The organism is Terriglobia bacterium, from assembly GCA_020072645.1.
In the GTDB taxonomy this organism is placed as follows: domain Bacteria; phylum Acidobacteriota; class Terriglobia; order Terriglobales; family Acidobacteriaceae; genus Angelobacter.
Map to the genome: position 1 here is coordinate 1 of JAIQGK010000006.1, position 57,671 is coordinate 57,671.

At 54.5% G+C, this 57,671-nt stretch carries 52 protein-coding genes and 1 other RNA gene (1 of these 53 running past the window's edge); 25 read left to right on the plus strand and 28 right to left on the minus strand.

Translation table 11 applies throughout. The annotated features are described in order from the left end of the window. Positions 1–133: 133 nt before the first annotated feature. Positions 134–460, minus strand: a complete 327-nt coding sequence (locus tag LAO76_10040; protein ID MBZ5491259.1) for a hypothetical protein — start codon at positions 458–460, stop codon at positions 134–136. A gap of 352 nt (positions 461–812) precedes the next feature. Between LAO76_10040 and LAO76_10045 the strand changes: the two genes are divergently transcribed. After that, entirely contained in the window at positions 813–1,097 is a 285-nt protein-coding gene (locus LAO76_10045) for a hypothetical protein (protein ID MBZ5491260.1), read from the plus strand. An 89-nt stretch (positions 1,098–1,186) separates the two neighbouring features. Further along, on the plus strand, positions 1,187–1,378 hold the full coding sequence (locus LAO76_10050) for a hypothetical protein (protein ID MBZ5491261.1): 192 nt from the start codon (positions 1,187–1,189) through the stop codon (positions 1,376–1,378). Positions 1,379–1,515: 137 nt separating this feature from the next. On the opposite strand, the gene LAO76_10055 is transcribed toward LAO76_10050, so the two are convergent. Continuing rightward, positions 1,516–2,172 (minus strand): cytidylate kinase-like family protein, encoded by a 657-nt coding sequence (locus tag LAO76_10055; GenBank protein ID MBZ5491262.1) that lies wholly within the window; start codon positions 2,170–2,172, stop codon positions 1,516–1,518. Positions 2,173–2,645: 473 nt separating this feature from the next. Between LAO76_10055 and LAO76_10060 the strand changes: the two genes are divergently transcribed. Continuing rightward, positions 2,646–2,912, plus strand: coding sequence for a hypothetical protein (locus LAO76_10060; protein MBZ5491263.1), 267 nt, complete (start codon positions 2,646–2,648; stop codon positions 2,910–2,912). 80 nt (positions 2,913–2,992) lie between these two features. On the opposite strand, the gene LAO76_10065 is transcribed toward LAO76_10060, so the two are convergent. After that, on the minus strand, positions 2,993–6,628 hold the full coding sequence (locus tag LAO76_10065) for a hypothetical protein (protein MBZ5491264.1): 3,636 nt from the start codon (positions 6,626–6,628) through the stop codon (positions 2,993–2,995). 296 nt (positions 6,629–6,924) lie between these two features. Here LAO76_10065 and LAO76_10070 point away from each other — a divergent pair, with 296 nt between their 5' ends. After that, positions 6,925–7,635: a hypothetical protein gene (locus LAO76_10070; GenBank protein ID MBZ5491265.1), complete on the plus strand. Its 711-nt coding sequence runs from the start codon at positions 6,925–6,927 to the stop codon at positions 7,633–7,635. 8 nt (positions 7,636–7,643) lie between these two features. Here LAO76_10070 and LAO76_10075 read toward each other — a convergent pair whose 3' ends face one another. After that, on the minus strand, positions 7,644–8,252 hold the full coding sequence (locus LAO76_10075) for a GNAT family N-acetyltransferase (GenBank protein MBZ5491266.1): 609 nt from the start codon (positions 8,250–8,252) through the stop codon (positions 7,644–7,646). Positions 8,253–8,557: 305 nt separating this feature from the next. On the opposite strand from LAO76_10075, the gene LAO76_10080 reads away from it, so the two are divergent. The 3 genes from LAO76_10080 (at position 8,558) to LAO76_10090 (ending at position 11,493) form a co-directional block, all read left to right on the plus strand. Further along, positions 8,558–8,830, plus strand: coding sequence for a hypothetical protein (locus tag LAO76_10080; protein MBZ5491267.1), 273 nt, complete (start codon positions 8,558–8,560; stop codon positions 8,828–8,830). Between the two features lie 143 nt (positions 8,831–8,973). Then, the gene (locus LAO76_10085) at positions 8,974–9,843 is read left to right on the plus strand and encodes an SDR family oxidoreductase (GenBank protein MBZ5491268.1); all 870 of its coding nucleotides are present in this window, start codon (positions 8,974–8,976) and stop codon (positions 9,841–9,843) included. Between the two features lie 171 nt (positions 9,844–10,014). Further along, positions 10,015–11,493, plus strand: a complete 1,479-nt coding sequence (locus tag LAO76_10090) for a hypothetical protein (protein MBZ5491269.1) — start codon at positions 10,015–10,017, stop codon at positions 11,491–11,493. Positions 11,494–11,590: 97 nt separating this feature from the next. Here LAO76_10090 and LAO76_10095 read toward each other — a convergent pair whose 3' ends face one another. Further along, positions 11,591–11,956 (minus strand): VOC family protein, encoded by a 366-nt coding sequence (locus LAO76_10095; protein MBZ5491270.1) that lies wholly within the window; start codon positions 11,954–11,956, stop codon positions 11,591–11,593. A gap of 226 nt (positions 11,957–12,182) precedes the next feature. Beyond that, the gene (locus LAO76_10100; protein ID MBZ5491271.1) at positions 12,183–12,944 is read right to left on the minus strand and encodes a DUF2231 domain-containing protein; all 762 of its coding nucleotides are present in this window, start codon (positions 12,942–12,944) and stop codon (positions 12,183–12,185) included. 122 nt (positions 12,945–13,066) lie between these two features. Here LAO76_10100 and LAO76_10105 point away from each other — a divergent pair, with 122 nt between their 5' ends. From LAO76_10105 to LAO76_10130, 6 genes are all read left to right on the plus strand, one after another. Then, positions 13,067–13,798: a (Fe-S)-binding protein gene (locus LAO76_10105; protein ID MBZ5491272.1), complete on the plus strand. Its 732-nt coding sequence runs from the start codon at positions 13,067–13,069 to the stop codon at positions 13,796–13,798. Further along, positions 13,795–15,288 (plus strand): iron-sulfur cluster-binding protein, encoded by a 1,494-nt coding sequence (locus LAO76_10110; protein MBZ5491273.1) that lies wholly within the window; start codon positions 13,795–13,797, stop codon positions 15,286–15,288. The genes LAO76_10105 and LAO76_10110 overlap by 4 nt, the downstream gene beginning before the upstream one ends. Then, positions 15,275–15,925, plus strand: a complete 651-nt coding sequence (locus LAO76_10115) for a lactate utilization protein (GenBank protein ID MBZ5491274.1) — start codon at positions 15,275–15,277, stop codon at positions 15,923–15,925. The genes LAO76_10110 and LAO76_10115 overlap by 14 nt, the downstream gene beginning before the upstream one ends. Positions 15,926–16,120: 195 nt before the next feature. Beyond that, the gene (locus LAO76_10120) at positions 16,121–16,501 is read left to right on the plus strand and encodes a hypothetical protein (protein ID MBZ5491275.1); all 381 of its coding nucleotides are present in this window, start codon (positions 16,121–16,123) and stop codon (positions 16,499–16,501) included. Positions 16,502–16,631: 130 nt separating this feature from the next. Further along, complete coding sequence (locus LAO76_10125; protein MBZ5491276.1) at positions 16,632–17,141, plus strand: hypothetical protein; 510 nt, start codon at positions 16,632–16,634, stop codon at positions 17,139–17,141. Between the two features lie 203 nt (positions 17,142–17,344). Further along, a complete protein-coding gene (locus LAO76_10130) occupies positions 17,345–18,034 on the plus strand; it encodes an HAD family hydrolase (GenBank protein ID MBZ5491277.1) in 690 nt (229 codons plus the stop codon). 192 nt (positions 18,035–18,226) lie between these two features. Here the strand turns inward: LAO76_10130 and LAO76_10135 are convergent, their stop codons facing one another. Next, on the minus strand, positions 18,227–19,372 hold the full coding sequence (locus tag LAO76_10135; GenBank protein ID MBZ5491278.1) for a choice-of-anchor D domain-containing protein: 1,146 nt from the start codon (positions 19,370–19,372) through the stop codon (positions 18,227–18,229). 274 nt (positions 19,373–19,646) lie between these two features. After that, positions 19,647–20,017: a transfer-messenger RNA gene (ssrA, locus tag LAO76_10140) on the minus strand. A gap of 692 nt (positions 20,018–20,709) precedes the next feature. Here ssrA and LAO76_10145 point away from each other — a divergent pair. Then, positions 20,710–20,910 (plus strand): cold-shock protein, encoded by a 201-nt coding sequence (locus LAO76_10145; GenBank protein ID MBZ5491279.1) that lies wholly within the window; start codon positions 20,710–20,712, stop codon positions 20,908–20,910. Positions 20,911–21,173: 263 nt separating this feature from the next. On the opposite strand, the gene LAO76_10150 is transcribed toward LAO76_10145, so the two are convergent. Then, on the minus strand, positions 21,174–22,649 hold the full coding sequence (locus tag LAO76_10150; GenBank protein MBZ5491280.1) for a beta-lactamase family protein: 1,476 nt from the start codon (positions 22,647–22,649) through the stop codon (positions 21,174–21,176). Positions 22,650–22,769: 120 nt separating this feature from the next. On the opposite strand from LAO76_10150, the gene LAO76_10155 reads away from it, so the two are divergent. Beyond that, the gene (locus tag LAO76_10155) at positions 22,770–23,018 is read left to right on the plus strand and encodes a hypothetical protein (GenBank protein MBZ5491281.1); all 249 of its coding nucleotides are present in this window, start codon (positions 22,770–22,772) and stop codon (positions 23,016–23,018) included. 242 nt (positions 23,019–23,260) lie between these two features. Continuing rightward, positions 23,261–24,364, plus strand: coding sequence for a PilT/PilU family type 4a pilus ATPase (locus tag LAO76_10160; GenBank protein ID MBZ5491282.1), 1,104 nt, complete (start codon positions 23,261–23,263; stop codon positions 24,362–24,364). A gap of 57 nt (positions 24,365–24,421) precedes the next feature. Here the strand turns inward: LAO76_10160 and LAO76_10165 are convergent, their stop codons facing one another. The 3 genes from LAO76_10165 to LAO76_10175 form a co-directional block, all read right to left on the minus strand. Then, entirely contained in the window at positions 24,422–25,504 is a 1,083-nt protein-coding gene (locus tag LAO76_10165; GenBank protein MBZ5491283.1) for a DUF2156 domain-containing protein, read from the minus strand. Positions 25,505–25,622: 118 nt separating this feature from the next. Beyond that, entirely contained in the window at positions 25,623–28,025 is a 2,403-nt protein-coding gene (gene lon, locus LAO76_10170) for an endopeptidase La (GenBank protein MBZ5491284.1), read from the minus strand. Between the two features lie 806 nt (positions 28,026–28,831). Beyond that, a complete protein-coding gene (locus LAO76_10175; protein ID MBZ5491285.1) occupies positions 28,832–29,287 on the minus strand; it encodes a hypothetical protein in 456 nt (151 codons plus the stop codon). Positions 29,288–29,590: 303 nt separating this feature from the next. Here LAO76_10175 and LAO76_10180 point away from each other — a divergent pair, with 303 nt between their 5' ends. The 4 genes from LAO76_10180 to LAO76_10195 are packed head-to-tail and all read left to right on the plus strand — an operon-like array spanning position 29,591 to position 32,564. Further along, positions 29,591–29,851 carry a hypothetical protein gene (locus LAO76_10180; protein MBZ5491286.1) on the plus strand — a complete coding sequence of 87 codons (261 nt, stop codon included), beginning with the start codon at positions 29,591–29,593 and terminating at the stop codon, positions 29,849–29,851. Between the two features lie 60 nt (positions 29,852–29,911). Further along, positions 29,912–30,700, plus strand: coding sequence for a trehalose-phosphatase (gene otsB, locus LAO76_10185; protein MBZ5491287.1), 789 nt, complete (start codon positions 29,912–29,914; stop codon positions 30,698–30,700). After that, entirely contained in the window at positions 30,697–32,160 is a 1,464-nt protein-coding gene (locus LAO76_10190) for a trehalose-6-phosphate synthase (protein ID MBZ5491288.1), read from the plus strand. The genes otsB and LAO76_10190 overlap by 4 nt, the downstream gene beginning before the upstream one ends. A gap of 41 nt (positions 32,161–32,201) precedes the next feature. Continuing rightward, entirely contained in the window at positions 32,202–32,564 is a 363-nt protein-coding gene (locus LAO76_10195; GenBank protein ID MBZ5491289.1) for a hypothetical protein, read from the plus strand. 141 nt (positions 32,565–32,705) lie between these two features. Here LAO76_10195 and LAO76_10200 read toward each other — a convergent pair whose 3' ends face one another. The 5 genes from LAO76_10200 to LAO76_10220 form a co-directional block, all read right to left on the minus strand. Further along, a complete protein-coding gene (locus LAO76_10200; GenBank protein MBZ5491290.1) occupies positions 32,706–33,500 on the minus strand; it encodes a hypothetical protein in 795 nt (264 codons plus the stop codon). A gap of 70 nt (positions 33,501–33,570) precedes the next feature. Next, a complete protein-coding gene (locus tag LAO76_10205; GenBank protein MBZ5491291.1) occupies positions 33,571–33,732 on the minus strand; it encodes a hypothetical protein in 162 nt (53 codons plus the stop codon). Positions 33,733–34,088: 356 nt separating this feature from the next. Next, positions 34,089–34,706 (minus strand): hypothetical protein, encoded by a 618-nt coding sequence (locus LAO76_10210; GenBank protein ID MBZ5491292.1) that lies wholly within the window; start codon positions 34,704–34,706, stop codon positions 34,089–34,091. Between the two features lie 533 nt (positions 34,707–35,239). Next, positions 35,240–36,013 (minus strand): response regulator, encoded by a 774-nt coding sequence (locus tag LAO76_10215; GenBank protein ID MBZ5491293.1) that lies wholly within the window; start codon positions 36,011–36,013, stop codon positions 35,240–35,242. Further along, on the minus strand, positions 36,000–38,651 hold the full coding sequence (locus tag LAO76_10220) for a PAS domain S-box protein (GenBank protein MBZ5491294.1): 2,652 nt from the start codon (positions 38,649–38,651) through the stop codon (positions 36,000–36,002). Before LAO76_10220 ends, LAO76_10215 begins: the two co-directional genes overlap by 14 nt. Positions 38,652–39,271: 620 nt before the next feature. Between LAO76_10220 and LAO76_10225 the strand changes: the two genes are divergently transcribed. From LAO76_10225 to LAO76_10240, 4 genes are all read left to right on the plus strand, one after another. Continuing rightward, the gene (locus LAO76_10225; GenBank protein ID MBZ5491295.1) at positions 39,272–40,024 is read left to right on the plus strand and encodes a lasso peptide biosynthesis B2 protein; all 753 of its coding nucleotides are present in this window, start codon (positions 39,272–39,274) and stop codon (positions 40,022–40,024) included. A gap of 25 nt (positions 40,025–40,049) precedes the next feature. Beyond that, positions 40,050–41,936 carry a hypothetical protein gene (locus tag LAO76_10230; protein MBZ5491296.1) on the plus strand — a complete coding sequence of 629 codons (1,887 nt, stop codon included), beginning with the start codon at positions 40,050–40,052 and terminating at the stop codon, positions 41,934–41,936. Positions 41,937–42,001: 65 nt separating this feature from the next. Then, complete coding sequence (locus LAO76_10235) at positions 42,002–42,139, plus strand: hypothetical protein (protein ID MBZ5491297.1); 138 nt, start codon at positions 42,002–42,004, stop codon at positions 42,137–42,139. Positions 42,140–42,283: 144 nt separating this feature from the next. Continuing rightward, positions 42,284–42,421 carry a hypothetical protein gene (locus LAO76_10240; GenBank protein ID MBZ5491298.1) on the plus strand — a complete coding sequence of 46 codons (138 nt, stop codon included), beginning with the start codon at positions 42,284–42,286 and terminating at the stop codon, positions 42,419–42,421. A gap of 94 nt (positions 42,422–42,515) precedes the next feature. On the opposite strand, the gene LAO76_10245 is transcribed toward LAO76_10240, so the two are convergent. The 11 genes from LAO76_10245 to LAO76_10295 all read right to left on the minus strand — a co-directional run bounded on the left by LAO76_10245 (position 42,516) and on the right by LAO76_10295 (position 56,381). Continuing rightward, a complete protein-coding gene (locus LAO76_10245; GenBank protein MBZ5491299.1) occupies positions 42,516–43,184 on the minus strand; it encodes a helix-turn-helix transcriptional regulator in 669 nt (222 codons plus the stop codon). A gap of 380 nt (positions 43,185–43,564) precedes the next feature. Next, positions 43,565–44,833, minus strand: a complete 1,269-nt coding sequence (clpX, locus tag LAO76_10250; protein MBZ5491300.1) for an ATP-dependent Clp protease ATP-binding subunit ClpX — start codon at positions 44,831–44,833, stop codon at positions 43,565–43,567. A gap of 69 nt (positions 44,834–44,902) precedes the next feature. Next, complete coding sequence (clpP, locus tag LAO76_10255; protein ID MBZ5491301.1) at positions 44,903–45,490, minus strand: ATP-dependent Clp endopeptidase proteolytic subunit ClpP; 588 nt, start codon at positions 45,488–45,490, stop codon at positions 44,903–44,905. Positions 45,491–45,538: 48 nt separating this feature from the next. Beyond that, positions 45,539–46,888, minus strand: a complete 1,350-nt coding sequence (gene tig, locus LAO76_10260; protein MBZ5491302.1) for a trigger factor — start codon at positions 46,886–46,888, stop codon at positions 45,539–45,541. A gap of 367 nt (positions 46,889–47,255) precedes the next feature. Beyond that, on the minus strand, positions 47,256–48,041 hold the full coding sequence (locus tag LAO76_10265) for a hypothetical protein (protein ID MBZ5491303.1): 786 nt from the start codon (positions 48,039–48,041) through the stop codon (positions 47,256–47,258). A 159-nt stretch (positions 48,042–48,200) separates the two neighbouring features. Continuing rightward, the gene (locus tag LAO76_10270) at positions 48,201–49,997 is read right to left on the minus strand and encodes a hypothetical protein (GenBank protein ID MBZ5491304.1); all 1,797 of its coding nucleotides are present in this window, start codon (positions 49,995–49,997) and stop codon (positions 48,201–48,203) included. 8 nt (positions 49,998–50,005) lie between these two features. Further along, positions 50,006–51,259 (minus strand): metallophosphoesterase, encoded by a 1,254-nt coding sequence (locus LAO76_10275; GenBank protein MBZ5491305.1) that lies wholly within the window; start codon positions 51,257–51,259, stop codon positions 50,006–50,008. A gap of 37 nt (positions 51,260–51,296) precedes the next feature. Next, positions 51,297–52,115, minus strand: coding sequence for a Dam family site-specific DNA-(adenine-N6)-methyltransferase (locus LAO76_10280; GenBank protein ID MBZ5491306.1), 819 nt, complete (start codon positions 52,113–52,115; stop codon positions 51,297–51,299). 858 nt (positions 52,116–52,973) lie between these two features. Beyond that, the gene (locus LAO76_10285; GenBank protein ID MBZ5491307.1) at positions 52,974–53,324 is read right to left on the minus strand and encodes a response regulator; all 351 of its coding nucleotides are present in this window, start codon (positions 53,322–53,324) and stop codon (positions 52,974–52,976) included. Beyond that, a complete protein-coding gene (locus LAO76_10290) occupies positions 53,324–55,546 on the minus strand; it encodes a PAS domain S-box protein (protein MBZ5491308.1) in 2,223 nt (740 codons plus the stop codon). The genes LAO76_10285 and LAO76_10290 overlap by 1 nt, the downstream gene beginning before the upstream one ends. Before the next feature lie 190 nt (positions 55,547–55,736). Further along, positions 55,737–56,381, minus strand: coding sequence for a dienelactone hydrolase family protein (locus LAO76_10295; protein ID MBZ5491309.1), 645 nt, complete (start codon positions 56,379–56,381; stop codon positions 55,737–55,739). A gap of 155 nt (positions 56,382–56,536) precedes the next feature. On the opposite strand from LAO76_10295, the gene LAO76_10300 reads away from it, so the two are divergent. Continuing rightward, on the plus strand, positions 56,537–57,671 hold the 5' portion of the coding sequence (locus tag LAO76_10300; GenBank protein ID MBZ5491310.1) for an AAA family ATPase. It continues 14 nt past the right edge of the window; the window shows 1,135 of its 1,149 coding nt (coding positions 1–1,135); it begins with the start codon at positions 56,537–56,539; the stop codon falls past the right edge of the window.

Below are 57,671 nucleotides of genomic sequence, written 5' to 3' on the forward strand. Positions count from 1 at the left end.
ATGGCAATTTGCTGGAAACTCGGATGAAAATCACAGCCTATAATCTTCATTGGCGGCTCCTTTCGTTCCGAGTCTTGGTTTTCGTCAACTCAAGTTTACTCGGCACTCGTTAGGAGCCGTCGTTGTTATGAAATCAAGGAGTCGTTCCCATCATGGTGAGGTGCCAGGTCTTGCCGCGGCTGATAAATGACACTTCAAAATTCGGGACCGAAATAACATTAGCCCGGTTGAATGGGAGACCGAACGTTCCGGTCTGAATCGTGGAAGCGGGAGCCCCGTGAACGAGGCCAGTCTGTGGATTGATGGCGATGGGGCTGATCCGTTGATATTTAGGCGACGGCGACTCAGTGGCAGGCAAGTCTTTCACGGTGCCCACGTCAGGCAAGCTCTGGGAAAATGCACAAATGGAAAAGAACAAAGCGATGAGAACAAAGGGGGCAACTACGACGCGGTGGGTCACGTGCTCTCCTGGGCCGAAAAACCAACACCCTGTTCACAACCGGAGTTGAGGCGGGTGTTTAAATAAATAGATGCAGAAAACCCGTACCAGGAGCGGAAGGCTTTCACCAGGCCTGTTTAAACGCTTGAAAAGCAAGGAGAAGCAGCCCTGACCGGCCTCCAGCAGGGTACCCGTACCGTTGTGCTCTTTCCAACAGCTTTGTTCGCCTATATTTATTAGCGTGTGCAGAACCACCATTAAGCAAGCACAGTTTTGAACAGGATTGCAGTGGTTTTGCCCGCCAGCGGCTACTGTAACGATTGAAGCGAATACCTGATTTGCGGCAATTGCCGGGAAAGGTAGACTTGAAGACATGAGCTCCAGACACGCCAAATTGATGTTCCTTATTTTGATCGTGCTGGTGACTCTCCTGTTTTTCGTGCATGTGCCCAGCGGCGGGTTCCAATCAAAGAATGGTCCCACCACGCCAGTCAACAATCTAGACCTGCGAGTTGCGCTGGCAGGACTGCTGCTTTTGCTTGGTCTAGGCGGAATCGCTTTTTCCCGCTGCCTTGCCTTGAATCCCGTGTGCCATTTTTCCCCGATCGCTTTGCATTATCCCGATGCCAGCATCATTGGCGTCGCTCTCCGCTGCTGATTTAGTTCTCCTCTATTGTCTGCGCTGGCCAGCTTTCTGGGCCGGCAGTTGCGTGTTTCTTTTTCGCAAACAAAATGGAGAACACAATCGTGCCAAAGGAAAATCATTTTCACCTCCAGGCGTCTAATGCCGCGGCCGACTGGAAGATTATCGAATGCAAGAAACACCTGCTGGTAATCGACGTAGCCGGCAAAACGCTGCGGTTAGTTTCCAAACCGCTGCGGTTCAAAGGCAAACCGCAGTACAAAGTACCGCCGGATTGCGATCCCCGGATGTGGTAAAGACCGTGAAAGGGCACGGCTTCGATTCGTGTCCCTGAACTTGAATGGTAATCGCTGGAGGATGCGGCCCTAAAGAACGGCGTAACAGATTTTATAGCCCATCGCGACTGACGAAGATTTGCCGCCAATCAGGATGATTAAACTTTTAGATGGATCGCGTGGTCTGCGAGAGTTCTTGGCTGGGCGTGTTGGTTCAGAAAACTCAAGATCGCTTCCACCACGGCGTCTTCGCCCATGGCAGTATTGATCATGGCGTGATATACGGGGCGGTTTGGCCACTCTGTGTGGAAATAATTTCTGATGAACGCCGCGCGCTCTCGGTCAACCGTATCCACCAGCGCCTCAGCCTTTGCCTGTGTGTTGCCCTCAGACACCAGCCGTCGCACCTTGTCAGCCGTGGGAGCGTACAGAAAGATGCGCAGGGCGTCTTTGCGGTGTTGCAGAAAGTGCTGTGAACCCCGGCCCACGATCACGCAATTTCCCGCGCCCGCGGCTTGCTCAACTACTCGCTGAGAAATCTTAAAGATGCTGTCTGAATCCAGCATCTCCACTGGCGGGCCGCCGCGATAGCCTTCTGAACTTCCCAGCGCAAATGATTTGAGCAAGCGCTGGTAAAGCGGGTCCCGGCGTTCTTCGCGTTGCGCCACCGCGGATTGTTCGCAGTGCGCATGCCGGGCAATCTCTTGTGTAAGCTGCTGGTCCCACAGCTTCCAGCCCAGGCGGGAAGCCAGTTTCGCCGCAATTTGCGCCGCGCCAGAACCATATTCGCGCTCGATGGTTATGATTCGAATCACGCTGCCCTCAAAAACTTAGATGCTCTCCGGGTCTCACCGCGTAAGCAGGATTTTAGGCTTTCTTGCCGGACGGCAAAACTGTACGGGATTCGGGGGATTTGGACAAGTCCAATTCGGAATTAGCGGGTCCACCGTGGAAGGCGTATCACAAACTCAAATCGCACAAAAAGGAACCCCCAGTACAAGAATTCCAACAGCAATGGCCCAAATCCAATTGCGCTTCGTAGAATAAATTACCTGAAGACATACAGGTGGTTAAGTTCATTGTCGCACCAATTTGTGCTTTAATTGCCGCCCAGGAGGTGCACGATGCGCAAGTCAATTGCAGCGGTCCTGTTCATGATGTTTATGACCTTTTTGGCCTTGGCGGCCAATCCAGCCGATGATGTAAAAAAAGCGGACCAGGACTGGGCAAAGGCGGCGGGATCTAAAAACGTTGACCAGTTCATGAGCTTCATCACGATGACGCCTACGTGTCCGGCAACGACGGCAAGTGGGTCCACGGCAAGCAGGCAATTAAAGATCTCTGGTCAAAAATGCTGGCTGATCCAAACTTCAAGCTGAGCTGGACTGTGGACACTGCCGACGTGTCAAAAGATCTGGGATACACGCGCGGAACATTTTCCGGCAGCATGGGCAATCAGCCGATGTCCGGCAGCTACACCACGGTCTGGAAAAAAGATAAGGCCGGAAAGTGGAAAGCCATTGTGGACATTGCCGCGCCGGCTTCAGGACAGTGACAGCGTTCAAGTAAAAGAGGTCCTGCGAAGAAAAATGCCGTCCAGCTTTAGCTGGACGGCATTCTGTTTTGGTCGATTCGCTAGTTTACTGTCAGCGTCAACGGAGTGGAGTGGACTAACGGTCCGCTGGTGCCCGTAACGGTTAGGTGATAGACGCCCTGCGTTGCGCGATGATCAACCACAAACGTCAGGGTTGACGAGCCGCTGTTTGTGACGGAGGTCTGAGAAAATGTTGCCGTCACCAGTGAAGGCACGCCGGAAATGCTTAAATTCACCACGCCGGTAAAGCCGTTCACTGCGCCAATTGTCACGGTATCAGTTCCACTGGAGTTGCGTTTCACTGTGATGGAGGGCTGGCCTAGTGTGACGGTGAAATCCGCAGCCGGCACGGCATCAACTTGCAGCGTGACTGAGGTCGTGTGTGTAAGCGTTCCATCCGAGCCGGTGATGGTCAACGGATAAGTACCCGGCGGAGTGGAGTTGTTGGTGGTGATGGAAAGCGTGGTGCTGCCCGAGCTGCTCAATGAAAGAGGATTGAACGTCGATGTCGTGCCGGCCGGCAATCCGCTGACGCTGAAGCTCACCGTTCCCGAGTAACTATTGATCGGCGTCAAAGAAACCGAGTAGCTGGTGGACTGGCCTACCAGGATCTCTTGACTCGTGGGCGAAGGCGTTAGCGAAAAATCAGGCACCAAGATCGTCAGCGTGGCCGTGGTCGAGTGCACCAGTGGCCCGCTGGTCCCAGTGATTGTAAGCGTGTAAGGTCCACCTGGAGTGTTGGCTCCCGGCACAATGGCCAGAGACGAAAGCCCTGAGCCTTGTACTGTCGATGGGTTGAACGTTGCAGTGGCTCCGGGCGGTAAGCCAGCGATACTCAGGTTCACAGCACCCGTGAACCCACCGGATGCGCTGACCGTGACTCCATAGCCGATATTCTGGCCCTGGTTTACAGTCTGTGACGTTGGGGAAACTGAAATCCCAAAGTCGCCTATGGCAGTTACAACCAGAACTACCTGAGTGGTTGCCGTGGAGACGCCATCGCTCGCGGAAATCGTCAGCGGATAAGTTCCCGGCGGCGTGAGTGGAGAGGTGGCTGAAGTTGAAATTGTGAGCGAGCTCGTGCCGGACGCCGTAAGGCTGGTTGGACTGAATACCGGCGTTGTTGAAATCGGCAGGCCGCTCACACTAAAGTTCACCGTGCCCACGTAACCGCTGGCCGTGGTGAGAGAGACTGTGTAGGTGGCCGACGTGCCCTGCTGTACCGTCACGCTTGCCGGGCTGGCTGAAATGCTGAAGTTTGCTACCACAAGAGTCACGCTGGCGCTGTGCGTCAACACTCCGTCGGTCGCCGTGATGACCAGCGGATAGCTGCCGCTCGGCGTGGTGCCTGCCGTGGTTGTAATCGCCAGACCCGAACTTCCGGATCCGGTGACTGAAGGCGGAGTAAAGACCGGCGACGCGCCGGCGGGCAGCCCGCTTACGCTCAAGCTGACCGTTCCCGTATATCCGTTCAGTGCGGCGACTGTTGCTGTGTAATTCGCTGTGTTTCCCACAACCACAGTTTGCGTGGCCGAAGACGCTGTCAGAGAAAAGTCAGGCGCTGTAATCACAAGTGTGACGGAAGCCGTGTGAGTCAAAACTCCGTCTGTGCCTGTGATCGTCAGCGGATAGCTGCCAAGCGGTGTAGTTGCCAGTGTGGTGATGCTCAGCGATGAAGTGCCTGCTCCGCTCAACGTTGGAGGAGTAAACGTTGGGCTTGCGCCGGCAGGAAGTCCGCTGACGCTGAATGTCACCGTGTTCGAATAGTTGTCAAAAACCGATTCTGTGACTGTGTAAGTTGCCGTGCTGCCCTGGTTCACGGATTGTGAGGCAGGAGCGGCAGCCAGTGAGAAGTCAGGTGTGCCGTTGTTGTTCCAGAAATTCACCATGTTGCTGGCGTCCACTGAACCCCAGCCGGTCACCAAATCATAGCCAACGCCCGCGCTGAATCCCGCGATTCCCGGGACGGTGTTGTTTCCGGTCGTGGTGTCATGATAAACGGCGATGCCGCCGCCAAACTGGTTCTGCCCCATGGTATAGAAGACTGGATTTGCGTTACCTTGCGCCGCTCCGGTTTTCTGCACGACTAGAGCCATCAATCCGGCAAAAGAAGGTGAAGCTGCTGAAGTTCCGCCCACTGCGGCCAGTCCGGTTGTGCCTGTGGTATGGCCTTGAACAATGATGTACCCGTCATGGCCTGCCGAGCTCAGTGACACGTCAGGAATATCGCGTGCGCCGTCCACCGGCACGCCCGGCCCTGCCTGGAATACGGGTTTTGCATACACCTGGCTCGCGCCGCCGCCTGTGGCGAACAAGCCTGATCCGCCCGGTACCGAACCGCTTTCATTCCATGCGATCTCTGGGATGTAGCTCAGGGCTGACGACTGGTCAATGGGATCATTTGCCGCTGCCCAGAAATTGCCCGCTCCTTCATTGAACTGCGTGCCGCCGACGGCAATATTGTTCGGCGTGGAGGCAAGACCGTTGACGTTGACTCTTGTGCCGACCAATGCGCTTGAAGAATCGCAGGCTGCGGCGCCGCTGTCTCCCGCGGATACAAAAGCCGTGATTCCTTGTGCCGCTGCTTGCGCCCACAACGTGTTCCAAAAGTTGTTTCCCGCCGCCTGCAGCGTGAATTCACACAGCCCAAAGCTGGTGCTCATGACATTGGCAAGGTTTGTGTTCACGACGAACTGTGCCGAGAGGGCCACGCCGTCAGTGGCGCCGGTCTGCGATATCACGAAGTCGATCGTTGCATTCTTCGCGACAGCGCCTGACCATTCCACGTCCAGGTCAGCTTCAGTTTCCTCCGGGCCGCCGAGATCTCCGGGATCGGGACCGTTGTGGATAAAGATCGGATCTTTGGGGGCCAGGCCGAAGAAGCTGCGGAAGAACTGGACATCGGTAAGATTGATGTCAGTGCGGCCAACAATTGCAATTGTTTGCCCCGTTCCGTCAATTGCCGGAACCGCGTTGTAAAGCGGTTTGACGTTGTAAATAGTGGCGAAATCGCCCGGCGCAAGGAAGTGCGCGCCAGCCGCGTTGGTAAAGTCGGATGGCAGCTGGCTTGCCGTACTGTTCGGATGCGTCGTGAAATTGTGCAGGGAAACCACGCCTTGCACTAGTCCGGCCAGCGCTCGTGGAATGCTTGGATCGGTGGCATTGGCAAAATGCATCTTCCCATCCACTTCATAGTTGCGGATGTTGGTCTGGAACGCGCGTTCCACCTTTTGCACGTCGCCGCTGAAGTTAATCCACATGCGGCCGTTCCCAACTTCATCAATGCTGAAGCCGAATTTTTTCAGCCAACCGCTGGCGTCGGCAATGTCCTGGTCAGTAGGGCCAAAACGCAATCCGAACTCTGCGGGAGTGACCCATTTGTGGTAATTGGGCGACTTCGGGTTCTGCTGGTCTGCCAGCAACTGCTGCAAATCCGCCTGCGCGTCCGGACGCACTGACAACAGCAGGACCATTCTGTTCATCGGCATGGCCGCATTTGCGGACCCGCGATCAAATTCCGCGCGAGCCTGCGGGTGCACGTTTCCATGCAGCGTTATGCGGTCGGCTTCGTTGATGGTGCGTTGGGCTAAAGCGGCTGATGAGAGCATCCCGCTGACGAGCATGAGCAGCAGGGTGCGGAGCAGTAGTCGGGTGCGACCACTCGAATGGCTTTGCATTTCGTCCCTCTTTTTCTCTCTAAACTTTGTTTGTTTTGTTGGAGACTGCTTGAGGCAGGAAGTTCATCAGGGCCAAAAAGCGGCGCGCAAGGTTTTCAAAACCTTGAGATGATCCGGAAGGACACTCGTCAACCAGCCGTCACTGTGAACCGTTTTGCTTAGAAAGCGCTTAAAAATGGATTAGAAATTCTAAGGATCTGTAAGCGCCTCTATGAAGTCGCCCAGGTCGCTGGATTCCGCCCCGGATAAAATTCTCTCGACTCGATCTGAAAGAAGTACAATTTGCGGCGATGAAGATGCCGAGCAACAGACCAACGATGCGGGCCATGGCTGCAGCAAGCGCGATTGCCATAATCTGCAGCATCTGCGCGGCCCAGGATATTCCATTCGCGAACGGAATATGGGCGAGAGGAGATTTGGTCATACTCTTTGCGAGGTTGAGCAGCTGCGGCGCACCGTATCGGCCTGTACAGCCGCTTGTATCCACGGACGGCGGTAAGACATGGGGCGTAACCGGTCCTCTCCTGGAAAGCAGTGATCTGGAATATTTTCTGGATACCGGTTCCGAACTCTTCACCGCCGGAGAGGACATTGCAGAAGGTCCGGCGCACGATCCGTTCTTGCTCATTTATCGCAGGACTGACAATGCCTGGCAGCAATCTGAGATTTACGACCAAGCCAGTGAGTTACTGGGAATTGCGCGCGAAACAAAGACCGGAGGATTTCTGGCCTGGGTGCGCCACCTGGAATTGAAAAATGACGATTGGTCGGGACCCATTTTTCTGCACCGGAGCCTGGACGGGGGAAAAACGTGGAGTGTCGTCAGAAAGGTAAGACGCGTTCCGCGTACAGCGCCGGGGCTTCGTTTCTTCCGGGAGCACCTCGACCAGAGCGGGTCGTGGCGGCTTACCAAGACCGGATCTCGTGCGGAGCGTCGGCAGGACGATGGCAAATGGCATCTGGTTACAATCCTGCCATTGCCAATCCAGAAGGACTGCTCTAACTGAGAGCGGCGTCAAAGTTCCTTTGGCGCTGCGTGCCTTGTCAACATCCAGGAAAGATGCTTCTTCACGACCGGCCATTCACTCACGATGATGCTGTAGGCGCATGTATCGCGGATCGTCCCGTTCGGCAGGACTTGGTTGTTCCGCAATATCCCGTCCAGCTTGGCTCCCAGCCGCTCAATGGCCCGCCGGCTCGCGTGATTGAAGAAGTGAGTGCGAAGCTCTACGCAGACGCAATTCAGGGTTTCAAAAGCATGCGTCAGCAAGAGCAGCTTGCACTCTGTGTTTAGCGCGGTGCGCTGCATGCTCTTGCGATACCATGTGCCGCCGATCTCCACACGCCGGTGCGTCTGGTCAACATTCCAATAGCTTGTCATGCCCACAACTTTTCCAGTGCAGGCATCTCTCGCGGCAAAGGGAAGCATCCCGCCTTTCGATTGGCGATCCAGCCGCCGCTCGATTTCAGCTTTCATCTGCGAAGGCTCGGGGATCACCGTGTACCACAGCTTCCACAACTCCCCGTCTTGCACTGCTTCAACAAGATCGTCATGGTGGGCATGTGATAGCGGTTCCAGGATCGCGTGCGTGCCACGCAAAGTGATGGGTTCAGGCCAGGGCATGATCACTCCTTTTCTCAACAATAATGTGTATGGCAATGTAGCAAACCAGTTTCTTTCTTAAATGAACTGAGGGGTTGGAGGTATGACTGCAGCTGAGACACAAAGGCTAATTGCCAGTTGCTAATTGCTCGCTGCTGCACTTAACAATCTTTGCCTGCCACTTAACTTTATGCGTTTCTTCAAACCGCTTCGTTATTTTGTTGCGTCCACTTTCGCCGCGCAGTTATAAGACTAGAGACGGACACGCCCGTGTTGACGCACGGACGGTCCCTAACCACAAATCACCTTCAATCGAAAGGCGACCTATGGCTGACACAGATTCTAGCAGCGCACCAAAACCCCACGTCTACGATCTCCTCAACAATCTGAACGCATCATTCGCCCGCGTTCATCGCAACATGGAAGCATTGGAAAAGGTTGGTATTTTCGACCCGCTCATGATGCAGACTCTTAACCGACAGTCGGAGCACCTTAGGGCAGGCGTCAATTGCCATCTGCTCGGGGCCATGCGCCGCATTGAAGAGCGTGACCGCGAGAAATTTTCGCATCCACCCAATCAGGAAATTCCAAATTCCTAAACAAACGACCCGCCCGCAAGGCGGGTTCGTCGTCTGGAACAGTAACTTTATCCCAGCGGCAGTCGGTAGAGCTCCGTTTTGTCTCGGCTGAATGTTAAGCTTACCTGCTGCGGCTTGCCGGAGGATCAGTCATGGCGGAAAACATGAAGGGCAAAGTCATTGTCATTACCGGTGCAACATCCGGCATTGGACAGGTGGCGGCAGAGAAACTTGCCGCCATGGGAGCGCGTATCGCGCAGGTGGCGCGTGATCGGGAGCGGGGACAGGCGGCGATGGCGCGGCTGGATCAGGTCGCTCCTGGCATCTCACATTCCATTTATTATGCTGACCTCTTGCGCATGCGTGAGATGAACCGCGTTGCCGCAGAGATCGCCCGGGCAGAGCCGCGCATTGATGTGCTTATCAATAATGCAGGCGCCATGTTCGGAACACGCCAGCTCACTGAAGATGGTCTGGAGCGTACCTTCGCGTTGAACCACATGTCATATTTCATGATGACGCAGCTTTTGCGCGACCGCCTGACCGCCTCAGCGCCGGCCCGTGTGGTGAATACCGCGTCAGACGCGCATACCTCCGGCACCGTGGACCTGGATGACCTGCAATCGGAAAAAGCATACCGCTTCAATCTCAAAGACTGGGTACGCTATGGCGGAGCTGCGTTCAAGGTCTATGCCCGCTCCAAGCTGATGAACATTCTCTATACGCGCGAACTGGCGCGAAAGCTTGCGGGAACCGGCGTGACTGCCAACTCGCTCCATCCTGGTTTTGTCTCAACCCGCTTCGGTGATCAGACAGGTGGCCTCATCGGGTTTGGTATCGGCTTTGCCAAGCGCTTTGCGCTCACGCCAGAAGAGGGAGCAGAGACTCTGGTTTATCTGGCTTCGTCGCCCAATGTGTCCACAGTAAGTGGTGAATATTTTCACAGGTGCCTGCCAGCAACGCCTTCCGTTGAGGCGCAGGATGACACCAAGGCGCAACGCCTGTGGTTAGAAACTTCAAAGATTGCACAGTAGCAAAATAAATTTTTCTCGCGGCCATGCTCTCTGCGGTTCTCTCTTTTCTGAGAGAGAACTTCGTCTTAACCCGCTATTTAAGCTCGTTTTACGATTGAATCCAGCAGCAGCTTTGGACAACCCGGAGCTCTGGAACTCACATCGCAATGGTTAATGTTGTGGGGTCCTCTGATGAATAAGCTGTTCTGTGCGCTCGCCTGCTTCGTTGTTCTGCTTTCACTTTCCGGTTGTGGTGGAGCTTTAGGAGGAAGTTCAGCCGGTAATCCACCACCTTCGCCTACACCTACACCCGTTGCAACGGCTACTCTGCAGAATTCAGTCAATCACATCATCATCCTGGCCCAGGAAAACCGTTCCTTCGATCACTACTTTGGCCATCTGATGCAGTACTGGCAGAAGAATGGTTATCCGCAAGCCACCAATGGAACTACGCTGGATGGCACGCCAGACAATGCCGCGAATGTCGGTGATCCTCCTGCCGGAGGCGGGCCAGCGCCCACGATCAATGCCTTCGCCCTGAATACCATGTGCGTTGAGAATCCAAGCCCGTCATGGAATGAGAGCCACGTGGATTTCAATAAGCATGATTCGCTTTCAACGGTATACATGGGAGATGGATTTGCCCAGACGGCAGGGCATGAAGGCCCCATCAATGACGTGATAGGAGCACGCGTGATGGGCTACTACACCGGCGACAACCTGAATTATTACTACTTCATGGCATCGAACTTCGCCACATCAGACCGTTGGTTCTCGCCTGCCTTGTCACGCACGCAGATCAACCGCCAGTACATGCTGTCCGGAACATCTCAGGGACATGCCTACCCGATAACGCCGGGCAATCCACAGCTTACCGCCAAGACGATCATGCAAACGCTGGACGAGAACCACATTACATGGAAAGACTACGTCCATCCCTTGCAGGGGACGACACCATGCACCACCCCGCAATGCCTGCTGGGGCAGAGTTACATGGCCCAGTTTAATTATTCCTCTACCATCCTGAAGAATGAGCCGCAAAACATTGTTCCGGTAGATCAGTTTTTAACTGACGCAAACAACGGTACTCTGCCGCAAGTTGTCTTTCTGGAACCGGCATCGGCGGAAGGGCTGGACGAGCATCCGGCGGATTCCGCGACCGGCGCAATCAATATTCAACAGGGGGCCAAGTTTGTATCCAGCTTGATCAATGGCTTGATGAAAAGTCAGTCATGGAAAGATTCCATCTTTATTCTCACATGGGACGAAGGCGGTGGATTCTATGATCACGTTTCCCCACAGCCAATGCCAAGCCCTGATGGCATAGCTCCAAATGACCTGCGGACCAATCCCCTGGATATTTGCCTGAACGCGGATGGAAGCATCAACTCCAGCCCGACATGCAATTTCCAATACACGGGGTATCGCCTGCCGCTGGTGGTGATTTCACCATTTACCAAAAAGAATTTTGTCTCTCACACGGTGGCTGACTATACGGCTATTTTGAAGCTCATTGAAACTCGCTTCCATCTGCCGGCGCTCACCGCGCGCGACCAGGCGCAGATGGATATGACCGAGTTCTTTGACTTCAACGCCGCGCCGTGGAAAACGCCGCCCACACCACCCGACCAGATAACCACCGGAGCGTGCTATCTGGATCATCTCCCGTAAGCAGGGAGATAGAAAGAAGAACTACTTGAGGACGCCGAATAAAACCTGCGTCCTCATTTTTGTTTTTGAGCGCCTCCGCCCCTCACTTTCTCCGATTTCAGGAGGGCTCCTGGTAGAGGCCGATCACGTTTCCACCCGGATCGCGGAATCGCGCCGTGATCTCTGGCGCGTCCGCGCCCATGGGCTGCACGATTTCTCCACCATTGGCCTTGACCAGCTCAATCGTTGCGGCAACGCTATCCACCATCACGTACACCAGTAGGCCTGGTTGTTGCGATGGAGGGCGGTTAAGCACCCACGATCCGCTCACCTGGCCCGTCGTATCATCAAAAGCAGTGCTGCCGTTGCCGCGCGTGCGGACATTCCATCCGAAAACGCGCTTGTAGAACTCGGCTGAACGCGCGATGTCCGTGGTGGGAATTTCGACGTAGCAGATCTTTCCGTTAGTAGAGCTGGGAGGCATGGGAATTTCCTCGACGCCAGTGATTCTAACGGGCGACCCCGGGAGCGGCAAGGTACACTGTCGTGGTTACGCCACTCCGGTTCCGCTAAATCGCGCAAGCCCTAACCGGCTCGCAGTAGCTTATCCATAAGACCCTGATCACGTCCGGACGGCGGGCTGCGCACTTCTATTTGCCCATTATGTGCTCTTACCTCAAGGCACGGCTGCGGATGCACCGCTGGTCCGTTCAGCACGCGGCCATCCTCCAGGGCAAAACGAGATGCGTGATATGGACAAACAATGCTGTCGCCATCCAATTTGCCTTCAGAGAGCGGGCCGCTGAAATGGGAGCACGTCTCTGCCATGGCAAAAAGACGCTCGCCACGACGAACCAGCAGAATGGGCGTGCCCTGGTACATTGCACGGGTCGGTGTGTTGTCAGGCAATTGGATTCAGGCAAAACTGCCGTGAAGTTTTCCGGGAACGTCTCTCCCGCTGTGCGGTCCACTCCTACTCGATGTTCGTATACCATCTTGCCGCCAAGATGGGCGGAGAATGTCATCAAGGCATAACCCAGGGCGGAAAATCTCCGGCCTTGATTGCGCGCCTTCTTTTTGCGCATGATGAGCGACGTGGCGAAGAGCGCGGTAGCACCTACATTCAGAAGCCCATGAATCAATCCAAGGCGGCGAGCTGGAGGATCCACGTCAGACCAGTCCGTGACTCCGGTGACTGCCGCGCCCGCGGCGCCGGCAAGTCCTATAGCTACAGATGTATCCGCGGCCACAGCTAACTCATGGCGGCTGTTGATCATCTCTAAAGCATCAAAAACCATGGCAACGGTCCAGGCGCCGATGGGCACATCCGTCAGCGCCGCATGGAGTGGTTCACCCAGCCATGTGCCGTTCAGGAAATTCCTGGCTTTTTGCGCGGCGGGATTGCCATTGGCGTATAAGGCCTTGTCGATTGCCTTCTGTATTTTTTCATCAAGCGGCTTGGATTCTGGCATGCGTAATTTCCCCTCAGTAATATGAGATGCGAATGTTTCAACTCATGAACAGCGCAGCCGCTCTTCTGCTAAAATCGCGCAAGTCCCCCGATGGCCATAACTAAAGATGGCCCATAACAAAGATGGCCCGCAAAATCTCACTCTTCATTCCGTGCTTTGTCGATCAGTTGCAGCCCCAAGTGGCCGTGGACACGGTAAAAGTTCTGCGGCGCATTGGATGTGAAGTGGATTTTCCCGCAGATCAAACCTGCTGCGGCCAGCCGGCATTCAATACCGGCTTTTGGGATGAAGCGCGTCCTTGCGCTGAACGTTTTCTGCGCGTCTTCCGCGACACCGAAGTCATTGTCTGTCCGTCTGGCTCCTGTACCACCATGGTCCGCGTCTTCTATCCTGAGTTAATGGCTTCCGGTGCGCTGCATGACGAGGCAATCGCGCTGGGCAAGCGCACCTTTGAACTTTCAGAATTTTTGGTAAAAGTAATGGGCCTCACCGATGTGGGAGCTGCGTTTCCGCATACCGTTACCTATCATGCGTCATGCCACGGATTGCGCGAATTGAAATTGCGCAATGAGCCACTTCAGCTTCTGCGCGGGGTGAAAGGTTTGAAACTGGTGGATATGTTGCGCTCGGAAGAATGTTGCGGCTTTGGCGGAACATTTGCCACTAAGTTTGAAAGCATTTCCGTGGCGATGGGCGAATCAAAGTGCGATAGCGTCGCCGTCACCGGGGCCGAGTACGTCACGGCCATTGATCCCAGCTGCCTGATGCATGTGCAGGGAATCCTGGGCCGTCGCAAAGATCGTGCCAGGGCAATTCATTTGGCGAGTATTTTGGCGAGCGAGGCGCAGACATGAGTACCAATGCTCCAACTCCCACACCCGCTGGAGAGACACCTTCCGCGCTTACAGCGGCACAGAAATTCCTGCGCGACGCAGCTACCAAATCGGCTGATCTTGTCCACCGTGAAATTATCCGCAAGAACATGGACAGCTACGAGGCCGCCCACAATCGCGGGCGCGCCCGAATCAAAGATTGGGAAGCTGCGCGGCGCAAGTGCCAGGAGATCAAGCGCGAAGCCATCAACAATCTGGATAAATACCTGCTCCAGTTTGAACAGAAGGTACTGGCGCGCGGCGGACACGTCTTCTGGGCCGCCAACGGCGATGAAGCATGCGCCTATATAAAGGACCTGGCCGTCAGCCGCAGCGTGAAAACCGTGGTGAAGTCCAAGTCAATGGTCACGGAGGAGATGCACCTTGCGCCGGTGCTGGAGCAAGCTGGCATTCGAGTCTGGGAGACCGACCTGGGCGAGTTCATCGTCCAGCTTCGGAATGAAGCTCCGTACCACATTGTTACGCCGGCCATGCATCTGGACCGCAACCAGATCCGCGATCTCTTCCGCGAGAAATTGGGTGAAGATATCCCAGACGCCGATCCGCAAAAGCTGGTCGCGCTGGCGCGGCGCAAGCTGCGGGAAGCATTCTTTGCCGCTGAGATGGGAATTTCCGGCGCAAACTTTTTGGTTGCCGATGCGGGCGCGGTTGCGATTACGACCAACGAAGGCAATGGCCGCCTCAGTACCAGCCTGCCGCGCATCCATGTTGCCGTCACAGGAATTGAGAAGGTGATTCCGCGCCTTGAAGATTTGGGCACGCTGTGGCCGGTGCTGGCTACCTCCGGCACGGGCCAGTCGATCACCACGTACAGCACTCTCGTCGGCGGACCAAAGCGTGCGGACGAGGCAGACGGACCGGAAGAATTTCACGTTGTCCTGCTGGATAACGGACGTAGCGGCCTGCTGGCCAACGCCGAAGAAAGGGAAGTGCTGCATTGCATTCGCTGCGGCGCATGCCTCAATATCTGCCCGGTGTATCGCAACATCGGCGGGCACACCTACGGCACCACGTATCAAGGCCCCATCGGAAGTGTGCTAACGCCGCACCTGCGCGGCAGTGAGTTCCAGCATCTTTCTTATGCATCGTCACTGTGCGGCGCATGCACCAGCGTTTGCCCGGTGAACATCAACCTGCATCATCATCTGCTGCACAACCGCCGCGATTTCACCAAGGCGGGCGGAGCCAAGACGAGCGGTGAGCGCACGCAATTCAAGCTATGGAAGATGGCAATGCTGCACCCACGACTGTATGCGCTGGGCGGATGGATGATGCGGCGCAGCCTGCGCCTGGCCTATGGCATGGGGCTAGCCGGGACAGCGCTCGATCCCATGCGCGCCTGGAGCCGCAAGCGCACACCGGTTCCACTACCGGGGCAATCATTCCGGGCGCGTTGGAAGAAAGAGCTTTCAAAAAACGACCAGGGGGGAACCGCCGGTGGCAGCAAGTAATCCCAGCCGCGAGGCAATCCTGGCGCGTATCCGCGACGGCCTGCGCACGCCGGCGCCTCCAATTGAAGACAAGACCTTTTATGGCCCCATCTTTGAGGCCGTTGAAAATCCGTTGGAACGCTTCCAGCAGGAGTGCAAAGCCAACCTGATGGAATGCCAGTTGACCGCCGACGCCGCCGCGAGCGCACAAGCTCTTGCAGTGGTTTTGCAGTCACTGTCGGCCGGAGAGATTTTTGTTCAGGACGATCCGGTGTTGCGCGGCTTGATGACCGCAGCCGGTTCGCAACGCCAGATTCGCTGGTCGAGTGAAGGCGGGCCGCGAGAACAATCGCAAGCCACCGTAACGCTGGCCGATGCGCTGATTGCGCAGACAGGATCGATCTTTGTGAGCGCTTCAGGCGGCGGACGCGGTGCATCTGTCGTAGCGCCCACTCATATTGTTTATGCGTTCGCCAAACAACTCGTCCCCGATCTTGTAACCGCGTTGCGCAATGCCACCGCTGACGGCCGGCTGGAGAAGAACTCTTATGCCTGCGTGATCAGCGGCTCCAGCCGCACCGCCGATATCGAAAAGATACTGGTTCAGGGCGCGCATGGCCCCATGCGGCTAGTCGTGATCGTGGAAATGGGCGGGTAAGCGAGATTCAAAAATCTTAACCACAAAGGACACGAAGGAACACACGGAGGAAAGCTAAGACGAGAGAGGCAAGATCGCTCCTGCCGCTAACGTTTTTGGTAGACTTTCTTCATGGCCAGGAAAAAACCAGCTCGCAAAAAGAAAACTGTCAGCAGGAAAAAGCCAACCCTAAAAAAATCAGCAGCCCGCAAGAAAGTGGCAGCGAAGAAGAAGACCATTGCCCGGAAGTCCGTGGCGAAGAAGAAGCCGACGGCAAAGAAGAAATCAGCAGCGACGAAGAAAGCTGTCGCGAAGAAAGCCAGCCGCCGCCGCGGAGAAGTAATCAATCCTGTTACTCCAAGCGGACTTCGAGGCCTGGGACCCGAGTCGGGCGGACAATCGGGCGACACGCAAGGTCTCTCGCGCAGAAGTTATGACGATTCTGAAAGTGTGGAAGAGTTGATGGAAGAAGGCCAATACATGGAAGCCGAAGCCCTCAGCGGTGTTGAGAACGCACGCGATGCCGACCAGGGTGATGTGCGGACGCGTCAATTCCCTGAAGATGATGTGCCGGAAGAGTATCAGAACGAAGATTAACTATCGGCAAAATCTTAACGCGGATGCACGCGGATCAGAAGCAGGATTGTCAAATCACCCGGAATGGAAGCTAAAATCCTTGCCAACAGATAACTACTGATGACAAGATCATTCCTCGTAGAGGAGTTCCATGAGGACTGCTAAAGCGCTTGCTGTTGCTGGTTTTTGTGTTTTGCTCGTGGGATGCGGAAAGTCGTCGAAGCTTGCGGGTCTGCTGCCGGATCCGCCTGCCGGCTGGAGCGCGGAGGATAGCACGACCAACAGTGACGTATCCGGAGTCGGCCACAGCTCCGCTAGGTCTTACGTTCCCGGAAACGCTGATGCGTTGGGAGTCAAGAAGGTGACCGTGCAGATCTTGTCAGGGGAAAAAGGCGCGGACCGCAAAAAGTTGAACGATATGTCCATCGAGAAAGCCGGGTTCAAGGAAACAAAGGATTTTGGCGGCTTTACGGCATATGAATCATTTCCTTTGCCCGACAACGACTCTCATTCTTTCGACATCATGCCCAAGTCCGGCACTTACGTTCAGATTGTGGCCTACAAGGGCGGCCCGGCATGGGACAAAACCGAAAACCGCCATGCGGCCGTGGCAGCCTTCGCTGAGAAGATGGATCTGAAAAAGATTGCGGCAATGGAATAGATGCACACGCGGGGGGTTGATAGAACGGCGGTAACCACCCCTGCTAGCTTTAGTGCGGTGTTCGCGATCTACTCATTGCCGTCACTAGCCGGAGCGCATCTTGTTCTATTGCCATTGATATCCAGTCAACGCTACCATTTCGCTGCCGGCCCAATCTGTGATTAGTAATCTGATTCAAGCATCTAACATCCAGATTGGGAGCGATGATGGCGAAGACAAAAACTGAAACGCCTGCCGTGCTTTTTGACCTGGATGGAACCCTGATTGACAGCGTTTACGAACATGTTCAAGCCTGGTGGAACACGCTCAATGGAGCTGGAATCGTTGTTCCCAAATGGATGATTCACCGTCGCGTGGGGATGAGCGGTAAATCATTTGTCACAGAACTGCTGCGTGAGTTTGCGCCAGAGAAAAAGGTCAACATTGACGAACTGGAAGAGGAGCATGATGCCAGGATTCGCAAGGTCGTTTCTGAAATAGCGCCCTTGCGCGGAGCAGACCGCTTGCTCGCCCATCTTCGCCGCTCTAAAGTGCGATTCGCGATTGCAACCACAGGCAATCGGGAGCAGACGTCCCTGCTTTTGAAAAAGCTCAAGGTACCTGCCGGAACGCCGGTTCTGACGGGAGATGACGCACAGAAGGCCAAGCCATCTCCGGATATATTCCTGGCCGCAGCAAAGAGACTAAAGTCGCCACTGAGCGATTGCATCGTGGTGGGAGATAGCGTTTGGGATTTGTTAGCGGCAGGACGCAAGGGTGCGCTTGGCGTCGGAATGTTATCGGGTGGATACGGAGAAGAAGAACTACATCGGGCCGGAGCATTCAGGATTTATTCAGACCCTGAAGACATGCTCTTGCATCTGGAGCAACTCGGGCTTCCGGGAATAGGATGAGTTTCAGAATGAGAAGATCGGGGAGTCACTTATGCCTGGTGGTAGCCGATATTATCCGCCTCGCAGTTGGTCAACGACCCTGCTACTGGTGATGCTGATTGTGCTCATCGCTATCCTTGTCGTTGTCTTGTTCCGTGCTGCGTACCTGGTGTAATTCCGAGACGTGAATACATGTGCGATGCTCGGCCCGTCTTACTTCACGCCGACGCCAGTCAGCAAAAGTTCTGATGGTAGGCTGCTGGACGAATCGGGGATGCTGAGAGTTCCTGGGAACCGTCCCTCCGTTCCGGGCGTAAAAGTAACCGTAATTAGACAGCTAGCGTCCAAGGCCAAAGGTGACAAAGAGCTGCAGTTGTCAGTCTCTCGGTAGGGTCCAGTTACCGTGATGGCCTTGATTCTCATTTGGCTATCGCTAACCGAATTGTTAGTTGCCGTCACGGTCAGGCTTGCACTGCTCCCAACACTTACGTTTCCAAAGTTCAGGGCAGAGGGTGTAAGACCCAGTTGGAAACGTAAGACCGTGACCGGGATCCTGAGCTCCCGAGCGGGACCATTGGGATTCTTGTAACTCACGATGATCGCCGCCGTGCCGGTTGCCACCGCCGTAACTGCACCGGTTTCATCGACGGTGACTACCTTTGTGTCTGTCGAATGAAAGAACAGGCGGCTGGATTCTGTGACGTCCAGCACCTGCCCGTCCGGAAAAGTAGCCAGGGTCAGCAATCGGATGCTTTCTCCCAGGGCGTCGAAAATAAGGCTGTGAAAATTTACCTGCGAAAGAGAGACTGGCATGTCAGGCCGATCAACCTCAATCGCTATGGGCGCGGACTCCACAAGCGCTCTGGCAGCGGTTATACCCGTAGCTGTTAGGGTGTACCGGTGAAGACTAATCTTTGAGGGTACGGTGATTGAAAACTCGGCAGGAAGAGAACGGGCGGGTTCAGTCATCAGCCGATCGTCCATGTCTGTGAGCACTGTGACCGATGATATGGCCTCGCCGGTTAGAGACATTACCCGAACACGGATTGTCTGACCTGGGTTTACGACAGTACCGTCAGCGGGTGAGTCGATCTGGAGCAGCGATTCTCCTGCCGGCACCGCGTGACGAGTTGTTGGGGCAGTGGATGCAGTCCCCTGAATCGGCGGATTATCAAGGTTGCTAAAGACTTTTGGGCTGGCAGCCCCGGTTTGTGAGGCTTTCTTTTGCCGTTCCTCCCGTGCTAAGTCGCCTAGAGACTGTGCGGCAGCGGTTACGCCGAAGATAGCAATCAAAGCGTATGTGAGTAGCTTCCCGCGAACTCCAGGGCTAATTATTGTGTTTTCCGATTTCTGCAGCAATCTACGATTTCCCAATGTTTCAAAAATTGCCAAGCTACTACGAAAGTTGGGATTGTGTCATAAAGAAGCGGGAAGATAAATGTGATTCTGAAAAGGACTCTGAGCAGAAGAATCTTGAAATCGCGAAGGTGCACGCAATTTGGACTCATTCTCGTGTGAGGTTTGGATGTCTGCTACGCACGCCAAGCTAGTGTCTGATCTGCGAAATATAAGATTGTGGGCACGGTAGGGATCCCTCCCCTTCGCAAGCTCAGAGTCGGGATTTTAGAAAAATTGGTGGAGGCGGTGGGAGTTGAACCCACGTCCGAAAACGTCACTGGTCAAGAGCCTACATACTTAGTCCAGTTCACCCGACGGGAATTACCCCGCCAGATTCGCGTTGTGCGCTTAGAACGGACAAGAAACGCAAAACGCTAGCCCGTATGTCTCGTCCTTCCGCCCTGGCTTAGCAAGAAGGACCAGCCCACTGTGTGACGCCCTTGCACAGCCCGTAGACAAAGCCGTGTAGAGCGGCTACTTATTTAATTAAGCAGCGTATGCAAACTGGTTAGAGTTGGCAATTATTGTTTTTGCACCACTTACGGGGGAATGCGCCCCGGTATGCCTCTTGGCCGCAAGCATTTCCGTCGAAGCCGTGACGCCCCCATTCGGAAAGGACTGTGGCCAGTCCTTGTTGTCAAAGATCATTGCTCAAAAGAGCTGTCTCTACCATAGCAGAAGGTAGATGCCGATCAAACCATTAGATGATTTTGAGCTCCTGGGCGATTCAGCGGGTGATCTGCCCGCACCTGTTCGACCCGAGGCATGCTCGGCGAATCGATTATATGAAATTGAAGGCGGCTAACTCACTGCCTTGTTCTTGCGCGGCCTTGGCGCGGATGCGCAATCATGCTGATGGTGGGCAAAATCCTGGAAGGCTTCCAAAGGATCTGTGGTGGCGAAATCCAGACCGCATCGCGAGCAGAAGAAGCTGGCGTGGCCACTCTTGGCGCGTTTATACACCAAGGTTGGCCCGGTAACCGGAGTAGGCGGCAGCTCTCGCAAATGGGGATCCTTGCAAGAATTGTACGCTTGCGGGATTAAGTAGACAGAAAAATCGGAAAACCGGTAAACAGGGGAAGGCGACGTGAAGAGGCCTTAGTCCTTTATAATCAGCGTGAAAAATAGAGTTCTGAGGGCTAAAACTAAGGTGATGCAAATTGCTGCACGGTGTGATACCTTAGAACTCGCGTTAGAAATTGAATTGTTGGATCTTCTGCAAGAGCCTCTGCTACCTGCCGAAAATCGATAAATCTTTCCAGCGTCAAAAAAAATCAATACATTAGGAAAAAAGCAAAATGGAACAAGGAACAGTTAAGTGGTTCAACGCCGCAAAAGGATTTGGTTTTATCTCACGCCAAAACGGAGAAGACGTTTTTGTGCACTTTTCCGCTATCCAGTCTGACGGATACCGCAGCCTGCAAGATGGCCAGGCGGTTGAATTCACTGTGACCAAAGGAAAGAAAGGCTGGCAGGCAGAGAACGTTCGCGCTCTCTAGTCCCAACCGGTTTTCTCATAAAAGGCGGCTTCGGCCGCCTTTTTGTATTGTCGCTTCGCTGCTCACTGCAAACTTCACGGTTGTGCTCTTCAATCAAAAGCGCATTGCCGAATTGGCGCTAGCCCCAGTTACCAAACTGCGAACAACCAGAAAAACCGTTAAACAGTGCATCTTGAGCGCTAGCGCTGTTTGAATTTTCTGATTATCGAGTTTTGTTGCACCCTAACCCGATTTTCTCCGCGCTTCCGCGGTGAAAAACGCCTTCACTTGTCCCGCTTTGCCCTTTCCGCCACCAGCGCCTTGGCTCGCTCACCGATAAGCTCTGACGCAGGCGGGTCCTGGTTCGACAGAACCACCACGGTATAAGGCGAATTGAGCACCATATATAAATGTGTGCTCACGCCGGGAAATCCGCCGCCGTGTCCCACAACAATGCGCGAATATACGTCGGCAATCTCCATGGCATAGCCGTAACTTCCGCGCGGAGATTTGCCGTGCGGCTGTGTCATCTTGTCAAAAGTCGCTTTGCTCACGAGTTTGCCATTGCGTAGCGCGTCGGCAAAGCGGACAAGGTCCGCCGCGGTGGAGATTGCGCCGCCGGCGGGGCTGCCGATGTCATGCTCCGCTTCATGCCAGTCCGCGCCTGGCCCTTCTTTGCTCATGTGCGTATAAGGCACAACCAGGTGAAGACGCGGTCCGGGAATGTTGTTGGGATCGCTGTCTTTCATGCCCGCGGGCTCGAAGATGTGTTTGCGAATGTAGTCCGGATAATCTTCACCGGAAACTTTCTCCACGATCGCGCCAGCCAGCGCCAGCCCGGCATTGCTGTACGCCCAACTGGTACCGGGATCGAACCTGGGTTCGTCGTTTTCATAGAGCGGGATAAACTCCGCCGCGCGCTTTACGCCGTTCTTCATCATCTCTGGCGAGCGCTTGCCCAGGAAATCTTTCATCCCGGCGGTGTGTGAGAGCAACATCCCCACGGTGGCTTTTTCGCGGATGGTCTTGTTGCCAAACTGAGGAAAGAATTTGCCGACCACGTCATCGTAAGAGAGCTTGCCCTGATCCACCAGTTGACCCACAGCCGCGGCGGTGAACATCTTTCCCATGGAGCCGAGCGTGAACTGTGTGGCCGGCGTGAATGCGATCTTCTTCTCGCGATCGGCAAAGCCGTCCGTCCGCGTCACGATGGGCTTGCCGTCGCGGGCGATGATCAATATCCCCGATACGAGCCCGGCCTTGGCCAACTTGTCCGCATGCGCGTTGATGTCGCTCGCCATCGCGGCATCGCTGAGATCCTTGGGCAGCATGGCTTCTGAAGGCGCGGCAGGCCCAAGTCCGACGCCGATGATCTTGTCCTGCTTGTCCAGGACCATGGTGATGTTGAACCAGGCTTCGGTCTTGTTGGTGACCGCCAGCGCAGTGATGCGATCAGGCTTTGCCTCAGTGACCTCAGCCACGCGATAGCCGCCACTCTCGGTGCAATCGTTGAAATCGTCTTTGGCCAGCTTGTCCGCGGGCGCGAACTTGAAGATTTGTTCCGCCACGTGAACCGTGTTCCACTTAGTCATCTGCTCCAGGTTGGGCGACTTGCACATGGCCAGCCACTCGGTCAAAGTTTTGCCGGGGGCCGTGTCTGGCAGCTTAATGTCCGGCACCTTGGCGTCCGGCGTTTGTGCCGCCGCAGAAATCACAAGCAGCGCGATTACGATGCATTTGGTCCCACCTGATAAAGTCATATTTTCGCTCCCGCTTTCCGCAAATAGTGGACATCCATAACTACTACACGCGTAGTAGAGCGTCAAGAAGAAAAAGTTTCTATACTTGGTTGTTGTAACATTTCATCCCAGAGGACACACATGGCAGAACCGACTTATGAAGAAATGAAAGCCCGCCTTGCTGAATTGGAGAAGCAGGTTGCAACCAAACGCACCGGGTCGCTGGAATTCCGCGTCAGCGAAAAAGGCGGCGTCAGCGTCTACGGCCTGGGACGTTTCCCGGTCACACTCTACTTTGAACAATGGACCCGCCTGCTGGACCAGGCCGACAATCTCCGCGCCTTTCTGGAAGAAAATAAATCCAAGCTCAAGCTGAAAGAACCAAAGTAATTGCCAGAATCGCCGTTATTGCAAAAGCAAAACCTTGAACCACAGAGGACACGAAGGCACACGGAGGAAGGTTAGCAAATCGCTGTGATCGCTGACATCGCAGCATGATCAACTCTTGCTGGTCATTTTTGTCAGCGTTCATCAGCGGTAAGGGTTTGGTTTTCCGATCACCAGATCATCCGATCACGCGCGATCACCCGATCTTCTGCAAGATAAGCCATCTTCGAACGTTCAATTGAAGCATGCTAAGCTCAAATACCAGCGTGACTGACCCCTCCCTTACCGAACTTAACCGCTGGCTGGTCCAACTGGTCGAGCGGCGCGGCAGCGACCTGCTGCTCGTTACCGACGCACCCGCCTGCGTCCGCGTGGACGGCCAGGTTGTCCCCATCGGCGAGAGAAAGCTCACCAGCGACGAGATTGAAAACGCCATCACGCCCGCACTGATGCCGCATGCCCTGCGCCAGTATCTTGAAATCCGCATCGCCGACTCTTCGTATCGCAACACCAATCTTGGCCGCTTCCGCATCAATTTGCATCAGGAGCGCGGACGCGCAGCCGCGACGATCCGTGCGCTGCCCACGACAGTGCCATTTCTGCATGAGCTGCATCTTCCGCCGACGGTCGAGCAGCTTGCCCACCTGCCGCGCGGACTGGTGTTGATCGGCGGGCCGGCAGGCTCAGGCAAATCCACGACCGTCGCCGCGCTGGTGAATGAAATCAATCGCCGCGATGCGCGCCACATCGTCACGATTGAAGATCCCATTGAGTATGAGCACGCAAATATCCGCAGCGTGATTGAGCAGGTTGAGGTCGGGCATGATGCGCCGGATTTTCCCACCGCATTGCGCGCCGCGCTGCGCCAGGCGCCGGACGTGCTAGTGGTGGGCGAAATGCGCGATCCAGAAACCATGCGCATTGCCGTCACCGCCGCCGAAACCGGCCATCTGGTTTTTTCCACGCTGCACACCACTGACGTTGCTTCCACCATCTCGCGCATTGCTGATTCATTCCCGCCGGAGCGCCAGAGCAGCATTCGCCAGGAGCTTGCGATGTCTCTTTCCGCGGTTCTTACGCAGATTCTCATGCCCAGCAAGCGCGGCGGACGTTATCCGGCAGCGGAGATGCTGATGATCGGCTACGGCGCGCGCGTGCACATCCGCAAAAACAATATCCACCAACTGCATCAGGAAATTACGATGACGAAAAAGGCCGGCTCTTTCAGCATGGAAGAGTCACTGGCAACGCTGATGACGCAGGGCCATATCGATCGTGAAGACGCGATGCTGCACGCCATCCATCCGGACGATCTGGAAGGAATCCTGCGCGTGGCGGCGAGAAAATAATTCACTGGACGAACGCCGATTCGTGTCGATGTGTCACTCTACATTCCAATTTCAGATTCATCCCATCAGGTGCTGAAGAAGTTTCTTCAGAGTTTGCCAGGCGAATAATTGCAGCGGACTGCCGGCAAACGCGCGCGCAATGGCGAAGACATTGGCGGGCCGAAAAGTTCCCTCGTTCACTACGGCAAAAACGGGCTCGGAATAATCAGGACGGAATTTGTATTTGTAGAATTCCAGTCCCTTGAAGTTGTAAAGAGGGTTGGCGGTGAGGCGCATAAAACGAAACAGAGATCGCAGCCACAGCGGCCCGGGAACTCCAAGTGAAAGAACACGCTCTGAAAGCGGGACCATGCCCATCGTAACGGCCCGGCAATCCTCGGCGGCGAAAGAGGACATTGCAGCATGCACCAGCAATTCACTGGTTCCGAGCGGCGCCCGTGCAGCATGTGCCCACTGCTCAAACAGCCAACCTTCACGATTCGGCATGGGCGAGCACAGCAGATAACCCATGATCGGCGCGCCATAGTTAGCAGATGTACTGCCGGAAACGTTGCGCGTCGCGACAAAGAGACGACGGTCCCGGAGCTGGCCGAATATATCTGGCTCAATAAGGAAATGCAGTGGCGGCAGGTGCTTGCGGCCCAGCCATTGCCGCCGGATGTCTCTCAGATCGTCAGACTCCGCGGCAAGTTGCGCCGGCATTTCCGCTACGCTTACACCCTTATTTCGCGCCCGATTGATCTGGTAGCGCAGCGATGCATGGGATTTCAAGATGAAATTCCAGTTTGCCGGCTTCCAGAAAGGAACCGCGCCAATAGCGGCTGTGGCGTGATGAGCGGAATGTTCAATGGCGAGCGTGAATCGCGGACCGACGTGAAAGTAACAAACGCGCTCACCACTGCGCGCGGCATCAGACTCAAACTCTTTCACCACCTGTGCGGTGCATGCGGGACTGCAAACAGGCGCGCCCGCAACAACGCGTATACGGCTGCACGTTACGTATCCGATGACGGCATCTCGCTCCGTGCTAAACCAATGCTCAATTCCAGGATTTAAAATCTGATAAGCAATTGGGTTCCAGCTATGCGCAAGCACCAGTTCGCGCGCGAGTTCAAAGTCTGTGGCTGCGGAAACAATCACTTTAATTTGATGTCATTGGTTGAGAGCAGGAGTTCCCATTCCCACCGATTTTCATTCTGCCGATGCCGAAAAAAAGCCCGCTCTGTTTTGAGCGGGCTCGCAAGCCTTACAACAGACTCTACAGGTAGCGCTCTCGCGATATCTCAGGTTGTACGGTCGGCGCTGGGATCGTCTGTGCGCCTTCTTCCGGGAAATCCGGAAGCGGCGTTTCCAGCGCGATCGTCAATACCTGGTCCATATTTTCCACAAAGTGTACCTTCATCTGGCCGCGGATATTTTCCGGCACATCAGCAAGGTCCTTTTCGTTTTCTTTCGGGATGATTGCTTCTTTAATCCCGGCGCGTAGCGCAGCCAGCAACTTCTCTTTCAGTCCGCCGATGGGCAGCACTTTGCCGCGCAACGTGATTTCGCCAGTCATGGCGATATCGCGGCGCACAGGAATCTTGCTCAGCGCGCTTGAAATCGCCGTGGCCATCGTAATGCCCGCAGACGGGCCGTCTTTGGGGATGGCGCCTTCCGGCACGTGAATGTGAATATCAAAGTTGCGGTAGAAGTCCTTGGGGATGCCAAGCCGCGACGCGCGTGAGCGCACGTATGACATCGCAGCATGCGCCGACTCCTGCATCACATCGCCCAGTTGGCCTGTGATGGTGAGCTTGCCTTTACCGTCCACGATTGCCACTTCAATGCTCAGAATCGATCCGCCGACTTCCGTCCACGCCAGCCCTGTAACCAGGCCGACTTCGCTCTTTTCATTAGCCAGCGTGTCGCGGAATTTAGTCACGCCCAGGAACTCGTTGACTTTGTCCGCGGTCAGGGCAACCGTGTATGTAGGATCTTTCACTACTTTGCGCGCCACCTTGCGGGAGATGTTTCCGATCTCGCGCTCCAGGTTGCGCACGCCCGCTTCACGCGTGTAAGAACGGATAATCTCGCGCAGAGCGTCATCGCCAAATGTGAGCTGCGTTTCCGTCAGTCCGGTGGCTTCGCGCTGCTTGCGCACCAGGAACTGTTTTGCGATCTCAACTTTTTCCAGCTCAGTGTAGCCATGCAGCCGCAGAACTTCCATGCGGTCCTGCAAGGCGGCAGGGATGGTGTGCAGCACGTTCGCCGTCGCGACGAAAAACACTTGCGACAGATCGTATTCCACGTCAAGGTAGTGGTCCTGGAACATCCAGTTCTGCTCGGGATCAAGCACTTCCAGCAGCGCAGACGAAGGATCGCCGCGGAAGTCAGAAGCCATCTTGTCCACTTCATCCAGCATAAAGACCGGATTCTTCGTGCCGGCTTTCTTCATCATCTGAATGATCTGCCCCGGCAGCGCGCCAATATATGTCCGGCGATGTCCACGAATTTCAGCTTCATCGCGCACGCCACCCAGTGACATGCGTACAAACTTGCGCCCTGTAGCTTTCGCAATCGACATGCCCAGCGACGTTTTGCCCACGCCCGGAGGTCCAACAAAGCAGAGAATCGAGCCCTTGGGATTCTTCACCAACTGCCGCACAGCCAAAAATTCCAAAATGCGGTCTTTGATCTTTTCCAGGCCGTAGTGGTCCTGGTTCAGGATTTTTTCCGCGTGTTCAATGTTGCGGATCTCTTTTGATTTCTTCTTCCACGGCACTGCCAGCAGCCAGTCAAGGTAATTGCGTGAAACCGTTGACTCGGCAGACATCGGCGGCATGGCTTCCAGCTTCTTCAATTCCTGGATCGCCTTCTCATGCACTTCCTTGGGCATGCCGGCGGTATCAATCTTCTTTTTCAGCTCGTCAAATTCGCTCTTTTCGCCGCGTCCCAGCTCTTTCTGTATGGCCTTGATCTTTTCGTTAAGGTAATACTCTTTTTGCGCGCGCTCCATCTGGCGCTTTACCCGCGTCTGGATAGTACGGTCCATGTTCAGCTTTTCAATTTCAATATCCAGCACGTCGGCAATGCGGTTAAGCCGCTCCGCCGGATCAAAAATATCCAGCAGCTCCTGCTTTTCTTCAATGGAAAGTTGCAGGTTCTGGGCAATCGTATCGCTCAGCTTCGCCGGATCGTTCATCCCGGTAATGATCACCGGCTCAAGATTCAAGCTCTGGCAGAGCTTTACATACTGGTCAAAAAGGTTGTGCACGCGCTGCATCGCCGCATCCAGCGCCTTGGTGGGGTCGGGCGGATACTTCACCGTGCGCACTTCAGCTTCAAAATAGCCTTCAGTGTTGGTCAGCTTCAGGATCCTGCCGCGCTCCACGCCTTCCACCAGCACCTTTATGTTGCCGTCCGGCAACTTCAGGTTCTGCACAATATTGGCGATCGTGCCCACCTGGTAAATCTCATTCGGCTTGGGCTCGTCAATGCTCGCGTCATGCTGGGTGGCCAGAAAGATCTTGCGGTCAGAGGCCAGTGCCTCTTCCAGGGCACGCACGCTGGACTCGCGGCCCACGATAAACGGGGTCATCATGTACGGGAAGATGACCACATCGCGTATGGGCATCATCGGGAGCTTGCGAGTTTCGAATTTTTCCTTAATTTGGGTCACTGAGTCGCCTTTTCTCTCGGTTTACAGGGATGGGGGTTTCCACCATCTTCCTACTTTTAAGAATATCACGCAACGCAAGCCGCCGTCGTGAGAGTGCTTCTGTGCCATTTTGGAAATTATGCTGAGTGGAATCAACGGTTTAACTAGAAACGCCTTAACCAGAGAACTCGGCAGCGCCGGCAGATTTCCAATGCTCGATTTCTAGAGTGTCTCGGTGTCAGCATTTCTCTGCCTCCTCCTTACTTATCTGATCCTCACATCACCGGGCTCTCAATCACCATTGTGTTGCTATCCGATCTCTGCTCCTGTCCCAATTCATCCCTGTTAGCTTAGATTTTGCGGCATCATCCTTGTCCGATCACCGGATCCCCCGATCACCGGATCCCCCGATCTCGGCAGCCTGCCCCTCCCTTGGTATCCCACCGTATCCAATATTGGCGTGAGTTTGTCCCACTGACCCATTTTCCGTTTGCGTCCTCTAGGGTGAAAATGGCTGTTGGTTTGGCTGAATACTAAGGGCGATTGCTGAATACTTCTTCTTTTTTGCTTTTGGGTAAAGTTCAACCACTCCGTATCTTAGGGCAAAACCTGCCGGCAAATAAAGCACGAAACCGGCCATGTTCAATTTCGCATGCTGAGAAATTCACGCCACTGGCCAAAACTCTTTGCAACTTTCCGGCAGTACACCTGCCCGTCGTAGGTCAGAATATCTCGAAGGAATCGAGAGGAAGTGGGCCTATCCCTGTGACGTTGGGGGTAGGCCCTACCGTTTCCCAGACAGACGAGCCGACATGGTTTTTGTGAAACTAGCGTCGCCGCCCCGTCGACCACAAAGGAACGCCCTTTTCGTCGCGCAGAGTCAGGACTTTGTCGCCCTTCTTGATCTCGCGAGCTATGATGGCTTCAGAGTCTCCATATTTGACCTTCGAGCCGGTCACCTCGACTTGATCGCCTTTCGCAAATGAAAAATTCTTTTCGGTCAGAAAAGCGGATGGCCCAACCATCACAGTCAGTGTTTCCTTGTCAGTTTTGAGGACCAAGTGTGTTCCCATGTGGCCCGTGTTGCTCTTTTGTCCGCGTTGCATTGTTCCTTCCTGGACATCCTGGATGGTCCCTTTAACAGTGACCACCGACGACGCATCATAACCACCCATGCGCATTCCCTGACCCATCCCCTTACCCATTTGAGCCATTCCGAATGAAGCCGTTACCATCGCCAGGGCAATGAGAGCGCCGCTTAATATGCTAAGTCTGAATTTCATAGCTTTCTTCTCCTTCGCGGGAACCAATTCCCGCAGTTTATGATTGATATCGTATTGCGATATTTATCTTGCTATTTTCCCGTCGACACCGTCTGTGATTTCCATCACATTGAGAAGAATTCATGGGTTTCGCCAAAAGCTTCTAAAGGTTTGTTCCCGCCAAAGCGAGAAACATTAACAATATCGTGTCACGAAGTGTTGTGTTTGCAACAAATTGAGCCAGTACTGCATCCTAAGTCACGGGAATCAGGTTTTTTTGCTTGTTCGGATCTCGCTTTTCCGGGCTAAAATGATTTCGTTTTCATGCTGACCGTGGTCTACAAATCGGTTCTGATCGTTGCGGTCGTTTGCGTGCTCCTGGTTTTTCTTGCGCCTACAATTGATCTGCCCGAATCAGCCCTACGTGCCAACCAGAACGCGAACAAGGTCATGATTTGCATGACGCTCTTGGCGGTTGAGCTCTTCTTTGCGGTAGGCATGCTGCTCTTCCGCGTAGGCAGGGAAAATCCTATCTCCCGCTTCAGCCCCCAAATGAACCCCTTGTTCTGCACTTTTCTTTGCTAGAGATTCCTCCCGCATCGCCACTCACAACACTCACAATTTGCTAGGGGGGAGGAAGATGCCATGGCAATCACTTGCCTTCGGACAGACTTTTTTGAGCGGTTGCAGAGCTGCAACCACCCAGTATTGCTTCTGGATTACGATGGAACGCTCGCTCCGTTTACAGTGGAGCGAGACAGGGCAGAGCCCTATGCCAACGCGATTGAGTCACTGCAACGAATCTGCCGGACCACCGGGACGAGGACCATTTTCATCACGGGACGCGCCGCCGGCGATTTGGATCGTTTGCTGCGGCCCTACGAACTGAGTTGCGAAATATGGGGCGGCCACGGCCGGGAGCGCCTGCATCCCGACGGTACATTGACGACTTTTGAGATTGAGCCGGAGGCAACCCAGGTACTGCGGCAGGCGGAGACGTTGCTGGCAATGGAAGGGTTGGGCGGCATAGTTGAACTCAAGCCATTCTCCCTTGCTGTCCACTGGAGGGGCTTGGATCTGAAAGGCCAACGGGACACAAGGATCGGGGCTCTACGGGCCTTTGCCTTTCTTCGAACAAAAGCAAATTGTCGCCTGCTGGAGTTCGACGGCGGGATGGAACTGCTCGTCGGCAGGCGCGACAAGGGTGATGCCGTAAGGGCCATCCTGAAAGAGTTGCCCGCGAAGACACCGGTTGCATATCTGGGCGACGATCTTACCGATGAAGACGCGTTTCTGGCTTTAGGCGATGCCGGGCTGACAGTGCTCGTGCGGCCCGAACTCCGGCCCACCGCTGCACAACTGTGGATCAGGCCGCCTCATGAGCTCACGCGTTTTTTGGAAACATGGTTGGACTCTTGCGGAGGTGCGGCATGAGTGCGCTAAAGAAGCTAATGATCGTTTCCAATCGGCTGCCATGCGTTGTTGAGAACGTCGGAGGAAGCGTTCGCGTGGAACCGGCCTCCGGCGGACTGATTACAGCGCTTACATCCGTGCTGAAAAACAAAGAGACTCTCTGGGTAGGCTGGCCCGGATCTGACGCCGAAGAACAAGACGTTAGAGCTCTGATTCAAGCAGCGTCAATAGAGAACTGCCGCTTCATTCCCGTCTTTCTGTCGTCCGTGGAACTGGCCAAGTTCTATTATGGCTTCTCCAACGAGATTCTCTGGCCGCTATTTCACGATCTGCAATCACGCTGCAATTTCGACCCCTGCTATTGGGGCGTTTACAAGCGCGTGAACAAGAAATACGCCGCTGCGGTTCTTGAGCACGCGGAAGGAACAGACTATGTGTGGGTGCATGACTATCACCTCATGTTGATCGCGGAAGAGCTGCGTGAAATGGAAATCGGAAAGACTTTGGCTTACTTCCATCACATTCCCTTTCCCTCGCCTGATATTTTCGCCAAGCTCCCTTGGCGCTCTGAGCTGCTGCGCGCCATGCTTCGATTTGATGTTCTTGGTTTCCAAACCGGTCGCGATCTCAGGAATTTTGTGCTCTGCTTAAGGCGCTTTCTAGCCAGCGAGGTTCGGGCCCGGCGGAACGGCAGAGCAGTAATGTTTGAAACCAGTGACAGACAGGTGACGGCAGGGGCTTTCCCGATCAGCATAGATTTCCAGGAATTTTCAACGCGAGCTTGCAGCGAAGAGGTCACACAAATGGCGGCTTCGCTGCGGGATAACATCAAAGCGGACCATTGCCTGTTGGGCGTCGATCGCCTCGACTATACCAAGGGGATCCCAGAGCGGTTGCGCGCGTTTGAGTTACTTCTGGAACAGTCCCCTGAGCTTCAATGCAGGGTTACCCTGGTGCAAATTGTGGTGCCCAGCCGTGAAGATATACCCAAGTATCAGGAGCTCAAACAGGAAGTTGAACGCCTGGTTACTTCGATCAATGGACGCTTTACGAAGAACGGTTGGGTCCCCATCCAGTACGTTTACCGCCGGCTCAATCGGGACGAACTGCTGGCACATTACAAGGCGGCTGACGTGGCTTTGGTTACACCGTTAAAAGACGGCATGAACCTGGTCGCCAAAGAGTTTTGTGCTGCTCACACCAGCAATGACGGCGTCCTGATCGTGAGCGAGTTTGCCGGGGCGGCGCAACAGCTCAAGGCCGGAGCGCTGGTTGTGAATCCAAATGATCTGAGCGGTGTCGCCAATGCCATCAGGCAGGCACTAGTGTTTACGCGGTCGGAACGCCTCTGTCGAATGCGAACAATGCGGCGCTCCATCGCCAAAGACAATGTCAGTGTCTGGGCGGAGGCTTTTTGCAAGGCGGTGAGGCTACACACCGTTGAGACTGATGAATCCCTGGCTTGTGCGGTTTCGGTATGAGCTCACCGCTACGGATTTTTCCAGCTTGGAGTGGGAGTTCGATGATCAGAGTTTTGTCATTTGGGTATGTCGATGAGCTGCTTCAGAAACGCCATCGGTTTCTGGCGGCTTCCGGATTCGAAGTAACATCGGTTGACACAAAGTCGGCGGGTTTGCGATTGCTTGGGACGTGCGAATTTGACGTTCTGGTGATTGGACACGGAGTTCCACTTAGAGATCGCAACGCGGTGGCGGCAAGAGCCAAGTGCGGGGACGCAATCCGTGTGATCTTCTTGTATCGTTCGAACATACGCAACGCGGAACTTGCCGATGCGGTCTTGAGCGTGGATAGCAGCGCTGAAGACCTGCCGCAAGTCATTCTAAGATTGGTCGGCGAGCAATCGAGGATTGTCGGGTGCGGTTAAGAATGCTGGGTGCCTTTGCGCGGTTTTGCGCAAAGGTGGGTGCTCTCTCCCCTCAACATCTGAATCCAGCTATCTTGCCGCTGCCAATGTGTTTCAGAGAAGAGCGACTAATTTCCAGTTGGTAGTTTGAGCGACCTTCAACTACAACATCCGAGCGATTGCTCCCGCGCCATATTGGTTCGGTATTTCCTCAACTTGCGCTGAGCTGATCGCTTGGGGGAATTCTTCAACTTGTGCTGATACGGTCTTGTCAGGGAATTTCTCCTCACCCCAGAAAACTCCCAACCACCATGCCACCGTAAGGAATTCGGCGGCCATTTCAACTTGGTTGGCAATCAACGCAGTACTAAGAGAGAACCGCATCGAGATAAAAACACAGATAGCTGAAGCAGTGAGAATAAAAATGAACCCCCTGGCAATTCCCGCGACTCGCGGACGCCAGATGAATCCCAGGGCCCGCGAATAGATCCATAGAGTGCAGAAGGTGGCCCACAATGCCACTTTCAGAACCTCCTCCACAGTCACCACTGTTCTGTTTAAGGAGCCGCCGTTTCTTGCCGACCAGAGACTTCCAATCATGACCGCTATGGCCACCGATACCGAAATAATGATCACCACGTGCCGCCGCCCCCACGCGAAAAGACCAATTCTCGGGTCAAAAATCTTGTAGTACAGCTCAAGAGCAACCGCAAACGCGGTAAGGTGCAAAACGATCATTACCCCATGGTTGATGTAATACCAAGGCATCACTGCTCCAAAGCAGCCAAGGAGAAAACCAACCAATCCTCCCACGCCCTGCCATGTCAAATAGGCGCTCATGACCGGATAGCGCTTCCATGCGTCCCAGCGGAGAAGCATGATGGCAAGAAAACACTCAATGGCCGTGATGCCAATAAACATGATGCGCGAATAGAGAGGAATGAGGTGAAAAAACATACGGCTCGACCTCTTACGGTAAATTGGTGCAGGCCAGTCGCTATTGTACTTGGCCTGCAGCTTTAAAACTCTACTGCACTAAACTCGGCGGCCACGGACAAATCGGCGGACACGTTGAGCAGCAATCGGCTACCTTGATCACTGCCGAACTTACCGGCTTTTTGTCGCTTCCAACTGTTATCGCTGCGGTCAGCAGCACATAGAGAATGATCACAATGCGCGCCATTTTCATACTAATACTCCACGACGCCTGAACGGCTATGGCGTCAATCTAGCAGTTGGCTGCATTGTGTTCGCATCTAATTTATCAAGTTATGATTTTGGAAACCACGAGGGTGTACTAAAAAAGAACCACGCTTTCCCATTTTGGGACTGTGCCTTCTCCCAGCTAAAGGCGAGTCATTCTGGGGATATTTGTTTGCACCACGGTTCTATAAATGGGAATGATAAGAGAATGCTTTTTCTTGGCAATGGAGCAGAGCTCGGCGCTAGGCGTTCACGCCTTCAGCCAAAAAAGGGGCTGGCGAATGTTGCCATTGCCAGCCCACATATGCTCCCGCCGATGCGCGTTATAGTGTGCGCTACACGTTATGGTGTGACGGTCAGAGTTCCCTGTGAGATTGACACTGCATAATTGCTGATTTTGCCGGATCCGTCCTTCACGGTAGGAACGATTGGATATGTTCCCGCCGTACTGCCGACGGTCGCTGGGCTGTCCTGGGTTGCGGTAATGTCATCACCGTTTTTCACTCCTTGAACTGAGCCGGTGAAGGTAGGGTTAGGCTGGCCGGCCGCGCGTGCCGTGTCATCAGCGATGACGAGCAGCGGCGCAGGAGTAACCGTAAGGGTTCCATTGTTGATGACCACGGTGTAGTTGCTCAGCTTGCCGTCCGGATCAACCAGTGTAGGAATGATCGCGTAATCTCCTACCGGGCTGCTGGGATCGGCAATGGTGCTGAAAATTGCCGTGATGTTATCGCCGGCCCTCAGGCCAGTGATGGTTGCGGCAAATTCCGGGTTCGGATCTCCATAGAACCGGCCGGAGTTAATCGCGGTCACCACAAGCGTTGCTGTTTGCGCGTGCGCGGCTACAGAACCAGCCAGCATGGCCAACAGCAGGGCCGTAATGAACACAGTGATTGATTTTGGGCGTGTACTCTTGCCGGTGGGCAGGAGAGCGGTGGAAGGGTTCTTCAAGGCGTTCATGTTTTTTATTTGTTCTCCCGAATGTCTCAGATGAGACGAACAACACGCGATCTTCACGGCAAACCATGAGGACCACGTTTTCGGCCTGGCCTGAACCAGCCCGGCACGAAACTGTTGCAGGGATTTTGAGCCCGGAAGGACTTTGCTTACTCTGGTCCCTGGCGTTGCCGCCCGCAACGCCCGATACCGGCGTCGCATGGCGCAACAACACCAATGCACTACAAAAAAATTGTTTGAAGGGATTGAGCCCGGAAGGATGCTGCCTCTAGCCCTGGAAAATCGTGATGAGCATAACATGGGCAGGAGCAGAATAAGAAAGAACTTAACTTAAAATAACATTAAAATTTCTAAAAATTCAGACATGATAAAGAATGGCTTGGTTGCAAAGGAACCAGCTATCCCCGATGGTGAAAACTGCAATGCATTTTACTTTTTACATGGCGCCGGCTGCGGTCAAAGCCCAGCGCGAGAAATCCCGTCATCCCGCCATGCGCTTACGCCGCGCTGGTATTGCCTTTGTGTAATGGCGGTTGCTAATTAGCGGCGGCGCTTGCCTTCTCGCCTTCTTTATATATCGCCGGAGCGCGTGGAATATAAGACTCCAGTTTTTTGCTTTCCGCCTGATCGGCCATCCAGCCGCGCCCCTGATCGTCAAGGTACAAAACTTCTATCCCAAGAAGGTTTTCTGCCGGGCTGTTCCAGCGGACCATGCCCGCCCCGGAAATAATTTTCTGGTCGGCCTGAAAGTCCAGTCTGAACTGCACTGAGCCTTCTCTGAACTTGTGTGGCGTTTTCAGGCAGAATCCGCCGCGGCCAAAGGCGATCTGGCCGTCGCGCAACGCGTCGGCGAGACTGCTAAATTTGGCCAGGCAGACAGGGCTGGCGGCAAGCATATCGTCAGGCAAGGATTCAGCGGGCTTGCTCCAAAGCTCGTTGCGATCTGCCAAACTTCTTTTGACTGCGTCCAGCAGATGATCGCGTTCCAGTGGTTTTTCGATAATCGCTTCCACGCCAAGAGCATAAGCATCGCGCGGCTGGAGATCGCTGAAGCCGGTAATAAAGACCACGCGAGGCCGCTCCGCGACTTTGGCCGCGACCGCACGCAGCAGAGCCATGCCGTCCATTACCGGCATGCGCACATCAGAAACGATTACATCCACGTGGTTCTCCGTCAGCAGCTTAAGCGCTTCCTGGCCATTGCCCGCGCTCAACACCCGATGCGCGTGGCGCGCGAACCAGGCGGCCATGATTTCGCAAATGACTTCTTCGTCGTCAACAACAAGGACTGTGGCATCAGTTAACCGCATATTGCCTCTTTTCACTGATGATGGGCAGCGTCAGACAAAAGCACGTGTGGCCCGCCTCATCGGTAAGTTCCAACTTGCCGCCGTGCTCTTCCGCAATAGTGGTGGAGAGGCTCAGGCCCAACCCGGTGCCTTTGCCCACGTCTTTGGTGGTGAAGAAAGGTTCCATGATCCTGGTCTTCAACTCCGCCGGCACGCCGGGCCCGCTATCGGTCACGGAAAACTGCAAAACATTTTCCCGCACCGCGACATCCAATCGCACCCAGCGCTCACCGGGTTCGTCGGCCACGGCATCAAACGCGTTCTGCAGAAGATTGAGCAGCACCTGGGCGATCTGCACCTCGCGGCAGACAACTTTCAGCTCCGGATCAATTTCCGGGATGATCAGCTTCACCGACCTCGACCTGAAGCGCTCGCGGCACATCTCCAGCGTTTCTTCCACGATCCTGCCCACCTGCGTGGTGGAAAAATCGTCCTGGGAGCCTTCGCGCGCGATGCGTCGCAGGCTCTTCACAATGCGCGCAATGCGGTTTGCGGTCTCGCGGATGCGCTTGCTGTTCCGCACCACATCTTCCCGCGGCATCTGCTCAGTCTCCTGTGCCAGATCGAGCAAGTCACTGGCGCACGCATGAATAATGGTGAGCGGATTGTTGATCTCATGCGCGATTCCTCCGGCCATCATGCCAAGCGACGAGAGTCGCGACGAGGCTTCCAGTTGCGCCTGCATCCGCCGCTGCTCGGTTACGTCAATGTTGATGCCGACCATCCGCACCGGCTCTCCATGTTCGTCAAGCACCGCGCCCTGCGCGGAGGAAACGTGCCGCAACGAGCCGTCAGTGCGTACGATGCGGAATTCAACATAGTCCTGGGACTTTAGCCGGATTGCGCGTTGCAGAGATTCTTCGACCCGTGCAAGGTCATCCGGATGCACAAGACGCGCCCACTTGTCATATGACATGGCTTCGTTCCGGGGAACGCCATACATTTCGAAACACGTATCATCCCATATGCTCTGATTGGTGCGCAGGTCCCACTCCCACACGCCGATGGATGCAACGTGCGTGGCCAGTGACAGGCGCTCGGTCTGTAGACGGAGTTGCGACTCTGCCTGCTTGCGCAAGCTGATGTCACGGTTGATCTCCAGAATTCTTTGCAGCGTTCCGGCGCCGTCCTGCATCAGCGACCAGCGGCTGGCGACCACAATTATTTTGCCATCGCGGGTGATGTGCGTCAGTTCTCCTTCCCATTGTCCGTGGGTTGCAACTATGTTTTCGATTTCCTGCAGAGGAATGGGAAACTGCGTTTTCAAAAGTTCATGGGTGATGCGTCCCAGCGCTTCTTCCGCCGACCATCCATACATGTCGACCGCGCCCTTGTTCCAGAAAGCGACATGCGCCTGCTGGTCGCGCACGATGATGGCATCGTGGGCGCGTTCCAGCAGAATGGCCTGTTCTTTCAGTTGTTGTTCTGCCTGCTTGCGCTCCGTGATATCGCGCAAGGCCAGAGTGGTCCTCAGGTCGCCGCTGGTGTCTTTAAAAACGACGGAAGAAATTTCTACTGGGAAGAGGCTGCCGTCCTTGCGTTTGGCCCTGAGTTCGCCGTGGCCCTGCCCGGTGCGGGCGCGATCCTGGATGATCTGTTGTAAATGCGGGTCGTCGGCGTCCATAATGCCGGCGCGACCTGCCTGCCGGATTTCTTCCGCGGTGCGGCCAAGGATGGCACAGGCGCTTGGGTTGGCCGTCTGGATGGAACCATCGAGACGGGTCAGCAACAGGCCGTCAAAGCTGTTCTCAAAAGCCATGCGATAGACGAGGAGATCGCGATTGCGCTCACGCGCCTGCAGCGCAAGCCGGATCGTGATGCCCAAAAGCATGGCGACGACAAAACCGCCGACCAGAAGCACCTGGGTGAGCAGGGCAAACTTGCTTTCTTCATGCAAGACCAGCGCCTGCCACAGCCCCAGCACTCCCGCAGCCACGGCAAAAGCGGCGCTGACCGGGACCCATTCCGGCAGCCCAGGTCTGGACTTCTGCTGCCATGACAAAGCAACAAGCCCAAGACCCAGCAGTAGGAAGCCTGCCGCGGTGTGAGGCGCCACGCGGGTGAAATGTCCCCAGCCGTAGGCTTCAGTGTGCCCGATGAAAAAGCCCATCACGCTCACGCAGCCAATCACCACAAGCACGCACCCAATGATCCCGCGCAACGCCGATGTCCGCCGCGAGAATGCGCTGCTCCACATGGTGAGTATTGCCACGCTGACGCCGACAAAGCACAGCGCGCTTACAGGCGACATTCGTCCGCGATGCGAGGTGTGTGTAACGACGTATCCCGGACCCAGCAATTCGTCGATCCCAAGATTGATCCCGAGAACATATTCCAGAATGACCATGACGGACACGACGAGGACGGTGAACTGCAGGAAGGCTGAAGCCCGCAGGCGGTTGCGGCCGGCAAATATGAGCGCCAGGCCGCTCAGCAGGAAGCCGAGCGCCGTCATCCGCTGCATGGGTGCGGCCCCCGCCGGAAACACCTGAATCAATGGAAGATAGCCCAGCTGCCATCCCGCCAGAACAGCCGCGCCCAGGCTGGCGGAAAGCGCTCCAGCGACCAGAGAAATACGGTTTGGCCAGTTTTCCCGCATTGGCAATGTGGACTCCCTTAAAACTCAGGCCTTGGGCGCTATGCGACAGCTCTGCTTTTGGAGCATTAGCTTTTCTTATAGGCAGAATTGCCCACGATTAAGTATCAGAGACGATGACACATAGAAGATGTGATGTTGGTCACGGCTCGAAACCGGGAGGAGGGGCTTTGACGATTGGGATATTTTGACTTGTTAGCCGGCTTTCTCTAGAGCAGGGAAGGACAAAGCCGCTCCCCTTGCGGCAGGTGGCACGAATTTCTGATTACTTCCAGACAACGGCGCTAAAGCGCAGTGGCGCTCGCCGGCCTGACTTTCCGCGCTAGTCCGCCGAGCGTGGGGAATATAAGTTTCCAGCTTCTAGTTCTGGGTGAGCCCGGCCAGCAGTGCAGACTACCCGGAACGCACCCATGAGTGGCAACTGAATGTGGCCACTCACCCGATTTTTCTGAGAAAACTCTTAGCCAACGCAAGCTGTACATTGCACCGCCTACTTCAGGGCTGCTCCTGAAGCAAAGCAAAACGGACGAAAACGGCAACTGCCTGTTGCCAACGGCGCACCTTTTTTATTGGGGAAAAGTATTTGCTTATAAGGTGCTTTTGTCAGCAGGAGAGACTTATTCATGCCGTTTTTCTCTCAATCGGCCGCAACGCAGCCCCGGCTTTATCTCACGGTGTCTCCCGATGGCGGTGTTCTCTTTGATCCGGAGAAGGACCGCCTGCTCAAGTTGAACGCCACCGGCGTGGAGATGTGGCAATCGCTCCATGCGGGACGCTCTGAGTCGGAAGTGGCTGAGCAGCTTGCGGGGAAGTACGGAGTGGAGGCGCGGCAGATAATCGATGACGTGCGTAGTCTTGTAGCCACGGCCGCGAAGCTAGGATTATCGACATCGGACGTTCTTCTTATTGAAGAGCCGTCGCGGGGAGCGACTGCGCAAACCGGCCCCACATATCCATGGTACGGCCATCGGGACACCACCGCGCGGCCTGCGCCCAAGCGTTCCACCATCCTGTTCGCGATCATAGGACTGACTTTCTTCGACTGCATTCTTTCCGCGCTTTCACTTGAATTCCTGTGCCGCTCTGTGAAGGCATGGCCGGTCCGGCCCAAGGAAAGGCGGGACCAATCCACGCTCATCGGCGAGATATGCTCCGCGGTGGAGAAGGCGTGCGTGTGGTATCCCAAGAAAGCATTGTGCCTGCAGCGCTCGGCGGTGACCACCTGCATTCTGCGGAGCTATGGCATTCCCGCGCACCTGGTGGTGGGAGTGCGTCCCATGCCATTTCTGGCCCATGCCTGGGTGGAAGCGGAAGGTTCTGTGGTGAATGACTTTCCGAATGTCCGCAAATTTTACCGGATGTTAACGGCCTATTGATCTTTTGATCCTGGTGGGGGATTACATGAAGCTGCAACTGGGAATGTTGAATACGGACGGACGGCCCGTCGCGCAAGCAGACTTGACGCGGATGCTGGGCAGCTACAGCCGCTGGAAGGCTGAAACCGCCGGCGAAGCTGCGGAAGGGCCGTTGTTGATGATTTACCGCGGCGACCAGATCACCACAGAAGAAGAGCATGAGATACAGCCATGGCGCTTGGGTGAACTGGCGCTCACATGGGACGGACGCCTCGATAATCGCGAGGAAATCGCGGCCCTCAGCGGAGCCGCACATCTGACGCACGTGCCCGATCCTGTCATTGTGGCGCACGGCTATGAGCGCTTCGGCGTGGCAATCTTTTCCCGCCTGATCGGAGAATTCGCCCTGGCGCTTTGGTGCGGAAAAAACCGCGCGCTATGGTTTGTCCGTTCGGCTTGCGGCACACGTCCGTTGTTTTACGCTTTTGCCGGAAAGTCTTTGTTGTGGGCGAGCGACTTTGCCCATCTTGTCCGGATCAGCGGAGCAGAGCTCGAAATCAACGAAAACTATATGGTCGAACATCTGGTCTCACAGCCAGACTCGCGCCACAGTCCTCTGGCGAGCATTCATGTCGTCCCGCCGAATACGATGCTGCGTTTTGAGAGCCAGTGCTTCGCACCTCCGCTACAGCTCTGGGACCCTGCAGCCATACGTCCTCTGCGCTACAAATCAGATCGCGAATACGAGGAACATTGCCGGGCGATACTGATGGAAGCAGTGCGGGCCAAATTGCGCTCCAAACACACTGTTTTTGCAGAGCTCAGCGGCGGTCTGGACTCTTCTTCCGTGGTTGTCATCGCAGACCATGTGCTCGCCCAGCAGAACAGGGCGCCTGAACGCCTGCAAACCCTTTCCTGTGTTTTCGAAGAATCGGAAAGCTGTGACGAACAATATTTCATAAAAGCTGTGGAAGAACAGCGCGGCATCCAGACCGTGCGCATATCGGAAAAGCAACAGCAGATTTCTTCCGGCCTGCGCGAAATCAATTTCACCGGCATGCCCAATCCTCTGCACTGCGCAGACGGCAGATTTCGGGCTTACACATCCGCCATGAAGGCCCGGCGCGCGCGTGTGTTGCTTACGGGCGCAGGAGGGGACCATCTTTTCTGGAGCGCCGTGGATGCCGCTCCGCTGATCGCCGATCACCTATACCAGGGCCAATTCCTGCGGATGCATCGTTCCTGCCGGGCCTGGAGCCGCACCATGGGCGTTCCTTATATGCAGCTGCTTTACGGACAGGCCCTGCCTCGGGCTGTTGCGGCCGCCCGCTCCAGGACTCCTAGGCAGGAAATTCCCCGGCTGCCGGACTGGCTTCCGGAGCGGCACAAAAAAGCGTATGCCGACCATATGGTTTCATCGGAAACCCGGGGCCAGGCGCTGCCCATCGTACGCATTCAATTGCGCGAGTTGCGGTCGCTCTTCAACATGACTTCCGCCGGCTACACCAGTGAATACCGCGATGTTTATGTTTCTCATCCTTATCTATACAGGCCGCTGGTGGAATTTTGCCTGGCTATGCCTCCTGACCAATTCTTGCGCAATGGCGAAGGACGATCTCTCATGAGGCGGGCCATGTCTGGCCTGCTGCCCTCGCGAGTTCTTAAGCGGAAAAGCAAAGGCGCTATCAATGAAGCATTTTCCAGGGCTTTGCAGAAGGATTGGGATCTCATGGATGATCTGCGCCAATGGCAGCTTTGCCGGAGAGGTTTTGCCGATCCGCGGATATTGCACGACCACTTGACGAAATTGATGCTGGGCATCGACCCGCCCGGCAGCTACGTCGTGCGGATTCTTTCCGCGGAACGATGGCTCAGGAGCCTGGAAAACGTTCACCAGGAGCAGCCTGAATATTCTCTCACTTACGCATCATGAGTTTACCGTGCCGCCAGACGGTCGAAAGAACGTTTTTTCGAGAATTGGCGGAGAAAGGCACAACCATGAAATACGAAAAGCCTCAACTGCACTTTGTAGGCGATGCCAGCAAGCTGATCCAGAACAAGGGACACGACGTCCTTGATGTTGATGTTGGCGGCATGGCCCACATTTTCCTTTCCAGCAAGCTGGAAGAGGAATAACCAAACACCGCGGAACGACGGCTGAGAACTCGGGGGCGCGATCAACAGGAGCAACCCGAATATTCTCTCTGTCGCATCGTGAGTTTCCGTGCCGCCAGACGGTCGAAACAACGGTTTCGAGAATTGGCGGAGAAAGGGACAACCATGCAATATCAAAAACCGCAACTGCATTTCATCGGCAATGCAAGCAAGCTGATCCAGATCAAAGGAAGCGACGTCATTGACGTTGATATTCCTGGCCATGCCAAGATTGGCCTTTTCAGCAAGCTGGAAGAGGAATAACCAAACACAGATGGAGCCGGCGTTCCCGGCTCCTCTTTTTAGCTACGCTGCCGCCGGAATCACAGCACGTCAAGATGGAACATTATTTTTCCTGTTACATGGCCCACGATATCGACCCGCGAGAGCGGAACTTGGAGAGCACCAGCGAGCGCCCCTCGCGATGAGCGATTCCCACGTCCAGGTTTCCACCAGGAACATAAATAAACCAGATCCGCTTCTGGACGGCTTCCGCTTCTTCAAGACGAGCAGTGCTGGTATTCACCAGCACAAGTGAGCGGGGATGGGCAATCAGGGGGCCGGCGCTGTTGTCTGGTATCCATCCGAACAGATCATGGTTGATCTCGCGAAAATGCCTGATGAGCGCTGCCGGCCAGGGCTGGAACAGGTCCGTCCATCGCCGATAAACAGCAGGACGAGTGAGGTCCAGGGAACTGGGCAGCGAGGCTTGATGCCGGAACAACTGCTTGTTGCCGCGGACGTGAACAATCACGGGCTTCAGCACCGCGCCCGCGCTGTTGGGATCGAGCGGCCCATCCAGGCCGCGGCTTAACTCTTCCAGCGACACCTGGAATATCAGTGCAAGCGCTCTTCTATGGTCGGAGGTCGGTTTTCTTTTTCCATTGAGCCATCCGGACATCGCCTGATGCTGAAAGGCCAGCCGCGGCTGATGAAGCGCGTCCGCCAGAACACGACTGCGGCGCGATACTTCACGCACCGTCAGGCCGCTCTGTTTCTGAAGATCGCGCAGATATTCAAAAGACACTTTTCAAATATTCCCCCAAGCATTTCCGTTCAAAGAGCTTGAACGGAGCTGAAATTTTTCAAGAGTTATCTTCAGGGCGAAATGAAGACAATCGCCACTCTAGTCAGGACCAAAACAAGTACGTTTGCTACGCTGAAAAAAACTTCCCCTCAAGTTGTTCTTCAGCAGCGGCGATACCAATATGATGCAATTTTTCCGAGCTTTGCCAGCCCCGCCGCAGATTGCATTGCGAGCTGGATTCCCGAATTGAAATTCAATTCTGCGACCTTCTGTTACGGCAACAGAGTGCCTGTTGTCTGGCGTTGCTCTCATCGTGGCGGCTGCAACAAACAAAACCGCCTGCCGAAGGGCAGGCGGTGTACGAAAAAGGATCAGGTAGGCTAGCCGGCTTTTTCCATAGCCGGCAGAGAAACGTCGCGGCGCTCCACCATTTCTTTTGTAACTTCAAATTCTTTCACGCGTTTCTGGCTGGGCAGGTGATACATCAGGTCAAGCATCAACTCTTCCAGGATCATGCGCAGCCCGCGAGCGCCAACTTTGCGCGCCATGGCTTCACGTGCGATGGCGGCGAGCGATCCGTCAGAGAATTTGAGTTTCACGTTCTCAAACTCAAACATGCGCTGGTACTGCTTCACAATGGCGTTGCGCGGGCGGGTAAGGATTTCAATCAGCGCGGCTTCGTCGAGATCATTCAAGATGCCGACGACAGGCAGGCGGCCGACGAATTCTGGAATCAGGCCAAAGCGGACGAGGTCCTGTGGCTCAGCTTTTTGCAGCAATTCAGTGTCACGCTTGCTGGCTTCAGTAAACTCTTTTTCTTTCTGCTCACTGGTGCGGAAGCCCATGGACTTTTTGCCGATGCGCCGGGCCACGATTTTTTCCAGCCCAACGAACGCTCCGCCGCAGATAAAGAGAATGTTGGTGGTGTCGACCGGGGTAAATTCCTGGTGCGGATGCTTGCGTCCGCCTTGCGGAGGAACGTTGGCCACGGTGCCTTCAAGGATCTTGAGCAGCGCCTGCTGCACGCCTTCACCGCTTACGTCGCGCGTGATGGAAGGATTTTCATCCTTGCGCCCGATCTTGTCGATTTCGTCGATATAGATGATGCCGGTCTGCGCGCGGCCTACATCGCCATCAGCGGCCTGCAACAGTTTCAAAACAATATTTTCTACGTCCTCACCCACATAACCAGCTTCAGTGAGCGTGGTGGCGTCCACGATGGCAAAAGGCACATCGAGCATGCGGGCCAAAGTCTGGGCCAGCAGCGTTTTGCCGGTGCCAGTGGGGCCGATCAGCATGATGTTGGACTTGGTCAGTTCCACTTCGCCGGACTTGGTGCGGTTCATGTGGATCCGCTTGTAGTGGTTGTAAACGGCGACGGAAAGCTTTTTCTTGGTCTGTTCCTGCCCGATGACGTATTCATCGAGGAACGTTTTGACCTCTTGCGGCTTAGGCAGATGGTTGGGAGCGGCTGCGGCGTGCGATTCCGTGCGGTCATCTTCCAGAATGGAGTTGCAGACGGCAACGCACTCATCACAGATGTAAGCCCGGGGATAGTCGCTGGGTGACGAGATGAGCTTGGCAACGGCGTCCTGCGATTTATGGCAGAACGAGCAACGAAGAGTTTCTTCGGGCGTCCTCGGTTTCACAAACTTGCTCCTTGGTTCAGTCGGGCCTTGTATCTGGCCAGCGGCCCATCTGACCTCACTACTTTGACATCACTTATGCTTATAAATAATGTCGTCAATGATTCCGTATTCTTTGGATTGCTGTGCATTCATTATAAAGTCACGCTCAACGTCTTTTTCCACTTTTTCCAGCTTCTGGCCGGAGTGCTTGGCAATGAGCTGGCTAGTGATTTCGCGCATCCGCAGAATCTCTCTAGCATGTATATCAATATCCGTGGCCTGGCCGCTAAGGCCAGACATCAAGGGTTGATGAATAAGAATCCTAGAAGTGGGTAGGGCGAAACGCTTACCCGCGGCACCGGCACAAAGTAACAAGGCCGCCATGCTGGCCGCCTGCCCGCAGCAAATCGTCATCACATCCGGACGGACGAACTGCATGGTGTCATAAATCGCCATTCCGGCTGTGATCGATCCGCCGGGGGAGTTGATGTAAAGCTGGATGTCCTTTTCCGGGTCTTCCGCCTCAAGAAACAGCAGTTGGGCGATCACCAGGTTGGCGATCGTGTCATCAATCGGCGTGCCAATAAAAATGATGTTGTCGCGCAGCAGCCGCGAATAAATGTCATAAGCGCGTTCTCCGCGGCTGGTCTGCTCTACTACCATCGGTACGAGTGCCATAAGATTGCTTTATCCTTCCGTCACAAAACCGGGCTTGCCCGGCAAAAACTAATTTGAGTTCGAATACAGCAAGTTTAACGCTTTTTCGCTTCGCATGCGGTCACGTAAGCGTTCCACGGCATTATCTTCCGATAGACGCTTCCTTACTTCCTCGACCGGCTGCTGCATCTGCGCCGCCATGGCCTCGATTTCGTTATTCAGCTCTTCATCGCTCACCTGGATATTTTCCTTGATGGCGATCTTGGCCAGCAGCACGCTTGATTTCACTTCTTTAGTGGCGAATTCTTCCTGTCCGGCGCGCAGCCGGCCAAAGTCCATGCGACGCATATCTTCCGTCTTCATGCCCTGCGCCGCCAGCGCCCGCAATCCGCGCTCCAGGCGAAGATCAATCTGGTGCTCCACCATCGACCGTGGAACAGGGAAGTCATGCTTCGCAAGAAGCTCTTCAATCAACTTGTCTTTGGCTTCATGCTCAGTCTTGTGCTTCAGCTCGGCTTCCATGTTTTCCCTGAAGCGCTGTTTCAGGTCGCCAAGGTTCTGGAAATCAGGGCTGAGTTCTTTGGCAAAATCGTCGTTCAGCTCCGGCAGCGCTTTCTTCTTGATGGCGTTAACCTTTACCTTGTAATCAAAAACCATTCCGGCTAGACGCTTGTCATAAAAATCTTCTGGGTAAGACACTTCAAAGCTGCGCTCTTCACCGGCCTTGGCGCCCGCCAGATTCTTGGTAAATTCCGGGATGGTATTGGCTCCGCCGATTTCGACAAGAACTTCTTCCATCTGCACGGGCTGGGCGGGAGCTTCTTTCTGGTCGGGGCTTTCGACGGCTGCGTCTTTTGCTTCAGCGTCTTTGCTTTCAGTAGCCTCGGCCTCGGGTTCGTCGTCGGCAAGATTTTTAGGGCGCGCCTCGAATGACACCTGAACGAACTCGCCATTTTCCGCGCCACACTCTTCGTCAACGGGATCAAAGCTGGCCTGCTTTTCCTGCAACAGCTTTATCTCGTGATCAATCTGTTCGTCGGTCACAGTCACGTCCGGCTTTTCAACCTTGATGGCTTTGTAGTCGCCCAGTTCAAATTCCGGCAGCACCTCAAACGCGGCCTTGAATTTGATGGGCTCGCCCGGCGTAAATTCCAGTCCATATATATGAGGTTGAGAGACAGGCCGGAACCCGCCCTTGACCACGGCTTCACGGAAATATTGCGGCACCAGGTGCTCCACCACGTCACTGGTGATTTCACTGGAAAAGCGGTTCCGCACCATGCTGGCCGGGACTTTGCCCTTGCGGAAGCCTGGGATGCGGGCCTGCTTGGAATACTGCTGCACCAGCGTCTCCTGGTGCTTGGCCACCACATCGGCGGGGATTTCTACCTCGATTTCGCGCTTGCAGGCCGGATCCATAGGCGGAGGCCCTTGAGGATGCGTGTGGCCGGGCTCGCCGTGATCGTGCTCATGCTGGCCTTCAACTGCCTGCGCTCCAGTGGTTTGGGCCGTTTCCGGCTGCTGCCCGGAGGAAGGGTTCTCAGGATTCTCGAGTGCGTTGCGTTCTGCTGCGTTATCCAAGTGATTTCCTTATCGGTGCCGACGTGCTGCTGATGCTGTAAAGACACGAAAAAATGGGGGATTTCCGGCACGTACCCCAAACAATCAGTTTATGAGACGTTGCGGTAGGGGTCAAATGGGGGAGGGGCTGCCGATGACCTGACCGTGAGGAAAAGATCAAAAGGGAGGTTTCACGGCTGCAGAGTTTAAAGATGACCAATTTCAGCTAGGCCTTGAACTCTACCCTTGTTGTTACGATGTCGCCTGTTGTGCCCACTTGCTCAGGTTTATGTCGTAAGTAGCCAACCCGTAGGCAGCTGACCTCTTCGAAGCGCATCGCAACCAAAAGTGCCGCTAAGACATGGGGTTTGGGCCCCATTGGCACAAGAGTAATATTCGTTTTCGCTTCAGATTTATGCCAAGAAACCAGTTCAGCCAGATTTCCAAAACAGCGCTCTACACTAAAAAGAGGAAGCTTCAGGCATGCGTCAGCTAAAGCTATAACTTCCTTATTCGCATTACGAGTTCGATCTGGATAATCCGGAAAAGCAGCAGGATCTGCGAGGTAACAGAGCAACACATCTGGTTCGAGACGATCCAAAACGCAGAGAGCGGCGGACCCTTCGAAGCCGAGACCGAATACCGCAACCGATTTCGAAAGTGGAAGGGGCAACCCTTCGCAGCCCGGTAGGCTGAGAATTTCTTTAATGACCACAGGAGGTGCTTCAGCCTTGTGATGACCGACAGCATAAAGTAGATCCACGTCTATGCTCCCGGGCCCAGGAAAAAAGCGCACCCAATTCAGCACTGCTGTGTACCACAGTCTTGACATTGATGAGTAATCAATCAATATTCGGGTGTTCGAACCGAGAGGGTTAATTTCTTCACGGAGCAGCGAATAGACGATTCCATCGTCATCAGCTCGTATCAAACGTGGTTTTCCCCATCTCTCCGAGAAATATTCGTCATTCTTTTGCCGTTGCGGGTCTTGTTCGACTTCTTTAAAGCCCAAAACCACAACCTTCTTGGCGCGGACTTTCTCGAGGGCCCTCGGTATATGAGTACATCGTTCTTCGTAGCCACTTGAAAATAGCACTAAATCGTAGTCACACCGCAAGACTTCGTCTGTTTGTAAGTCGCAGACGCGATATAGGATCATCTTTCGAACTCCCTACTTGAACAAGTTGAGCGTTTCCTGTTGACCGCGTCCCCGCGGAGTATCTTGGTGCTCCCTGACTACAGTTGACAGGCTAACGGCTTTTCCGCGGCGAGGGAGTATGTCAAAGTGCGGCGCGAGGACATATGCAAGGTGAAACTTGCTCTCACCTTCCGGCATCTGATCTGGGTTTCTGGCATTGATGTTTGGAAACAGCAAGCCCAACGCAACTGCCTTTCGGATAAGTGGCGCGTATTCCGAAGTACGGAGATCGACAGTAATGGATGAGGTCTGATCGCTTGAAAGAGGTATATCGTGGAGAGCGTAATGCATATACGAACCAATTTGCTGTAACAAGCGATAAAGAGCCGGTCCCACGACTTCTTCACTCTCTACCGGGTTCAGCGTGCTGGCTGAAAACGCCTTAAGAATTCTGGTCTGCTCTCTTGGTCTTATAGTCGTCACTCGCCGCCTAGGCCATCCCCGCTTCCAACGCGTTTCGAGGCGAAATTTGTTGAAAATTCGGATTAGGCGGCGCGGATTTGCGTCTCCACACCGAATAAGCATCATTTCACCAGAATAAACTTCAAGTTCACCGCGACCTTTTTGGTTTTCTACAGCATCCCTAAGGAGCAATGCCGGAATAATCTTTCTTCCTATTTGGTCCATAAAGTCGGCTGGGGAGTTGCATAACCTTTCGGCTCGCGACTGAGTCTCTGCATTTGCATATTTTCGTAATAGTTGCATGTTAGATGATTGGGGGCTCCATTCTCCGAACTTGGGCTCCAGCAAAATTGAATGCCCAAGTAACGCTCCCAAGGTGAGGCCCTTTCCCTTAAACCCCGAAATTTCAGCACGTTTTTCGAAAATGGTATCCGCAAATCGCTTACCTTCCGTCCCTCTAGCTCCAGCCCAAATCACCGGGTCTTGATCAATGTATACATACTCAAAATCGTGACCAACATCGAGTGGAACATTTGTATTCGTTGCCAGAGTATAGTGATGGTAGGGCATGGTCGTAATCTTGAAGCAGAGGTTCTTAGAGAACGCACGCAAGTGTGAGTTCAATATCCTATGGTGCATCTCCTCAAGAAATTCTGCTTCGTCAATGCAAAGAAACCAACAACTGTGGTCGGGCAAGCGTAATGCCTCGGACGCAAGAGTAAGCCCCCTCCTGAGTGGCCCAAATAGATCGGTCATGAACGGAATTCCCACTGGCATTTCACCGTCAGAAAGTTTCCCATGGGCGCGCGTTCGGGCTAACTGAAGTTGCTTCGCATGTTCTGTCTGCTGCAAGAACCTTTCGACTCCCCGCAGCGTATCTAGCGTTAAAGCCTGCCCTGACCAAGCGGTTGCTATTTCGGTCGCCAGTTCAGCCTCAAGAGATGCCCTGCGCCCTTTGTCGGGAAAGTAGATTTCCAGGCAGCTCTTGAGGGTTGCTAAGAGTGCTAAACAAGTAGAGAGGTTTAGACGCCATTGAAAAAACTCTTCTTTCTCTCGCTCTGTCAACCATGGCTTGTTTTTTAAACCGGAAACCCACTCAAGCTCCGTAGGTACATACACTCCGATGAATGTCTTCTCGTGGATTATTTCTCGCGCCCCTTTTACATTGAGCTTCGACAAGTGGTCATGAGAAAGCATTTTAGCCAACGCAGTCTTGCCTGACCCTCGAGATCCTAAGACGATATGGTGTTTTGCCGAAAGTAGCCGCCAAAAGGCTTTGGTTGGAAGAAATGTTGCAACTAGTTCTTCACGGGTGAGATTGCGAGCATTGTCGATCTCAAATAAGTTCTGCCGTTTCTTATTCGTCATTGGCGCCTTCATTTCTTGACGAGGAGAATCATTTCGTCTACCGATTCCCCCCTCCGCTTGAACTTAAGCTCCATTGCAAGGCTATCTACAACCTGCACAGCCCGCTCGTCGGGGAGATACTTTAGATTGGGTGCCGCCTCTATCACCTCTGACCATTCCACGTAGTCTTTTTCTTTGAGCTTGACCTCGAGAACCGAACGCATGATTCTCTTGAGGTTTGCGGGGAGAAGATATGCTCCGAACAACTCGTTGTGTCTGATGCCGTGATGTGGTTTCTTGCTTGGTACCCATCCGGGCCCGCACACGTACGTCCAGCTTTCAACCCTTCCGAAAATGCTACCAATATCTGCGTCCCGGCCATCGATATGGATGAGGTGAAACTGGTTGCTCACGGACCCCGCCCATCGCGTATCTAGCTGCACGGAAAAGCTACCAGAACATAGCACTGCCAGTGGAGAGCTGGAGCTGACGATGTGAGTTTCAAAATTTGGCAGGTGCTTGTGTCCGTGAATTAGCAGATCAAAATTATGACGACGGAGCAGATCAAGTAGTCGCCCTGCATTTGTCATTATGCTGAAATCAGGATTTGCCTCGATGGGATCGCTGTATTGTAGCGGATGGTGGTGAACAAGAAAAATCTTGACCTGTAAGGGGTCGGGAGGATCTGATGCCAGATGCTGATCGAGTTCCGCCAAATGTTTGTCACTGATGCCGCCATGATGGATCGCCACAGTAGGGTCATCTTCCCACGACGAGTTATAGCCAACTGCAAAAACATTTTTAAAGCGCCAAACGCAGAAGTGCGGAGGAGAGAGCACACCATGACTGGCTCTTTTCATGATCTTCCTAAAGATCCAGTCTTTTGATTCCAAAGGAGCATAGCGTTGCCGGCGCCGAAAGCCCGTTGGATCTGGGCTTTTCAAAACGGTCCAATCCACATCGTGATTCCCTGGAACGAAAATGATGTTTTCCTTTCCCACTTGTAGGCGCTTCACGACTTCGAGAACGAATTTTGATGCGAGTTCAAACTCTGCGGGTTGAGCTAAATGGCTGACGTCACCCGGCAGAACTAGATAGTCCGCCCGAATTGAGCGCTTCCTCAAAAATTCTAAGAAAGCTCCCTTATATCCACTTTCAACTGCATTCGTGGCGATGTGATCTGGGCACAGGTCTTTCGATCGAGCGCCTATCCCAACATGCAGATCACTCATTACGGCTAGAGTAATTGGAAACAAATCTTGCTCCAGAAAGCCAGAAGTCATAGCGGAAAAGCTCTTGTTCTTAGTACAAAAGAGGATCTTATTCCGCCGTGTTAATGTTAGTAACTATCAACTCTGCCGCCTTGCGGCGGTGCTTTGCAAAGCCAGATATATTTCTCTGCGTCATGACCTTGCGAACATTCCATCCCTTCAAATATTGCAGAGCCTCAGAGCAATGTGCATAACTCAACACAAAAGCAGCTCCGCAGGCGTCAATGGCGTTTAGGCCTTGCGAGAGGCGGATTAGATCGCTGATTCCGAAGGAACTCGGGCCATATTGTCTGAAAACGCGCCGATTTGTTACGGCGTAGGGGGGATCCAGATAAACGAAATCCCCTCGGCGAACCTGGTTGATTGCGACAGCGAAATCATCACACAAAATGGTGGCACGTTTAAGCAGATCTGATGCTAGCAAAAGCTCTTCGAGGGTTGGGAGATTCCCCGTTCCAGCGGAGGAAAATGGGACGTTAAAACGTCCCATCGCATTCGTTCTATAAAGCCCATTAAAGCAGAAACGGTTTAAGAATATGAATCTTGCCGCCTTTTGAATTTCGTCCATGCCCTTGGTTTCTGCTTTGCGGATTCTGTAATAGCTCGCGCTACCTTTTCGCAAGGCATTAACGGCGGCAGATAGTGCAGCGGGACAATTCTTTACAGTAGTGAAAGTGGAAACTAGGTCGGGATTAATGTCACTCAACAGAGCGTTTTCAGGACGGAGAGAGAAAAACAGGCTAGCCGAACCCATAAAGGGTTCAACATATCTTGTGTATCCGGCATCCCAATATGGTACCAACTTTGGGAATAGCTTTCTTTTACTTCCGGCCCACCTGAGAAATGGTCCGGGGCTCGAAACTTTCATTATGGTGGCGCGCAGCCTCCGATCGCTGCCCTTCTCGTTAACTGAACAGTTTGGCCCATCCTAACATCAAAATATTGTTTTTCTGCAATAATCGCGGAAGACTTAGAAGTGCTAGCGCTTTGAAGATGCAATATTTTTCAAAGGACGTCTCTGTTAATGGGCATGTCCTGATTCGTAATTGATTCGTGTCTTACAAACCTCTATACTTCGGTAACGCCTCAGGGCGCGAGGTCTTCAAGAGGCTCTTTGAAAACACGCAGTCAGCACTCAGCAATCAGCCGAAGCAACCTCAGAACTGCGACCCACTGCCGACCGGACAGCAGGCAGAGGGTTACAAGGGCAAAAAGACCAGCAAAATGACACCGACTAGACTGGCAAAAACAACAGAAAAAGGGCTTCGACCGCTCGGTCACCGCTCGGTCGAATTGCACTTTGACGTTTGTTTTCAACAAAACGCCTATGGGGGGTGGGTGTCTGGCTGAGGGTACATAAGCAGAGGGCTGCAAAGTGGGCTTCGCCAATTTAGATCCTTCATTCGCGGCAAAAGCGGCCGCTCTTTCAGGATGACAGTTTGAGGCGCGGCGAAGTTGCGCCGCGCGGCTTCATGTGATCGCCGAAATCGCACGACATCGCCGTGATCGGAAAGGCAAAACATCACCGCGGAGGCGCAGAGGCGCGGAGAACAGCAAAAAATCGGACACAGGCAAGAGTGCCTGTGCCACAGATTGCCAAGAATCGCCATGATTGCCAAAAATCGCCGTGATCGGAAAGGCAAAAACCTACCACGGAGACGCTGAGACACGGAGAACAGCCAACATCGGGAAGGTTAGAAGAAGGGGAGCGAAGCAGAGGGCCAAGCTAGTTCTTCAGTTTTTCCAGCAGCTTTTCAGGGTTGATGGGTTTGGGCAGCACTTCAAACACATAGCCTTCAGCACGGGCTTTGGCCAGCAGATCAACGCTGGCTGCCTGTCCGGAGAAGAGAATGATGCGGCAGTTGGGGAGCAATTGCATGATGGCTTTGGCGGTCTCAATTCCGTCCATGCCGGGCATGATTACGTCGCTGATCACGGCGTCCGGCAGGACCATCTTGGCCCACTTGACCGCCGACTCTCCATGCGAAACCGCCAGCGCGTCGTGTCCTTCGCCTTCCAGAATGTTGACCAGAGTATCTGCGATGATTGGCTCGTCATCCACGACGATGATCTTCACTAGGCGGGGCCTCCGGCGGAAATCAGCGTGTTGCGTTGGCCTTCCGTGGAGCTTGTGTCCGGGTTGCCGGCCGCGTATTCCCTGGGCAGAAAAATTGAGAACGTTGTACCGTGGCTTTGTTCTCCTGTTCTGCTTTTCATCTGGATGCCGCCACGATGCTTCTCAACAATGCCGCGCGTGATCCACAAGCCAAGGCCGGTGCCGACGTCCGCTTTTGTGGTGAAAAATGGCTGGAAGATGTTTTTTCTGTGCCTTGGTTCGATGCCGCTGCCGGTATCGAGAACGGTGATGCGAACTCCGTGAAGGTGCGAGCCGCTCCACGCATGTGATTTTGAGACGCGCAGGACGAGCTTTCCGCCTTCAGGCATGGCATCGATGGCGTTGGTGATCAGGTTTGAAAATGCCTGCCGGATTTCTCCGGCGAGCGCCGTGATCTCAAGGTCCTTGTCATATTGCTTGATGACCGTGATGTGCCGCGATTCAAACCGTTTTTCATAGAGCAGCAGCAGATCGTCGAGCGTTTCAGTAACGTTGAGCTTTACGGGTGAAGAAGTGTCGCGATAAAACCCAAGCGTCTGGCGCGTGATATGGGCCACGCGATCAAGCTCGCGGCTGGCCAGCTCCAGGTATCCCGCAACGCGGTCGCTCTTAGAGAGGTCACGTTTAGCCAGGTAAACCAGGTTCGTTACGGCTTCAAGGGGGTTATTGATTTCATGGGCAACGGTTGCGGCCATACGTCCGGCGGCAGCAAGTTTTTCCGTGGTCCGGAGCGCGCGCTCGATCTTATTGGTCTCTGTGATATTGCGAATGATCTTAGCGGCGCCAACCACGTTCCCGTTATCGTCCTTTATGGGCGAGATAGTCAGCGATACTTCAATTCTCTCGCCGTTCTTGTGCAGACGTATGGTCTCAAAGTGGTCGATTTTTTCACCGCGGCGTATTTTGCTCAGGATCATGATTTCGTCGTGATGCAATTCCGGAGGAATGATCGTGGTGACCGGCTTTCCGACAATTTCTTCAGCCTTGTAACCGAACAATTTTTCAGCGCTGCGGTTCCAGCTGGTAATAATTCCGTTCAGGTCCTTGCTGGCAATAGCATCGTCAGAAGATTCAACGATTGCGGCCAGACGAAGCGCGGCTTCTTCAAGCTTTTTGTGCCGTGTAATGTCCCGGACAATCTTGGCCGCGCCGACGATTTTTCCCTTGTCGTCCTTTACGGGCGAAACTGTCAGGGACACATGGATCAGCTGTCCGTTCTTGTGCACGCGCACGGTCTGAAAATGTTCAATGCGCTCACCGGCCCTGATCTTTCCCAGGATCGTGGGCTCGTCACCATGCAGTTCAGGAGGGATGATCAGCGTTACAGGCTGGCCAACGATTTCTTGCGCAGTGTATCCAAACAGCCGCTCCGCGCTTCGGTTCCAGCTGGTGATGATTCCGTTCAGGTCCTTGCTGGCAATTGCGTCCTCAGAAGATTCAATGATCGCCGCCAGACGGCGCTGTGCTTTCTCAGCTTCATCGCGCTTTGTGATGTCACGCGCTACGGCAAGCTGCACGATGCTTCCGTCGGCATTCTTGAGCGGAGCGGCGTGTGTTTGCATGCGCCGCCGCACACCGTGAATTCCCACAAGGTCAAATTCAAGCGAGCCTTTTTCGCCCCGGCAGATTCTTTCATTGAACTCACGAAACCGTTCCCGGTCTCCAGGAGCTATCAGGTTGTAAACGTTCTTGCCTATGATGGCGTCAGCGCTCTCCGCGCCCACCATATTTAATCCAGCGGAGTTCATGTGCAGCAGTGTGCCGTTGCGGTCAACAACTTTCACGCATTCCGGCGTTGTCTCAACAATCGCACGGTAGTGTTCTTCGCTCCGCCGCGATGCGTCCTCCGCCAGCTTGGCCGACGTGACGTCAATGACCACGCCAAACATTCGCGAGCCATCGCGCAGCGTCGCGCCTTTGCAGTACAGCCACCGTAATCCTGTCTCAGGATTCTGATAGCGGTACTCAAATTCCATGTTTCCCGTTTCCGCGCCCTCTTTCATGCCTTGCTGCACTTTTCGCCAGTCGGCGGGATAGACGCGCGAAGCCCACTTCTGTACATGGGCAGGATCGGCGGCATCCGTGCCGAAGATACGATAAAGTTCAGGGGAAAGATGGCTGGTTTCATCCGCGGGGTTCCACTCCCACGTCCCTACAAGTTGCGGGTTTATGGTGCGTTCCATAGCGGTTGCAGCGTCCGGGGTGCTGGAAGGTGCAAAGTTCGGCGCCTCTTCCTCACGGTGGCTTTTTGGGCTGGGAACAGCCGACGCTGACGAGCGATCCAGAATAGATTCTCCAAAGAGATCAGAATAGTTAGATGCAGAAAACGGGAATTGGGCTGTTCAGGCATCCCAAACTATCCGAATTATGGCTTTATGCAGCTTTAAGAAGGTAGTCCCTGAAGAATTGCGCTACGCGCCCCATGGCGTCCAGTTGTGCCAGGCCCCGGAACACATGTCCCTGGTCAGGATAGATTTTAATCTGATAGGGAATTTTATGCTGCTGCAGAATGCGCTCAAGTTCATGTGCGCGATCAATCGGCACGGTGGTGTCCTGGGCTCCGTGGAGAATTAGCACCGGCGGAAGATTGCCGGCATTCTTTGTGAATGGCTCCGGCAGACCGCCAAATAGTTCTGCCACGGCGGCGATCCGGGAGTCCTGCGTGGCCAGTGCCAGTGAGAGAAACGCCCCCAGTGAAAAGCCCAGCAGACCGATTTTGTTTGCGTCTACGCCGGTTTGACTGGTAGCAAAGCTGACGGCGTCTTTAACAGTTTCAAGCCACTCAAGAAAGTGCGACTCAATCTGGCTGGGCGCGACCCAGTTATGGCCGGTGCGCTCAAAATAGTGCAGCACAAATACGTGCACGCCGAACATCGCTGCCTGGCTGGCAAAAGGATCAAGGCCATGCAGCGGCCCGCCAGAGCCATGAATGAGAATCACTGCCGGACTACTGCCGTCGCGGCTAGGCGGATAGTGATCAATGCGGATTGGCTTGCCGTCACTGGTGAATGTGGCCATGCCGTTAAATCAGCCTTCATTAAATTAGATGCGCTTCAATTTCAGAATAGCTGAGAAGATGCTTTGATCGAAGCAGGGCGATAGCAGTGATCTTAAATGTGTTGCCAATGGATTTGATGTGGTTGCAGCTTGCGAATTTCATTTAATATGCATCCGTGGCCATACGTGAAATTCATGTAACCGGATACCGCTCTGTACGCAGTCTGCGCCTGCACCTGAGCCAGATCAACGTGTTGACCGGCGCCAACGCTACCGGCAAGACCAACCTTTATAACTCCGTTTTTCTGCTGGCCAAGGCGGCCGCGGGAGGCTTTGCCCAGGTGATTGCTGAAGAAGGCGGCATGGCTTCGGTCTTGTGGGCCGGTGCGCGCAAGAGCCGCTCTATGGGGACTATCCGCATGGAAGGCGTGCGCATGTCTCTGGGCATCAAGACAGACACGTTTTCTTACGAACTGATCTGCGGCTTGCCCAAGCAGAGTTCGGGAGAGAAGTCGGCATTTTCACTCGATCCGGAAGTTAAGGAAGAGCGCGTATGGATGGATGCGCCTCATGGACTCAAAGTCACGTTCTTTGAGCGCTCGCCCAAGGGCGCATGGATCCTGGATAACGATGAGCGGCTGGCTGACTATTCCGGAGAACTGCTGCCTACCGAGTCAGTGCTTTCGCAACTGCGCGAGCCGCATCTTTATCCTGAACTCTCTTCACTGCGCACGGAGATGAGCCGATGGCGCTTCTATCATCACTTCCGCACGGACGCGGAATCTCCTCTGCGACATCCTCAGGTGGGCGTGCGCACGCCAGTGCTGGCGCATGACGGACGCGATCTCGCTGCGGCGCTCCAGACCATCAATGAAGTTGGGCAGTCGCAGGATTTGCATGAGGCAATCCGGCAGGCATTTCCCGGCGCATCACTTGAGATCGAACACGATGAAGACAATGGAATGTTTGCCGTGCTGCTGCGCATGCCGGGACTGCGGCGTCCGTTGCGCGCGCGCGAACTTTCTGACGGCACGCTGCGTTATCTGTGCCTGCTTGCCGCGCTGTTAAGTCCACATCCGCCGTCATTGCTGGCGTTGAACGAGCCGGAGACGAGCTTGCATCCTGACTTGCTGGAGCCGTTAGCGAAGCAATTGGTCAACGCGGCGAAATATTCGCAGCTCTGGGTGGTCACGCATTCGCAGAGGCTGGCGGAGTTGGTGGAAAAATTTTCCGGGGAAGCGCCCATCAGGCTGGAGCTAGTCGGCGGAGAAACGCGCGTGATGGGCCAGAGGACTCTCGAAGAGAGTGAAG

Bases quoted from the DNA above. Each gene is read 5' to 3' on its own strand.
- LAO76_10220 (MBZ5491294.1), bottom strand. From the start codon at position 38,651: ATGCGGGAAAACTGGCCAAACCGTATTTCTCTGGTCGCTGGAGCGCTT.
- LAO76_10290 (MBZ5491308.1), bottom strand. From the start codon at position 55,546: ATGGAACGCACCATAAACCCGCAACTTGTAGGGACGTGGGAGTGGAAC.
- LAO76_10100 (MBZ5491271.1), bottom strand. From the start codon at position 12,944: ATGCCAGAATCCAAGCCGCTTGATGAAAAAATACAGAAGGCAATCGAC.
- otsB (MBZ5491287.1), top strand. From the start codon at position 29,912: ATGGCAATCACTTGCCTTCGGACAGACTTTTTTGAGCGGTTGCAGAGC.
- LAO76_10150 (MBZ5491280.1), bottom strand. From the start codon at position 22,649: ATGACTTTATCAGGTGGGACCAAATGCATCGTAATCGCGCTGCTTGTG.
- LAO76_10125 (MBZ5491276.1), top strand. From the start codon at position 16,632: ATGAGGACTGCTAAAGCGCTTGCTGTTGCTGGTTTTTGTGTTTTGCTC.
- LAO76_10190 (MBZ5491288.1), top strand. From the start codon at position 30,697: ATGAGTGCGCTAAAGAAGCTAATGATCGTTTCCAATCGGCTGCCATGC.
- LAO76_10095 (MBZ5491270.1), bottom strand. From the start codon at position 11,956: ATGCCTCCCAGCTCTACTAACGGAAAGATCTGCTACGTCGAAATTCCC.
- LAO76_10155 (MBZ5491281.1), top strand. From the start codon at position 22,770: ATGGCAGAACCGACTTATGAAGAAATGAAAGCCCGCCTTGCTGAATTG.
- LAO76_10180 (MBZ5491286.1), top strand. From the start codon at position 29,591: ATGCTGACCGTGGTCTACAAATCGGTTCTGATCGTTGCGGTCGTTTGC.
- LAO76_10080 (MBZ5491267.1), top strand. From the start codon at position 8,558: ATGGCTGACACAGATTCTAGCAGCGCACCAAAACCCCACGTCTACGAT.
- LAO76_10070 (MBZ5491265.1), top strand. From the start codon at position 6,925: ATGCCGAGCAACAGACCAACGATGCGGGCCATGGCTGCAGCAAGCGCG.
- LAO76_10195 (MBZ5491289.1), top strand. From the start codon at position 32,202: ATGATCAGAGTTTTGTCATTTGGGTATGTCGATGAGCTGCTTCAGAAA.
- LAO76_10145 (MBZ5491279.1), top strand. From the start codon at position 20,710: ATGGAACAAGGAACAGTTAAGTGGTTCAACGCCGCAAAAGGATTTGGT.
- LAO76_10210 (MBZ5491292.1), bottom strand. From the start codon at position 34,706: ATGAACGCCTTGAAGAACCCTTCCACCGCTCTCCTGCCCACCGGCAAG.
- LAO76_10200 (MBZ5491290.1), bottom strand. From the start codon at position 33,500: ATGTTTTTTCACCTCATTCCTCTCTATTCGCGCATCATGTTTATTGGC.
- LAO76_10230 (MBZ5491296.1), top strand. From the start codon at position 40,050: ATGAAGCTGCAACTGGGAATGTTGAATACGGACGGACGGCCCGTCGCG.
- LAO76_10270 (MBZ5491304.1), bottom strand. From the start codon at position 49,997: ATGACGAATAAGAAACGGCAGAACTTATTTGAGATCGACAATGCTCGC.
- LAO76_10175 (MBZ5491285.1), bottom strand. From the start codon at position 29,287: ATGAAATTCAGACTTAGCATATTAAGCGGCGCTCTCATTGCCCTGGCG.
- LAO76_10045 (MBZ5491260.1), top strand. From the start codon at position 813: ATGAGCTCCAGACACGCCAAATTGATGTTCCTTATTTTGATCGTGCTG.
- LAO76_10235 (MBZ5491297.1), top strand. From the start codon at position 42,002: ATGAAATACGAAAAGCCTCAACTGCACTTTGTAGGCGATGCCAGCAAG.
- LAO76_10295 (MBZ5491309.1), bottom strand. From the start codon at position 56,381: ATGGCCACATTCACCAGTGACGGCAAGCCAATCCGCATTGATCACTAT.
- LAO76_10065 (MBZ5491264.1), bottom strand. From the start codon at position 6,628: ATGCAAAGCCATTCGAGTGGTCGCACCCGACTACTGCTCCGCACCCTG.
- LAO76_10085 (MBZ5491268.1), top strand. From the start codon at position 8,974: ATGAAGGGCAAAGTCATTGTCATTACCGGTGCAACATCCGGCATTGGA.
- LAO76_10275 (MBZ5491305.1), bottom strand. From the start codon at position 51,259: ATGACTTCTGGCTTTCTGGAGCAAGATTTGTTTCCAATTACTCTAGCC.
- LAO76_10160 (MBZ5491282.1), top strand. From the start codon at position 23,261: ATGCTAAGCTCAAATACCAGCGTGACTGACCCCTCCCTTACCGAACTT.
- clpP (MBZ5491301.1), bottom strand. From the start codon at position 45,490: ATGGCACTCGTACCGATGGTAGTAGAGCAGACCAGCCGCGGAGAACGC.
- tig (MBZ5491302.1), bottom strand. From the start codon at position 46,888: ATGGATCCGGCCTGCAAGCGCGAAATCGAGGTAGAAATCCCCGCCGAT.
- LAO76_10240 (MBZ5491298.1), top strand. From the start codon at position 42,284: ATGCAATATCAAAAACCGCAACTGCATTTCATCGGCAATGCAAGCAAG.
- LAO76_10110 (MBZ5491273.1), top strand. From the start codon at position 13,795: ATGAGTACCAATGCTCCAACTCCCACACCCGCTGGAGAGACACCTTCC.
- LAO76_10130 (MBZ5491277.1), top strand. From the start codon at position 17,345: ATGATGGCGAAGACAAAAACTGAAACGCCTGCCGTGCTTTTTGACCTG.
- LAO76_10280 (MBZ5491306.1), bottom strand. From the start codon at position 52,115: ATGAAAGTTTCGAGCCCCGGACCATTTCTCAGGTGGGCCGGAAGTAAA.
- LAO76_10215 (MBZ5491293.1), bottom strand. From the start codon at position 36,013: ATGCGGTTAACTGATGCCACAGTCCTTGTTGTTGACGACGAAGAAGTC.
- LAO76_10225 (MBZ5491295.1), top strand. From the start codon at position 39,272: ATGCCGTTTTTCTCTCAATCGGCCGCAACGCAGCCCCGGCTTTATCTC.
- LAO76_10105 (MBZ5491272.1), top strand. From the start codon at position 13,067: ATGGCCCGCAAAATCTCACTCTTCATTCCGTGCTTTGTCGATCAGTTG.
- LAO76_10205 (MBZ5491291.1), bottom strand. From the start codon at position 33,732: ATGAAAATGGCGCGCATTGTGATCATTCTCTATGTGCTGCTGACCGCA.
- LAO76_10075 (MBZ5491266.1), bottom strand. From the start codon at position 8,252: ATGCCCTGGCCTGAACCCATCACTTTGCGTGGCACGCACGCGATCCTG.
- LAO76_10090 (MBZ5491269.1), top strand. From the start codon at position 10,015: ATGAATAAGCTGTTCTGTGCGCTCGCCTGCTTCGTTGTTCTGCTTTCA.